This window comes from Variovorax sp. Soil_C_12 (assembly GCF_057657375.1).
Genome location: NZ_JBDGIO010000020.1, coordinates 1 through 54,278, shown reverse-complemented (window position 1 = coordinate 54,278; position 54,278 = coordinate 1). Strand labels below are relative to the sequence as shown.

Below are 54,278 nucleotides of genomic sequence, written 5' to 3'. Positions count from 1 at the left end.
AATGCCGTGAAGACGCACTTCCGGGAGGTGGAGAAGAAAGCGGGACTTGCCGGCGCGCAGGTTTGGGCCTTGAGCGTGGTACGCGATCACCCCCGTATCGGAGTAAGTGAGCTCGCGCGAGCGATGGACATCCATCAATCCACGGCGAGCAATCTTCTGAAGCCGTTGCTGGATCAAGGAATGGTGGCAGCGGACCGCACCGGTGCCGATCGTCGTGCCGTCCAGTTGCATGTGGCTGCCAAAGGTCTGAAGGTACTGAAGAAGGCGCCTGGCCCTTTTGCCGGTGTGCTGCCGGAGGCGCTGGCGCAGCTTGATGCACCTACCCTCAAGCGCCTTGACCGTGATCTGGCCAAGCTGATTCAAGTTCTCGGTGGCGACGAGCGCGGGGCGAAAATTCCCCTGGGCCAACCTTCGAAATAGGCTCCTGTTCGCTGCCGCGCACCTGGGCGATCTGCTGCGGTCTGCGTGAGTTCGTTTCCGATGATCGGCCGTCGTGTCCGACAGCTGCATTAGCCGGCGACTTGCAAAGCCCGGGCCAAGAAAGAGCCCCAATCAAAGCAATCAAGGCCTTCGCCTCATGGAGTGATGTAGAGATTGCATCTGTACAAATTGGCATGAGCCGTCCCCTCAGGCGGCCGGGCACCCATGAACTTCCAGCTTTCAGAAGCGACGCGCGCCGTGCAGGACATGGTGGACGGCTTCGCCGAACGGCTTCCCTACATCGGCGTCGCTCTGGCAGTTTTTGTGCTGTTCTATCTCGTGGCGCTCGGCGTGCGCGGGAGTGCGCGCGCATTCGCCCGTCGACATCATCGTCGGCACAACCTGGGATTGGTGCTTGGGCGGCTTGCCTATGGCTCGGTCATGTTCATGGGCCTGCTCACGGCGCTGGTTATCGCAATACCTGGGTTCACCCCGGGGCAGCTCGTAGGCATTCTCGGTTTGTCCAGCGTGGCGATCGGGTTTGCTTTTCGGGACATCCTGCAGAACTTCCTGGCCGGAATCCTGCTCCTGCTGTCAGAGCCGTTCCGCATCGGCGACCAGATCGTGGTGAACGGATTCGAGGGCACGGTAGAGGAAATACAGGCGCGCGCCACGTTCCTTCGCACCTACGACGGCCGGCGAGTGGTAATCCCGAATTCGAACCTGTTCACCAACTCGGTCACGGTCAACACCGCCAACGAGAGACGCCGTCTCGAGTATGACCTTGGAGTGGGATACGGCGATGACGTCGCGCGGGCGAAGGAGATCATGCTGGACACCATGCGCAGCACGCCGGAGGTGCTCGCCGAGCCCCCGCCGGAGGCGCTGGTGGTGCGGCTGGCCGACAGCAGCATCCACATCAGGCTGAGATGGTGGGTGCGGCCACCGCGGCAGTTCGAGGTCTACGTGGCCCAGGACGCCGTGCTGGAACGAGTGGTGGCTGCGCTGCGGTCGGCCGGGGTAGACCTCCCATTCCCGACGCACCAGGTCCTTTTGCACGACCAGACGGACGAGTTCGACGGAGACCGTTCGCGCCAGCGGGAGGGCTGGCCGCTGCGGCCTGGCGACACGCCTCGCGCTTCCCGGGTTGTGGACGCCCTGCGGAGCTTGGTGGACACACGGCGGAGAACTGGCGGTCGAGACGACAGTTCCTGAGGCCATGAAAGCAACAAAAGCCTGGGGCATCGTTGCCACCGCAGTGATCCTCACCTGTTTCGTTCTCTGGGTCGCGCTGAATCTGAGCCTGGGCAACAAGCAAGTCGATTCGACGTTCGACCCCCTTTACGCCGTCCACGACCCGCAGTTCCCCCGCTCGATGGGCGCGACGCTCGCCAGGGAGCTGACCCCGGGCAACACCGTGAATGAACTGCTCAACGGCAACCAGATCTTCCCGGCGATGTCGGCCGCCATCCGGTCCGCCGAGCGCACGATCACCTTCGAAACCTACATCTACTGGTCGGGGTCCGTGGGCAGGGAGTTCTCGCAGCTGCTGGCGGAGCGCGCACGCAGCGGGGTGAAGGTCCACGTGCTGCTGGACTGGATTGGGGGGGACCTCGACGAATCGCTGCTCGAGCACATGGAGGCTCATGGCGTGGAGGTCCGGCGCTACAACGCGCCTCGTTGGTACAACCTGCATCGCCTGAACAACCGGACGCATCGCAAGCTCCTCATAGTCGACGGGAAGGTTGGATTCATCGGCGGGGCCGGCATCGCGGATATTTGGCGCGGGAGTGCGCAGAGCCCTCGGCACTGGCGCGACACGCACTTCAGGGCGCTCGGGCCGGTGGTGCGCCAACTGCAGGCAGCGTTCAGCGACAACTGGCTGCAGTCCACAGGCGAAGTCCTGCATGGCGACGACTACTTCCCCGCGGCCCGCGCCGAAGGCACGGCGGCCGCCCATGTATTCACGAGCGCACCCGGCGGCGGCTCGGAGAGCATGCAGCTGATGTACCTGATGTCCATCACCGCGGCAGCACGTTCCATCGATCTGCAAGCGTCGTATTTTCTTCCTGACGATGTCGCGGTGAATGCCATCGTGGCGGCACTGCAGCGCGGCGTGCGGGTGCGAATCATCCTGCCCGGCCCTCACATGGATCAGCCGCTGGTGCGGCGTGCGTCTCGCGCGTTGTGGGGAAGGCTCCTGCTTGCCGGGGCTCAGATCCATGAATACCAGCCCACCATGTTCCATTGCAAGCTGCTCGTGGTGGACGGTCTATGGGTTTCGGTCGGCTCGACCAACTTCGACAATCGGTCATTCAGCATCAACGATGAGGCGAACATGAACGTGTACGACGCAGCATTCGCTGCGCGCCAGGTCGCCGTGTTCGAACAGGACTTGCAGAATTCCAGGCGGGTCACCTACCTGGAGTGGGAGCGTCGGCCCTGGTGGGATCAGGTGCTGGATACCTTGGCCTCGGTCCTGAGATCGCAGCTCTGAGGACAGGCAAAGGAGTGACGGCCGCCTGGTGGAAGGCGACCTCATGATCATGAGACCCCGTCTGCGGGCTTCAGCGCGCCCACATCCGGTCGCGATACTTCAGGGAAAGGGGCCGACTGTTGGCCGGCCGTAGCGGCCGGGCAGTGATCTCGAAATCAATCACCTCCCGCGGAAGAAAGTTGTAGCTCCCCACGTATGAAACTCGCCCATCGGCGCGAACTTCCGCATCTCGATGTCCTGGCGGACGCCTGCGAGGTTCACCGACGACGCGGCGACCTCGGCTGGAACCGTCCGACCATCGGGACCGCGCAAGACCGTCACGTTGAGCACGCCTCGATTGGGGGATGGCTCGATTCCGTGCTTGCCGGCCGTCGCGGGGTTGATCCGATCGCTTGCCACCGTGGGACTGCGCAACACAAGATCGCCGCGGCGAGCCTCGTGAACTTGCGCCAGCGCACAGAACGCAGCGGTGGCGAGAAACAGTCCGGCGGAAATACGGAACCAGGCAGGGCGGCGGTGCCACCCGAAAAATCCTAGTGGCAGGTCGAGCAGGAGCCGTAGGAGATTGCCGCCTCCGCGCGCCCCATGCCGCGAAGGCAAGTTGTTAGGTAGGAGCCGACTCATGATCTCCAGCGCCGCCACAGCTGGGAACCCACTCCTGTTCACGACTTGCATGCGATGCGCACCGAATGGATGTCCTCGAACAAGCCGAGCTTGCGGTCTTTGAGGTCTGGAATTCGCTGGCCGGGACTGAGCACGGCGGTGCGGTTCTGGAACTGCTCGTAGTCGAAGGTGGTTACCGTCGCGTTCGGGCCTACCATCGCGCTGCTCCAGTTGATCCAGAGTCCTCCCGGGATGTTCATTTTCGGCATCTCGACCGGCCCGATCAGGGTAAGGCTGCGCCCGCTGTACGACTTGTCGTCAAAAAAGCGAACCCAGCAGCCGTTGCCCAGCTTCTCATCGTGCGGATGGTTGCGGGGTACCACGATGACCGACGGCAAGTCAGGGCCGCCACCGGTGACCGGCGGTGGCGCCACCTGCCGCTTCGTGCTCGCCGCCGTGTCGTCACGGGGCCCTGTCGCCGGGCCGGATGCCTGCGCCCAGCAATCAGCCCCCGCGAGAGTCAGCGACGCCTGCAGCAGCAACGACAACGCCAGCCTGTCTCGGGAGACCCGCTTTCGTGCGGCGATCATTTCGACACCTCCGGTTCGTGAAGCCAAACACTTGCAGCATGAATAGTCCGGAAGTGCGGGACTCTCCAGTGAACGACTGTAGGAGGTCTCCTGCCATCAATTTGAACAAATGCAACTGTGGCGTTCAGCGTCTTGGGGCAGTGCTGGCCGACGCAACCCCCAGCTGCGCGCCGACTGCACCGTCCGCTCCGGTATTCACCTCGGCAAGTCGCCCGGTTTGCACTCGCTCCGGGGCCACGCCCTGCTGTCGAAGATAGTTGGCAATCTGGCGTGCGCGCTCTGTTGCCAGCACTTGCGTCGAGCTCTCGCGCAGTGGCTGACTGGCGGCAATCCTGTCGAACATGGCTTCGTAGAGCTCGCGCTCCGCTGACCCGGTGGTGCCGGACCCCTCGGCTCGAAGCTCGCGCACCGCGCCAGGCCCGGCATGCTGCTCCAGCAGGCGCTCCAGCGCCCGGCGTGTCGATGGATCGTCGAAGGCGATCGGCCCGGGATCTTCCCCCGGTTCGAGCTTGGGCCCGAGCGCCTGCGTCAGAGTGCGCCGCGCCTGCGCGCGCCGCAAAGCACGAGGGTCGGTCCGCGGATCGTAGGGGGCGGTCACGACGAGCTGCAAGCGAGGCCGCTCGGCCAAGGCGTGGCTCAGCCTGTCCAGCTTCTCGCGCTGCTCGGGCCGCAGCGCAGCGCTACCCGGGTTGAACTCGATGGTTGCAACCGATTCGGCGGAGTCACCGAGCAGCCGTCCCAGTGCCCTGAAGGGCGCCGTGACAATTCGCTTGAGTGCATTCGCGACCGCCTGCCTGATGGCACTCCCCACGCTGAAACGCGGATTGTCCAGGTCGCCGCGGACGGGCACGGAGAGACGGATCTGTCCATCCGGGTCCGTCAGGAGCGCCACCGCGAGGTTGAGGGGCACATTCATCGCGTTAGGCGCTTCGACCCTTTCGCCCAAGGTGAAATCCGCAAGGCGGATATCGTTGGTCCCGAGCAGCACGCTGTCCTTCACCTTGTATTCGAGGTCCAGCCACAGCTTGCCCGATTCCACCTTGCGCCCGGCAAACGTTGCCGTGTAGGGCGAAAGCGGCGGCATCTGCACGTTGTCGAATTCGACGTGCAAGTCTGTGAAGCGTCGCGGCTCGGACGGAACCAGGCTGCCTTCGACCCGGGATGAGCCGTACGGCTTTATTGAGCCACTGGCCTTCACGTCGGCACGGCGGGAAGCGTCATTGGAGATGCCGACGATCGTCCCGTCGATTTCCGTCACCTTGGTCGAGAAGGGCAGTACCAGGCTGAGATCGGCGAAGTCGACGTTGCCGTTGCGAAGGCGCACCCGCTCCACCCGGAACTCAAACCCAGCCGGGTCTTCCCCCGTGGCATTGCGCCCCTTGTTGTCCCGCGGACGGGCCGGGGACTCTTCACCGGCATGCCGATCATCCCCATCGGGCTTCACGACCCGGGCGAGGTTCACGTCACGCTCCTTGGAGATGACGATCTTTGCGCCAGGCTCCTGCGCGGTGACTTCCCGGATGATGAGCCGGCGCGATGCCAGGTCCAGTTCTACCCGGTCGGCCCGAAGCTGCTTCCAGGCGAGGAAGCGGTCACCAGACCACGCCTCATTGGCCAGAAAGTCGGCGACCCGGAATGTGCCGTCCGCTCGCAGGGCGCCAGCGTCGCCATTAAAGCGAACCGACGCCGAAGCGGATACTGCACCCGACTCCACCGTCAAGGCCGCAAATTGCTGCAGCAGCGGCTGCAGGGGCTTGAGCAAGACGTCGCTGACTTCGACTCGAGCCTCCACATGCGGGCCTGCGGGCGCGGCGGTGCCCTCGGCCCTGATCATGCCGCCCCCGTTCAGGGCAAGGGCCGCATCGAACGAGGCCAGCGTCTCGTTCCCCACATTCTTCACGCTGCCCTGCAGTGTCCCGCCGAGCGCAAGCGGCGGCTCGAAGCCGCGGTCGGCAAACGCCAGATCAAACGAGTCGACTCGCACCAGGCCGATTTCATAGCGCCACGCAGCGCGTGCATTGCCCCTGGAGCCCGCCCGCGCCGCGGAGGTCGGCTGGTCGATCTCCGCGAGCCACTGCAGCAATGGAATGCGGCCGTCGGACGACTGCACCACGCGCGCTCCACCGCCCATGAGAACGATCTCCCTTGCCCCAAGGCTGCGGTTCGCGAGGTTGAGCGATCCGCCATGAGCCTCCAGGCGCTGCAGCGACAGGAGCGGCTCTTCAAATCCAGGGCGCCGGAGCACCAGGTTCGGCAGCGTTGCAGCAACGCCATCCAACGTGAGTCGGGGCCGCCGCTCCTGGATCGCTTCGTACCGCACATCGGCTGAAAGCGAGACCGGACCGGCGCTGACCGTCAGCCCCGAAATTCGTTCGAGCACCGGGCGCAGTGGAGCGGTTTCCAGCTCTTGGAGCTCAACCTTGGCTTGCAGGCTGCTGCCGGCTTCCGCCAGCGACCCGCTTGCGTGGATCGTGCCGCCTTGACGGACCCGCATGACGCCATCGAACGGAGTCGGAGCCTGGCTGCTGCTGGCCAGATTCGTTGCGGCGATCGATTGCACCTGGAGGTCGTAGGCGACCGCGGGCTTGAAGGTGTGATCGGCGAGCGCAACGTCCACGGCGCGGACCTCCAGCGCGGCGATATCGAAGCGCCAGGTTCCAGCTTTCCGGCTCGCATCGTCCGGTGCGAGGCCGAGAAGCTCGACCAATGCAATTTCACCCTGCTGCTGGCGCACGATCGAAGTCTGTCCGCCCTCGACGGCCAAGCGTTGCGCCGCCACGAGCTTGCCCTGAAGATCGAAGCGTCCTTCCTCGATCTGCACGGAATGGAGTGTGGCCGCCGCGTCTTCGCCACCCGGCGCGCCGAGAACCAGGTTCCGCAGTCGGGCGTCAATGGCGTTGGCCAGCACGCGCGTCGGCGTGCCCACGGAGATAGCCAGCTGGAGCTCGGCCGTTGCGTTGGAGACGCCCAGGCTCAGCGGCCGCTCGCGGCTGCGGTCGACATAGCCCAAGCCCACTTGGTCGACGCGCAGCTTTGCGACCTCGAATTTCCAATCGGGCCTTGCCGCGACTTGCGCGGCCGACCGCGCCGCGGCTTCGGCTCCGTCGCTCGGTACACGCCCCGGACTCTCGGCCATGTCGGTGGTTGGCCGCTCCGGGGCAAATACTCCGGCCCAGTTGGCTTTCCCATCAGATGCAAAAGATACGGCCACCTGCCCGGACTGGAACGCGATCGTCTCAATCGCAACAGCACGTTTCACCAGGTCCAGGCTCCCCCCAGCGACAGCGATCTTCTTCATCGCCAGCATCGGGTGCTGCTCGTCCGGACGGGCGAGCAGCACCTCGGCGAGGTCGAGCGTCATGCCCTCCAGGCGCAACGACTGCTCGCTGTCGTACGCGTAGCGGCTCGAGACATTTGCCTTGCCTTCGAATTCGGAGAGGAGCAGGTCGTCACGCAAGAACGGCCACACAGTCTGGGCTGCCAGTCCGCGCACCCGGACCTCGCCCGACGCGACCACCGAAGGGTACAGGCCCAGTTCACCCCGCCACTCGAGCGCTCCGCCGTCCGGCAGCCCAGCCGTGAGCGCATGGCTCGCGAGTTCATCGTCAAGCGTCGAGAGCCCGGCCGCTTGCACGTTCACCGGCTCGATCACCGTGCTGGCCGGCCGCGCGCCCATGAGATCGGTGAAGGCGACGCTCGCATTCGGTACTGCAAGCTGGTTCACGATGAGTGCTGCCGGCCGGCCCGGCTCGGCATCCCCGCTGGCCAGACGCCGCGCGAGGTTCAGCAGGTTCAAGCTCCCATCACGCTCGAGCACGACATGGGCCTGCAAGTCTTCCAACCTGAGCTCGTCCACCGTCCACGTGCGACGCAAGAGGCCCATGAAGCCCAGGTCGGCGCAGAGTCGCCCGACGGAGACCGCTGGCCGCCCATGCCGTCCTTCTACCGCGAGGTCACGAACCTCCAGATGCAGCAGGAAGGGATTGAGCCGCACGGAACCGACGGAGACTTGACGATCAAGCCCTTGTTCTACAAATGGCGGGAAGTGCCGCTGGAACAGCCAAGGCACCAGCAGGAACCCGGCAGCGGCGTAAAGAACCACAAGCGCCAGCACCACCACGCCAACAAGCTTCAGGCGTTTGTATGTCACGGAACTCTCCGGTTGTATCGGACCAGGAGCGAATCGGAGGCGCGTGCCAATCCAGTCGGACCCCGTGTGCGAGCGCCACCGAAGGCAAGGCCGCGCACGCGGCCAGTACACCGCGACACCACAGGCAATTGCCGGGGTTTCGCTCCATGCCCGGGATGATGGCGCGGCCGCTTGCCACGTCCATTGAGGCAGGTGCCGCGATCACACCGCGAGGCGACTGGCAGGCTCGTGGGCTCGCCGCTAGCGTGTCCGGCTGGAGGTCTGCGCGGCCGAAAGCCCCTCTGCCGGCGCGTCGAAATGGAAGACCATCTGGTGCCGGTCGCGATCCGAATCGATGGTGGTGGTCTTGCGCTGCACCTGATCCTGGAAGCTTGCCTCCACCGTGTAGCGGCCGCGCGGAAGATCCACCATGAGCCAGGGCCCGTCGAGCTTGCCGGTGTAGACCGTCCGGCCGGTCCGGTCGGTGATCTGCATGCGGACATCCGACAGGTAGGCGCCCGAACCGCGCGCAGCCGTGATGGTCCACAGGCTGTACTGATTGCGCTCTTCCTTGAGTCTGCTTTGCTCGAGATCGCCAACGCCGCCCGAGACGGCGGCGCGTCCCTCACCGAAGCTCGTGCGGGTCAGTGCCGAGGCCGATGCGCAGGCCAGCGCGAGGCAGGCCATGCTACAGAGATTCGTCACGGGAAACACTTTCATCATCATCTCCTTTCTGCCATCAAAAGGAGTTGGAGGCAAAGCTGCATCGGCGGTTCTGGTTATCTGCGCATGTGGCGATGGGGTATTCCCCAAGCGCCCTAGGGCGCTGCGAAGCGGCGCCGCAGCAGCACGGCGCATTGATCTCGCCTCTAGCGCATTGAGTTAGCTGAGCTCGATATCGCCTTGGATGGCGTCCGCAAGCCGTACCGCCTCTGCCAGGAGCGAAAGCGCAGCCAAGTGCTGCTCTGCGAGCCTTGCCAGCTTCTTGCGCCCTTTGGGGAGCAGATGAACTTCGACTTGGCGGCGATCCACCGTGCTGGCCTTGCGTCGCACCAGCCCCGCATCCTCGCAGCGCGAGACCAGCGCAACCACGCCATGCGGCTGCGCCTGAAGCCGCTCGGCGATCTCGCTGACCGAGGCCCATTCCCGGCCGGGGAAGCCCTGAGTGTGGAGGAGCAACTGATATTGCAGCACGGTGATGCCGGCTTCGCGAGCGGCGTCTTCACTGAAACGTAGAAAGGTGCGAAGTCGAAACCTGAACTCGGACAGCGCCTCGAGCCGTTGCTTGGACGACGAGGCCGACGCCGAGGCGCGCAGTTCCATTGTTTCCATTGCTTCTACCCTAATGAATGCACCGGAATGTAGCAAGGAGCGCCGGCCGGCGCTAGGGTAATTACTCATGAAGTGATGTAAATAAGATCATACCATGAGGTATCGATTCAGCAGCATCGAAGTTCTTTGCTGTGTGCCTGCTCATTCCGCTCCTGTGTCGCTTGCCCTCGCAGATGGTCGGGCTCATGCCTGCTCCTGGTCGTTTCTCAAATTCCCCCTTGTTGAAAGAGCCTCTCATGAAGATCAAAAGCCAGAAGGACTTCTTTTCCGGCTTGATGTTCGCCGTCGTCGGCGCCGCGTTCGCGATCGGCGCCACGAACTACAGCATCGGCAGCGGCGCCCGCATGGGCCCCGGCTACTTCCCGCTGATGCTCGGCATCCTGCTGGGCGTCCTCGGTCTTGGCGTGATCCTGGGCTCGCTCACCGTGCGCACGACCGACGGCGAGCCAGTAGGCAGGATCGCATGGAAGCCGCTGGCCTTCATCATCGGCGCCAACTTGGTGTTCGGTCTCCTGCTCGGCGGCCTGCCCAGCATCGGCCTGCCGGCCATGGGTCTTATCGCAGCCATCTACGCCCTGGTGCTGGTTGCCAGCCGTGCAGGCACCGCCTTCCCGATCAAGTCGGCCCTCATCCTCGCGACCGTGCTGGCGATCGGCAGCTACCTCACCTTCATCGTAGGCCTGAGCCTGCAATTCCAGGTCTGGCCCACCTTCATCACCGGCTGAGCACGGGTATCGCCATGGAACTCTTCGAACATCTGGCGCTCGGCTTCCACGCCGCCTTCACGCTGCAGAACCTTGCCTATGCCTTCGTCGGCTGCCTGCTGGGCACGCTGATCGGCGTGCTGCCGGGCATCGGCCCGGTCGCCACCATTGCCATGCTGCTGCCTGCCACCTACGCGCTGCCGCCGGTGGCCGCGCTGATCATGCTGGCCGGCATCTACTACGGCTCGCAATATGGCGGCTCTACCACCGCCATCCTGGTCAACCTGCCGGGTGAATCGTCCTCGGTCGTCACGGTGATCGACGGCCACCAGATGGCCAAGCAGGGGCGGGGAGGGGCCGCGCTCGCGGCGGCCGGCCTGGGCTCCTTCTTCGCCGGCTGCGTCGGCACCCTGATCCTGGCCGCCTTCGCGCCGCCGCTGACCGAGCTGGCCTTCAAGTTCGGCCCGGCCGAGTACTTCTCGCTGATGGTCCTGGGCTTGATCGGCGCCGTGGTGCTGGCTTCGGGCTCTCTACTCAAGGCGATCTGCATGATCGTGCTGGGCCTCTTGATCGGCCTGGTCGGCACCGACGTGAACTCGGGCGTGGCGCGCTTCAGCTTCGACATCCCGGAGCTAACCGACGGCATCAGCTTCATCGCGATCGCGATGGGCGTGTTCGGCTATGGGGAAATCATCGCCAACCTGGCCAAGCCCGAAGAGCATCGCGAGATCTATACCGCGAAGCTGCAGGGACTGTGGCCGACCAAGCAGGACTTCAGGAACATGCTGCCCGCGGTTCTGCGCGGCACCACGCTGGGCTGCTCGCTCGGCATCCTGCCCGGCGGCGGGTCACTGCTGTCGGCCTTCGCCTCCTACACGCTGGAGAAGAAGCTTAGGCTCGGAGCCGGCGAGATTCCTTTCGGCAAGGGCAACATCCGTGGCGTTGCGGGCCCCGAGTCGGCCAACAACGCCGGTGCGCAGACCTCCTTCATCCCGCTGCTCACCCTCGGCATCCCCGGTAACCCGGTGATGGCGCTGATGGTCGGCGCGATGACCATCCACAACATCCAGCCCGGCCCCCAGGTGATGACCAGCAACCCGGAGCTGTTCTGGGGCCTGATCGCCTCGATGTGGATCGGCAACCTGATGCTGATCGTGCTCAACCTGCCGCTCATCGGCATCTGGATCAAGCTACTGTCCATTCCTTACAAGTGGCTGTTCCCGGCCATCGTGCTGTTTTGCGCGATCGGCGTGTACTCGACCAACAACAACACCTTCGATGTCTGGATGGTGGGCCTGTTCGGCATCGTCGGCTACGCATTTCACAAGTTGGGCTGCGAGCCGGCGCCGCTGCTGCTGGGCCTGATCCTGGGGCCGATGATGGAGGAAAACCTGCGCCGCGCTCTGCTGCTGTCGCGCGGCGACTGGAGCGTGTTCTTCTCTCGCCCCATCTCCGCGGGCTTGCTGATCGCTGCCGGCCTGCTGCTGACGATCGTGCTGATGCCTGCCATCAAGTCCAAGCGCGAGGAGGCCTTTGTCGAGGAGGGATAGCTGCACTTCCGGAAGCTCGACCATGCTGCTTTCACGCACTCCGAAGCTCCTTCGGCTCGAAAGGCTCGCCGCTGCAGAGGCGCGGCGATGCCTTTGCGCGACGTGTGGTGGCTTGGCTGCGTGATGGTGAATTGCAACTGGAAGGCGGGCACGCCGAGCGCTTGCGAGCGGCTCGGATCCAAGCCGTCGCCGGGCGCAGGGAAGTACGAAGTCCATCGATGGCAAGCCAGTTCGGCGCCCTTGCGGCGCTCGGGCTCGGTCGGCGAGGCACATGGATCGCGTCGCTCGTTCGGTCCTGGCTTTGATGGCGGGACTATGCGTGATCGACAGGGTGCAGGACGATCGTGCAGTTGAGGCGCTGGCAGCGGTCGATCTGGAACTGCTCATCGACAGTTTGCCTGTAGCCGCTTTTGTCGACTCGGGGTTTGCCGAGTTCATCAAGTGCCGTCCGGGCTGGAGGGACTCGCAGCAGGAGGGCTAGCGACAGGTGCGGTTCGGGAGCATGCCGGCGACCTCGTGTCCACTTTGCTCCATTGGCCCTGGCGAAACGGGCACCAGCGTCGGGAAGGCAGAGGCACTGATGGGGCCGAGCGAGCGGATCGGTGCAATCAGGGCAGCGGGCTCCCGCGCCACCATGCTTTCCGGGGCTCCAGCCGTGCGCTCCAGCGGCCTTCCTGGCGACGTTGTTCGGCACCTCCTTCAGCGGAGTCGCCATCGTGTCATTCCAACGGTTCAGAAAGTCAAACATGGCCACGACGCCCAGGATCTCGACAATCTGATCATCGCTCCAGTGCGCTCGCACTTCTAGAAGCTGGGCGTCTGTGACCGCATTCGGCTGCGCCGCAGCGACCACAGCGAAATCAGTGCCACTCGCTCCTTTTCGCTGTAGTGAGGGCTATCGTGGTACTCACAAATGGCCGCGAGCCTTTCATCGCTGACGCCAAAGTTCTAGCACCGAGCAGTGTGTGCGCCTGGCAATAGAGGCAGCGCGATGCTTTGCTCGCCAAGTGACCGGTCAGCCTTCTGAATCCGAGATCGACGTCGCCCTCCGGATCCATCACAGCCGCGTTGAGTTGCGCGGCGCCTGTACAAGCTTGGGCTTGCGCTGCAGGGTGAGGACGCTGTTGGGCGTGAAGCCGAGGGTGTTGATGAAGAAATCGAAATGAGCCCTTAGCCCTTAGCTCAGGCGACATCGTCGGATCGAGGGGGCGTAGGCGCGGCAAGTGAATCTCCTGGCAGTGAGATGGAATTATTTCGCGTTTCTGGCATCGAACTGCAGGGTCGGGATGCATTGAAGAGATGCTGCGACCGCTGACGCGCTTGCAGCGCTCCAGTCTGCGCATTCCGTGGTTGGCTCGGCTGATCATCAGCCACTGGGTCGCGGAGGATGGGACGCGTGGAACCAGGGCGTCGATCTGAGCGAGCCGCGAGCGTCGCCGACAACCCAATGCAATATTCGCTTTCGCCCGCCGCGTGATCGCGATCAAATAGGGTGTTCCTTTTGCAACTCAGGAGGTCCGACATGTTCAATCGCATTCTTGTTGCCACCGATGGCTCCGAGCTGTCGGAACGAGCTGTTTCCAAGGCCATCGACCTGAGCCTGTTGAGCGGAGCCGAACTGCATGTGATCGCCGTGGCTCACCTGGAGCCGCACAGCTACTTCGAGGGCTCGTCACGGTTGAGCCAGCGGCAGATCGACGAAGCGCATCAACGCTCGGTCGCAGCTGCCCAGAACTTGGTGGACGCCGTCAGAGACAACGCGCTCGCGAAGGGGGTTCGTCGCGCGCAGGCCATTGTCGCGAGATCGAACCACGTGGCCGAGTCCATCATCGAGCACGCGAAGGCCCAGGACTGCGACCTGATCGTGATGGCCTCGCACGGGCGCCGAGGTTTCGCGCGCATGTTGATGGGGAGCGAAACCTTGCACGTGCTGACGCACTCGCAGACGCCCGTTTTGGTGCTGCGTTAGCCGTGATTCCATGACGCCCCGGTCGGCGGATCCCTTCCGACGGACGATCGCGATGAAGCTGTGCTTGCGCGCGATCCTCGGGGGCAAGGCTCAATGGCAGCCGAAGTTCACCTCCGCCTCCGGATTGAGACTGACAGGAGTGACGCCGGACGAGGGGGTCGGGTGGCAGACTTCAACCCTGGCCCTTGCGACACCGTGTCTGCGTGCGGGTGCACCGTCCGATTTGCGCAGGCGCAGCGCCAACGCCCGCTTTCTCCCGAAGCCATGTACCCCACCCTGTTCATTCATCATGATGTGATGTACGGGCCAAAGCTTGCATGTCCGGGGGACTCGTGCAAGCATCTGACCCGGGACCGCCGACGATGCCGACCCCGCTTGCTATCGGAACAGCGATTCGAGAAACCGAAGGAGACATCATGTTGAAGACTCTTTTTGCATTGGCGATCATTGCGGCAACGGCCATGGGCCCGGCGCAGGCGCAACAGCCCATCATCATCAAGTTCAGCCATGTCGTGGCCGAGAACACGCCCAAGGGACAAGCGGCCCTCAAGTTCAAGGAGCTTGCCGAGAAGAAGCTGCCAGGCAAAGTGCAAGTCCAGGTGTTCCCGAGTTCGCAGCTGTTCGGCGATGCGAAGGAACTGGAGGCGCTGCTTCTTGGCGACGTGCAGCTGATCGCTCCCTCGCTTTCAAAATTCGACCGCTATACGAAGAAGATCCAGGTTTTCGACCTGCCCTTCCTGTTCGACGATGTCGAGGCGGTCGATCGCTTCCAGGCAGGGCCGCAGGGCCAATCGCTGCTCACGGCGATGAAAGAGAAGGGCCTGCTTGGCCTGGCCTACTGGCACAACGGGATGAAGGAGCTGTCGACCAACAGGGACAAACTGCAGCGTCCCGAGGATGTCAAAGGGTTGAAATTCAGAATCCAGTCGTCCGATGTCCTCGAAGCACAGTTTCGGGCCGTAGGTGCAAACCCGCAGAAGATGGCCTTCAGCGAGGTGTACCAGGCGCTACAAACTGGCGTGGTCGACGGACAGGAGAACACTTGGTCCAACATTTATTCGCAGAAGTACCACGAGGTGCAGAAGTCGATCGCGGTGACCAACCATGGCGTCATCGACTACATGGTCGTCACCAATGCCAAGTGGTGGGAAGGGTTGCCGGCTGATGTGCGCAAGGGACTGTCGGAAGCGATGGGCGAGGCCACCAAGTTCGGCAACAATGTGGCCAACGACCTGAATGAGCGCGACCGCAAACGAATTGTCGAAGCAGGAAAGGCGAAGGTCGTTGCGTTGTCCAAGGACGATGTCGCCGCATGGCGCAAAGCGATGGAGCCGGTCTGGAAGAAGTTCGAAGGCGAGATCGGCAAGGACCTGATCCAGGCCGCGCAGAAGTCCAACGAGTAGTCGCGCTCGCCGCCCCCTCAAGGTCGCTTCACCGATGGCGTGGCTCGAAAAGCTGGAGGAGGGCCTGATCGCTCTTCTCCTGGCCTTGATGACAGCGATCACCTTCGCGCAGGTGGTCGCGCGCTATCTCTTCAACTACAGCTTCGTCTGGGCGCTCGAGCTCACCACGGTGCTGTTCGCCTGGCTGATCTTCCTGGGCATGTCGTACGGGGTGCGCGTGGGTGCGCACATCGGCGTCGACGCCGTGGTCAAGTCGCTGGGCCCGCGCGCCGCGCGAGTGGTCGCCTGCATCGCCGCCGTGCTCTGCCTGGTTTATGCAGTGATCTTCATCGTCGGGGGCTCAGTCTACCTGCAGAAGATGTACGCGATCGGCATCGACATGCAGGACATCCCGCTTCCCCAGTGGGTGCCACGGCTGGTGCTGCCGGTCGGCTTCGCGTTGCTGGCGTTTCGCTTTTGCCAAGCGCTGTACGGCGCAATGCGGGGCAGGGATGTGCACTTGATCGGCGACGAAGCCGAGGATGCGCTCAAGCTGCGGGCGGATGCGCCACCGACGCGCCCGGAGCAGGAATGACGACCGCCTCCCTCTTTGCCATGCTCCTCCTGCTCATGGCGCTCGGGATGCCGGTCGCGGTCGCGCTGGGCCTGTCGTCAGCACTGACAATTCTCTTCTTCGGCCAGGATTCGATCGCCTCCTTGTCGCTGAAACTGTTCGAGACGTCCGAGCACTACACCTTGCTGGCGATTCCTTTTTTCCTGCTGTCCGGCGCTTTCATGACGACCGGGGGTGTCGCGAAGCGCATGATTGTCTTTGCGAACGCCTGCATCGGCCATCTGCGCGGCGGGCTGGCGATGGCCTCGGTCATGGCCTGTATGCTCTTCGCCGCAGTTTCCGGGTCGTCGCCGGCCACCGTGGTCGCGGTGGGTTCGATCGTGATCGCGGGCATGGTGAAGGCCGGCTACTCGCAACCCTTCGCTGCCGGCGTCATCTGCAACGCCGGCACGCTGGGAATCCTCATCCCGCCGTCCATCGTGATGGTCGTCTATGGCGCGGCGACCGAAACGTCCGTCGGAAAGCTCTTCATGGCCGGTGTGATTCCCGGCATCGTGCTGGGTCTGATGCTCATGATGGCCATCTACATCCGCGCCCGGATGATCAACCTGCCGCAGCAGCCGCGCGCCGGCTGGCGCGAGGTGCTCGTTGCCGGTCGCAACTCGCTCTGGGGCCTCATGCTGCTGGTGATCATTCTCGGCGGCATCTATGGCGGCGTGTTCACGCCGACCGAGGCAGCCGCGGTGGCGGCGGTCTATTCGTTCATCGTCGCGGTCTTCGTCTATCGTGACATCGGCGTCCGGGACGTGCCGCGCGTGCTCGTCGACGCGGGCAAGGTCACGGTCATGCTGATGTTCATCGTCGCCAATGCCCTGCTGTTCGCGCACGTGCTGACCACGGAGCGAATTCCGCAGACGATCGCCGAGCAGATCGTTGGCATGGGCCTGGCACCTTGGCAGTTCCTGATCGTCGTCAACGTGCTGCTGCTGATTGCCGGGGCCTTCATGGAACCCACCGGCATCATCCTGATCCTGGCGCCGATCCTGTTCCCGATCGCCACCGCGCTGGGCATCGATCCGGTGCATCTGGGCATCATCATGGTCGTGAACCTCGAGATCGGCATGGTGACCCCGCCGGTCGGACTGAACCTGTTCGTCACCTCCGGCATCACCGGCATGTCGGTGATGCAGGTCGTTCGCGCGGCGCTGCCGTGGCTGATGGTGCTGCTCGTCTTCCTGATCCTCATTACCTACGTTCCGCAGTTGACTTTGTTCTTGCCGGGGCTGCTGTTTTGAGGGTTCAGCTCATTCCTATCGCGTTCCTGCGCATGCGGGCCAAGGCGTGTTTCCTGGCCATAGCGCTGGCCATGGCGCCTCCGGCCATCGCACAGATCACCGGCCAAACAGACAGCCTCGATTGCAGCGCCGAAGAAGCTGCTCTCGAGCGCGACATCGATCTCGCCCACGCCAGAGGCCAGATGCTGCGCCGGCGCCAGCTGGCCGATGCGCTGGCTGCGCTGCAAACCCGGTGCAAGACGCGCACGCCGGAGCGCAGCCGCGAAGCGCGCATCAAAAGCCTGGAGCAGCGAATCAGGGAACTGCGGCTGGAACTCGACCATGCAGAAGAGCAACTGCGGGAGTTGAAGTCCGCCGGATCATGACGGCTCGCCCTGTATCGCCCGCCGTCCCCACGCGGTTAAACTCTACGAGGGTGTCCACCTCTTTGCGGTGGGACAGGTTCAGCGCTGGTCGGGCCGCCACGCGGTTGTTCCGTGTCCGAGAAGCCGATGCCCTCACAGACGATAGAGTTGATCGCGGCCACCTTCTTTGCAGTCGCGCTGGTCCATCTCCATCGGAGGGACCTTGACATCCTTTGCGGCGCCTCTGGTCTTGATGGTCGCGTCGACATGGAATTGGCACTCGTCCTTCATGCTGGCCACCTTCGGCTGGAAAGCAGCGATCGCGGTACTGGTGAACGCGACTGTCGCAACCGTGGTCCTGCGCAGCCACCTCCAGGAAGCGGCGCAGGCCGACCAGCCCGCACAGTGTTCCGCTGGCGGTGGTGGCGGTGCACCTGGGCTTTCTCGTCGGCGTCGTGATGCTCGCGCGTCACCCTGTCGTGTTCCTCGGGCTCTTCCTGCTGTTACTGGGCTTCGCGCTGGCCTACGAGCGGCACCAGAGCCCGTTGATCATCTGGGAAGCGCTGCTGGTGGCGTACTTCCTGGCGGGCCTGGTAGTGCTCGGTGGCATGCAACAGTGGTGGCTGCAGCCAATCGTGTCGGGCATGTCGCCCAAGATGCTGTTCTTCGGAGCAACAGCCCTTACTGCCGCGATCGACAAGGCTGCCTTGACCTACCTGGGCTCACTCATCACGGTCATCTCCGAGGAAGGCAACTACAGCCTCGTGGCCGGCGCGGTCGCGGGAGGCGGCTTGACCATGCGCGCGAATGCGCCGAACCCGGCCGGGGTGGCGCTCCTGAAGCGAGGCCTCCCCGACGAAGCCATCAGTGCGGGTGGACTGCTCCTGGGCGCGCTGATGCCGACGCTGGTCGCGGCGGCTGCGCTGACGATCTTGTAAGGACTGCCGGCGTGCGATCATTCTTAGCTGCGGCCAGACAACGCGAATGTCGCGGCCACTTGCACGCCCGCCTTCCCGCACCACAGCCACCGCGGCTCAGCCGGTCCGGCCTGACGATGTCTCCGCTTCAACGTTGGATCACGGCACTCGTCGTGGCTGCGGCCGCAGGAGCGGCGCAGGCGCAGCCGGGCAAGGCGGGAACGAGCGAATGGCAACGGTCCTCGCCGAGCGAGCAGGGTCTGGACGTCGAGCTTCTGAACGAGCTCACTCACAGGCTGAAGTCAGAAGAGAGGAATGTCAGGAGCGTGGTGGTCGTGCGCAACGGTCGCCTCGCCTTCGAATACGATCGGGATGGCTTGGGGCCCCTGAGCCTGCACGACATGCGATCGGCAACCATGAGCGTAGTATCGACGCTGTTGGGTGTCGCGCTTCAGAAAGGCTTCATCAAGGGCGTCGAGCAGCCCATCGCCGAGTTTCTTCCCGAAGCGCGCGCCGAGGGCGTCGACCCACGCGTCAGCACGATCACTCTCGCACATATCTTGACCCTGACGGCCGGATTTGAGCCAGCGGTCAAACAGGTCGGCAAGTGGGCGTTCCCTACGGACTTTGCACTGCGGCGGCCGTTGGTCAGCAATCCCGGCACGACGTTCAGCTTCAACCCCGGCACGGCGCACCTCGCAGCCAGGGTGCTGAGGAGCGCAACCGGAGAAAGGATATCGCGCTTCGCACGGAAGCACCTTTTCGGGCCGCTCGGAATCCAGCGCTATTTGTGGCAGATCGACGGGCCGGGCGGCGGCGAACTCGGGTACAGCGGCCTGCAACTCACGACCCGCGACATGGCGAAGCTCGGTCAGTTGCAGTTGCAGCAAGGATCCTGGAACGGAAGAACGCTTGTGCCGGCTGAGTACGCCCAGGCAGCAACGAGAAAGCAAAGCGGCGGTGGGCCACCCATGAACTGGAACTACGGGTATGCATGGTGGGTCGCGCCGTCGCTCAAACTCCCGGCTCCGTACATGGCGGGGGCCGATGATGGTCAACGAATCTACGTCAACCCAAGCATGAGCCTGGTGGTGGTGGTCGCTTCGGACTCTGCTCACGAGCGGAACGCGGGTCAAAGTCAAGCCGACGGCGTCATCAACGACATTGTTCTTCGTGTGGTCAGAAGATGAGCGAGCCCATCTTGAATCCTGTCAACCTCATGCACCGTGTCGAGCAAGCCCGATGAATCGTGAACCCGATTTCCTGGAGAACCTGCGCGCAGAGCTCTCGAGCGGCCGCATCTGGCTCGACCGTGCGATCGTTCTTGCCTATGCGGTGGCGGCGGGCCTGTTCGTGGTGGCATTCACGATCGCCAGCGATTACGTCTTCGGGCTGTTCCACAGTCTGTATCGGTCCTGTCCCTGGGCGATCCTGCTCTGGACGCCGGCGGCGACGGCCGCCATCGTCTGGGCAACGCGACGATGGTTCCCGGGCGCCGCCGGTTCGGGCATTCCGCAAGTCAAGGCTGCACTGCATCCGGCCCTTCCACCTGAGCGGCGACATCGCCTGGTGTCGTTGCGACTCACGGTTGCCAAGATCGGGCTCGCGGTGGCGGGGCTCGGCGCGGGCTTGTCGATCGGCCGCGAAGGCCCTTCGGTGCAGGTCGCTGCCGGCGTCATGCAGCACGCTCGCCGCTGGCTCTCGCCCGGCACGGCGATAGACGCGCGCGCCCTGCTGGTTGCGGGCGGCGCGGCCGGCATCGCGGCCGCCTTCAATGCGCCGCTCGCCGGCATCGTGTTCGCGATCGAGGAGCTGTCAGGCCGCCTTGAGGCGCGCGCGAGCGGGCTCATCATCACAGCAATCGTGCTGGCTGGCCTCATCGCCGTATCGGCCTTCGGCAATCTCAGCTATTTTGGCGTGATCAGGGTGCCACATATCGGCTGGGACGCCCTGGGTCCGGGGCTGCTTGTGGCGCTGGCGACGGGGGTGGCGGGCGGCTTGTTTGCGCGGCTCCTGGTTGCTTCGCTCACCGGCGGGCCACAGCGGCTGAACCGCATTCGCGCCCGCTGGCCCGTGCGCTTCGCTGCGGTTGGCGGACTCGCGATTGCGGTGATCGGGTTGGTGACCGGTGGGGTGACCTTCGGCGCGGGGTCCGAAGCCGTCAAGGGCATGCTGGCCGGTCATGAGGAGCTGTCGCCGCTCCACACCGTGCTCAAGTTTATTGCGACCTGGCTCACCGCCTGGTGCGGCGTCCCCGGCGGTATCTTCGCGCCGGCGCTCTCGATCGGTGCCGGCATCGGCAACAGCGTCGCGCAACTGGCCGGCGCCGATCTCGGGCCGGCCCTGATCGCGATGGGCATGGCCGGCTTCCTTGCCGCAGTGACGCAGGCACCGCTCACGGCCTTCATCATCGTCATGGAAATGGTGGACGGCCATGCGATGGTGCTGAGCCTGATGACCTCGGCCATGCTGGCAAGCCTGGTGTCGAGGATGATCAGTCGGCCGCTCTACGAATCGCTGGCTGAGCACATGGTAGCGGTTGCCATAGGCTCGCCGACCCCGGTGGTGACGGCGCCGCAACCAAAGCCAGCGGAAAGGCCGCCTGCCCTGTGACGCGCTTTTTGCATGCCACTCTCGAATGGGCCGGGCAGGGGACGGCTCTTCTGGTGACCTTCAGGCGCGTCGCCGACATGGGGAGCGGTCGCGGTTGGACGTCACCTCTGGATCTGGGTTCAGATCGTTGAACTTGAATGAATAGGTTGCTCCATGGAAGTCGCTGCCCCAGTGCCCAGTGTGCCGCAAAGATTGAGGGTGCTTGTTGTTGAGGACGACCCGACCACCTTGAGCGTTGCCCTCGATACGCTCGAGACATTGGGCCACTGGGCGACGGGGGTGAAAAGCGCGGAGATCGCCCTGGATCGGTTCTTCGAGGGCGCCTTCGACGTGGTGATGATCGACATAGGCTTGCCGGCGCTGTCGGGGCGGCAACTCGCCGAGAAGCTGCAGGCTCGTCACCGCGTGCCGGTGATCTTTTGCACCGCTGAAGTGGAGCCGAAGGTGCCGAGCCCTGGCTGCCTATGGCTGTGCAAACCATATGGCATTGCACAGCTGAGCGATGCCCTTGCAGATGCGGGCAGTCTGCTGGAAAAACCATCGGAAACGTCATGATGCGATGGGAGGCGAGCCTGGCTTGTCATGGGACGAGCGCGCCGAATTGGCCTGTCGCTCGGCGAGGCACATCTTCCTGCTCAATGCAGCGGACAACCTTGGTGGGGCGACGACGCCGGTCAATAAAAGCGCTCGAACAGGGCTGCCTAGATCGCTTGAACTGTCGTTGAATTCCTGGGTGAACCGGCATCCGCGGTCGCTGCACGCTCTGCGCGTTCCTGCCCCGCCGTCCGCAAGCGGAATTCCGGAGCCTCGCCGTCCTTGTTGGCGCCCGCGTAGAGCGTCATGTGCGGATAGGGGATCTCGATGCCCCGCTGATCGAAAGCACCCTTCAGGCGCCGCAGATACTCCCGCCGCACCCCCCACTGCTCCAGCGGAGCGACCTTGAATCGGCAGCGCAGCACCACGGCGCTTTCGTCGAGCCGCTCGACGCCCGCGACTTCGAGATCGGCAAGAATCTTCCTGGCGAACGCTTCATCTTTGCGCAGCGAGGCGGCAACCTCCTTCATCACTGCCAGCACTTCGTCCACGTCTTCCCGGTACGCAACACCCACGTCGATGACCGCTTGCGCATACCCGCGGCCCATGTTGGTCACTGTCGTGATCAGGCCGTTGGGCACGAAGTGCACATTACCGTCATAGTCGCGCAGCCGCACGTGGCGCAAGGTGATGTCCTCGACAAGGCCGCCAATGTCGGCCACCTTGACCACGTCACCGGTCCGTATCTGGTCTTCGAAGAGGATGAAGAAGCCCGTGAAGTAGTCCTTCACCAGGCTCTGCGCCCCGAAGCCGATGGCCAGCCCGACCACGCCGGCCGCCCCCAGGATGGGGGCCAGCGACACCCCGACCTCGGCCAGCACCAGCATGACGGCCACGGCGCTGATGACCAGCGCCACCATGTAGCGAACGACGCGCCCGAGGGTCTCGGCGCGACGTGCAGCGTCGGCGCCGCCGAGCCGGTCTGCGACCCGCATGCGAACGCTGCGCACCAGCTTCTGCAACACGACGATCGACACCCAGGCGACGACGATGATCAGCACGATGCGCAGCCCCGCCAGCGCCGGGCCGCTCCAGCGCTCCCAATCCAGCGATTGCACCCATTGAAGGAAGGCGTCCATCTATTCTTTCCTTTCGAATTCAAGCTTGGTCAATCCGTCCAAAGAACGGTTGGATGCGAGACCTCGCAATGGTTCCCCGTAGCGCAGGCAGGTCGCCCCCACAGAGCTCGCCAGTGCGTTCTCGCTGGTGATCTGCCCATGGCCAGCGTGCACGCTGGGCGAGGCATCGCAATAGACCGCGCGGGACCCGACCACCAAATGCGCGATCGACCCGCAGCCCATCGGCGACGCGAAGCTGCCTGTAGATCTTCAGCCACTCGTGCAGCCGTTAGCCCCTCAGCACCCGAACCCGGCGGTGGTACCGAAGATGCTGGCGATCGTCAGCCCGGTCTCATCGTCCAATGGGCGCCGCAGCTTGCCAAGCTCTGCACACTCGAACGCCCAGACCTGAGGCAAACCCTAGCCGGGCAGCGTTGACCATCCCGGGGCGTGTCTGTTACATATGACGGGTACACCCTTTGTATTAGTCCCATGCAGGATGCCACAACCAAGCCACTCAAGATTTTGGTCGTCGACGATGACGCTCGCATCCGGGATCTCCTCAGAAGGTACCTGGCCAACGAGGGGTTCGAGGTCATGGTTGCCGAAGACGGCAAGGCGCTGAGCCGGATCATCATGAGAGACACGCTGGACCTGATCGTGTTGGATCTGATGATGCCGGGCGAGGACGGGTTATCGATCTGCCGTCGCTTGCGAGCGGCGAATGATCGCACGCCGATCATCATGTTGACGGCCAAGGGGGAGGATGTCGATCGAATCGTCGGCCTGGAAGTCGGCGCCGATGACTACCTCGGCAAGCCGTTCAATCCGCGAGAGTTGTTGGCGAGAGTCAATGCCGTACTCCGTCGGCGTCCGATCATGGAAGTGCCTGGTGCACCCTCGAGCGAGGGCGGAGAGGTCAAGTTCGGGCCCTACACCCTGGATCTGGGATTGCGCACGCTCGTGCGCGATGGAGAACAGCTGACCATCACGACCGGCGAGTTCTCCATGCTCAAGGCACTGGTGCGGCATCCCCGTCAGCCGCTGTCCAGAGAAAAGCTTGCACAACTTGCGCGCGGCCGGGAGTTCGAACCCTTTGATCGCAGCCTGGACGTTCAGGTGTCGCGCCTGCGCAAGATGATCGAGGACGACGCGTCCGCGCCCAAATACATCCAGACCGTCTGGGGAGTGGGGTACGTGTTCGTACCAGACGGCAGCATCTGATCAACTCAGGCTGCGTGACGCTGAGGAAGAGGTGCCGCGATGTTGGTGAGTTCCAGGAAGCTCACGCGCAGGAAGCACACCAGCTCGATCGCGTGGCGAGGCTCCTATGGTTCTTGGTTCTTTGCCGGACGTCGCGCCTGGACCTGCTGGGCGTAGCCATGTTGCTTGGGCAGGCGAACGCCGGCCAGCGACCCCTCGTGCACGCCGAGCAATTTGAGGTAGCCCGCAGTTTCTTCTCCAGCGTGGCGAAGGCGAAGGCCGACAATAACGTCCGCCGCCGGCCAAGAGGCTCGACAAGGAACCGGTCATCCGCGCGTCGAATTTTCTGGCTGCAGCTTCACCTTGATCCACTCGCTCGTTCGTGCGCCCGGCAGATAGATGCTGGAACGGCGCTTTGCGATGAGGCCCTTCATCCCCAGCAGCTTGACGGTCCCCTTCAGCAACCGCTTCGCGCCCTCCTCAAAGTACTCCACCACGACGATGCCCCGAGACGGCTCAGTAAACAAACGACTCAGAGCGGCCTTGCGGAGCAACAGTGGCTGGGTCGTGATATCTGCGCCTCGATCGATGAGGAGGTCGAAGACACAGTAGACAACCGGCTTCGCCCTTCGTACCAGCGCCGATGATGAGTGCGCTTCTGAAGTGCCTCGACGTCGCTGCGGCCGAGATCGTCCAGCACGCAGACCTCTCCATCGACGACAAACGGCCCGCCTGACACTTCGGCCAGGCTGTCGGTGATCTCGGGAAACCACTTGGTCGCGTCGGCGCCATTGCGCGTTCGCAACTGCACGGCACGCGCTCCGAACTCTGCCGTGACGCGTACGCCATCGTATTCCAGCTCATAGATCCAGCCGGGTTCCTCGAGGTCGAGCTGCCGCTCCGACAGCAGCATGGGCTTGAAGTCTGCGAGGCGGATCACTGTTGCTCCTCGCCCGCAACCTCAATGCGCTGAAGCAACGCGTCCGGGCCGGCGGAATACAGCGGGCTCCGTGAACCGACTCCCTGCGTGGGGATCCGAACCGGCACGTAGCCCATCCGTCGGTCCCGCATGACCAGCAATGCGACCGTTCGGCCTGCCGGTATGCGTGACAGGCTACGCCGAAAATCGTCGACGTTCTCGAGCCGCATGTCGTTCACGGCGATGATGAGATCGCCGGCGCGAATGCCCTCGCTACGCGCCAACCCGGCGGCTTCGCGAACAGCAGACCGCCATCAATGCGCAAGCGGTGGTCGGTGCCGATGAACACCATTAGCGGCCAACCTGCGGTGCAGACGATTGGACGTTTCGGCTTGCGCTTCTTGCTCTTGGGAACCCCCCGCGACCTAGCCGCTCCAACGTCGATCGTTGGCATCCGGCGCGATGGCTCATGCATTGCCCGCGACGCCAGGGTTTGGTGCGGCCACTGACGGCGTGGTTCGTCGGACGCCCTGCAACTGGAGAGTGCCATGAAAGCAGTTGGAATCACCATTCTGAGCGCGGTCTGTGCGATTGCGCAGTTCGCGACAGGCCCCGCGGCGGCCGCGACCCGCGCTACCACCGCCGCAGGTGTGCCCTATGTAAGCGGCGGCGTCGGGGACGCAGAGCAGAATCGACTGTCGTTCGAAGGCGGAAGGTTCAACCTGCGTGTCGTCACGGCCATGCGCCGCTCGGGCCAGTACCTCGCTGACGTGCGGGTGCACATTCTTGATTCGAAGGGTCAAAGCGTGTTCGACGAACGGCTTGACGGCCCATGGCTGCTGATTGACCTGCCTGCGGGCCGCTACGTTGTCGAGGCAGAGTTCGATGGAAAGACGCAGCGGCAAGCCACTTCGATGCGGCGCGACGGCCATCGGGAACCGATGTTCTATTTCGAAGGACCGCCGGATCAGCCCACCGCACCAACGAACGACAAGAAATCCGAGGTGCGCCTGCAACGCAAGCGCTTCGTGCTGAATGCCCCGGCTCAGGAGTTCCCCGGCCTGTTCTTGTCCCAGATCGCCAGCAAGATCAGGCCATAGGCCAACAGGCGAACAAAGTAGTGCAGCGGCAGTTCATCTTCGTTCCACGAAGACGTGACTGCCATGTGGATGCGGCTCGCAGCCTCGATCAGGAAGGAGAGCGCGAAGAGCAGGAAGAATCGGTCTCGCGTGCTCGTCCAGTAGCGCAGAAAGAACAGCGCGACGATGAACGATGCGACGGCGATTCCGCCAAGTAGAAATTGATGCATCGCAACTTTCGTCAGGAGTGGCTCTCCAGGACCAGGCCTACGAGCATCAGCAGCACCGCCACCAACGCCGTGCTCAAGCGCCAGATTGACATATCGATCGCGGTGAACAACAACCGGTCCAAGATCAATAGGACGTTGTTCGCCGTGAGCCCGACGAAACACAGGCCGCTCCACAACAGCAGTCGAACGCGGCTTCTTGCGTAGCTGCGCAACAGCAACGCGGCGCAGCAAAGCGCGGTGATTGCGCACAAGCCGTAAGTGATTTTGTCCATGTGTGCTAGTCCTTCCGGATCTTGAATGCGTCAGCAAAGCTACGCGCGGCGTTGCGAGTCGTACCGTGAATCAGATTGGTTATGCCGATCAAGTCATTGGCGTAGGCCGATGCCAGTCGATCGACAAGACTTGCCAGATTAGCGTCGAACGGCGCGTAGCGGTAGACGTCGGCGCGAGGCTCGCAGACCGTCAGCAACCCGGTCAGGCACAGCGCCTCCATCAAGTCGTCGGCAGTTTGCGGCTGCACATACAAGGCCCGAGCGACGTCCGACACGCTCAGACTCGCTTCGGGCTTCGCATGGAACATCAGCAGCGCCTCTAAGAAGGGGACCGATGGAATGCTCGTCAGCACAAACCGTCGTACATCGTCGGGAATCAATGGTCAACCTTGTGTTCGCGTGCCTTCAGGTCGTTGGGGCCAGACGAGGGGTCGCTGCCCCTGAGCGCCATTCGCTGTTCGGTATGAAGCCGCCGCTCGCGCACCGCGATCAGGTAGCTCGAGATCACGACGAACACCGCCACCACGCAGATAACCACGGTCGCCAGTGCGTTCACGGTCGGATCCAGCCCCCGGCGCGCTCGGGAAAAGATGACCAGTGGCAGCGTTGTCGAGCCCGGACCTGAAAGAAAGGCCGACATCACCACGTCGTCGAGCGACAGCGTGAACGTCAACAGCCAGGCTGCTACCAGCGACTGCGAGATCATCGGCAAGGTGACGAGAAAAAAGACCTGCAGCGGCCGAGCGCCCAGATCTTGGGCGGCTTCCTCGTACTGAGGGTTGAGGTCGCGCAGGCGGGCGCTGATCACCACCGTGGCATAGGCGATGCCCACCAGCAAGTGCCCGAGCCAGATCGTCACGAGACCGCGTTCAGGGAAGCCGAACAGGCGCTGGGCGGAAACCAGCATCAGCAGCAGGGAGAGGCCGACGATCACCTCGGGCATCACCAACGGGGCGTTGACCATGCCCGAGAACAGTGTGCGGCCCCTGAACCCGGGCAAGCGCTCCAAGGAGAACGCGGCCAGGGTTCCAAAGAAGATGGAGCCGGTAGCGGTGGCCGCCGCGATCCTCAACGACAGGAATAGACCCTCGCGGATCGCTTCGTCCTCGATCAGCTTTCTGTACCAGCGCAGGCTGAAGCCGGACCAGACGTTGGGCACCAGTGAATCCGTGAAGCTGAACACCACCAGCGCGGCGATGGGCAGGTAGAGGAAGGCAAATCCCAGCATCAGCCAAGAGCGGCTGGTCCAGCGTCCGGCGCGGGTGACGATCATGAACGTGCCGCCTTGGCCTGGTTGCTGTTGAAGATGGCCAGCGGCACGAGGATGAGCAGCACCATCACGACCGCGACACTGGAGGCCATTGGCCAATCGTTGTTGGAGAAGAATTCGTCCCAAAGCACGCGGCCGATCATCAGCGTTTCCGGACCTCCGAGCAGTTCTGGGATCACGTACTCGCCCACACAGGGAATGAAGACCAGCATGGCGCCCGCGATGATGCCGCTCCTTGACAGCGGCACAGTGACGCGCCAGAAGGCCTGCCAAGGCGTGGCACCCAGGTCCTGCGCGGCTTCGAGCAGCCCCAGGTCGAGCTTGGACAGCGTGCCGTAGAGCGGCAGCACCATGAATGGCAGGTAGGTGTAGACCATACCCAGCACGAGCGAGAAAGGCGTGTACATGAACTGCCCCGGCGCCGAGATGAGGCCCAGCGGCAGCAGCAGCTGATCGGCGTGCACGTTCATCAAGAACCTTCCGACCCAGCCGGTCTCGGCGTCCAGCAGGCCCTTCCAGGCGTAGACGCGCAATAGAAAGCTCGTCCAGAAGGGCAGCATCACGCCCATGAGCAGCAGGGGCTGCAAGCTGGCCGACGCGCGGGCCATGAAATAGGCAAACGGATAGCCGATGGCCAGGCAGATCAGCGTGGTGACACCGGCATACAGGAGCGACTGACCGTAGGTCGACCAGTAGATGTCGTCCTGGAAGATGGTCGCGTAGCTCAGTAAGTTGAGCTTTACGACCAGCGCCTGATCCGCATACACGAAGAGGTCGCTGATCTTCGCGCCATCCATCTCCGCGAAGCTGATGCGCAAGACGACGAGGAAGGGGAGCAGGAAGAAGACGAGGAGCCAGAGGTAAGGCGTGCCGATCACCAAGGCCGGACCCTTGAAGAGCCGGTGCCAACGCTGCGGGCGCTTGGCACCCTCGCCGTTGCTGTCTCCGATAGAAAGGGCCACGACTGCCCCTATTGCGTCAGCACGACCTGCGAGGTCGACAACCAGTGAGCCCAGACCGTGTCGCCTTGCGTGGGGGTGCCCTCGCGATGGCGGGTCTCGTTCTCGACGTTGACCTTGAGCCGGGCGCCGCTGGGCAGCTCAAGGTGATACATGGTGTAGTCGCCGAAGTAGGACTGGGCCTTGACCACCCCTTGGACCTGGTTGCGTTCGCCCTCGGGCTTGTCATGGCTTAGGTGGATCTTTTCCGGGCGAACTGCGACCGTGACCGATTGCCCCTGGTAGCCGGTGATGCCGTGGCCGACGCGATGCACAACGTCGGGACACTGGATATCGACGTGGTCGGCTTCGTCGAGCACGATGGTGCCTTCCATCAGGTTGACGTTGCCGATGAAGTCGGCAACGAAGCGCGTCGTCGGGGTTTCATAGATGTCGGCGGGGCTGCCGACCTGCAGGAAGCGGCCTTCGCTCATCACAGCCATGCGGGAGGCCATGGTCATGGCTTCTTCCTGATCGTGGGTCACCATCACGCAGGTCACGCCGACCTGCTGGATGATGTTGACGAGCTCGATCTGCGTGGCCTCACGCAGCTTCTTGTCCAGCGCTGCAAGGGGCTCGTCGAGCAGAAGCAGTTGTGGGCGCTTGGCCAGGCTGCGCGCCAGCGCGACGCGCTGCTGCTGGCCGCCGGAGAGCTGGTGAGGCTTGCGCTTGGCGAACTTGGTCAGTTGAACCAGGCGCAGCATCTCTTCAGCGCGGGACGCGACCTCCGCCTTGGGCAGCCTGTCGCGCCGCAGGCCAAAGGCGATGTTGTCCCAGACCGTCAGGTGGGGGAAGAGCGCGTAGGACTGGAACATCATGTTGACGGGGCGCTCATAAGGTGGGAGCCCGGCGAGATCGGCCCCATTGAGCACGATGCACCCCGACGAGGGCGCTTCGAAGCCCGCGAGCATCCGCAGCAGCGTGCTCTTGCCGCAGCCCGACGAGCCGAGCAGCGCGAAGATTTCGCCACGCGCGACGTCCAGGCTGACCTGGTCTACGGCGCGAGTGTCGCCAAAGTCCTTTGTGACGGACTCAAGTCGCAGGAAGGCACTGTCCTCCTTGGGAGCATTCATACAAGCTTTGTCAGCGCTTGGCCTTGAAGTTGGTGAAGGTGCGCGTGATGAGCTTGAGGGTGGCCTGGTCCGGCGTGTCCGGGGCGATCATGGTTGACAGCGCAGCTTCATCCGGAAACACGGCCTTGTCCTTGGCCAGCGCCGGGTCCACGAACTTCAGCGCGGCCTTGTTGGGGTTGGCATAGAACACCTTGTTCGTCAGCGAGGCGTGCACCTCCGGCCGCAGGATGTAGTTGATCCACTTGTAGGCGTTGTCGGGGTGCTTGGCGTCCTTGGGGATGGCCATGGTGTCGAAGAACAGCAGGCCGCCCATCTTGGGAAGCAGCACTTGCAGATTCTGCGGATTCTTCGCCTTGGTCGACTTGTCTTTCGCGATCATGACGTCACCCGACCATCCGATCACCGCGCACAGCTGGCCCTTGGCCATCTGGTCGATGTAGTCGGAGCCCGACCCCGAGAAGCGGGTCACGTAGGGCCGTACGGCCTTGAGCATCTCGCCAGCGGTCTTGTAATCCGCTGGATCTTTGCTGCGCGGGTCCTTGCCGATGTATTTCAGCGCGATGGGCAGGATCTCGGAGGCGGTGTCCAGGAAGGACACGCCGCAGCCCTTCAGCTTGGACACGTACTCCTGCTTGAAGACGAGGTCCCAGGCATTCTCGGGCAGGGGAGTGGTCCCCAGTGCCTTCTTGACCTTGTCGGCGTTGATGCCCACCGTGGTGTAGCCCCAGAGCCAGTCGACGAGATGTTCGTTGCCCGGGTCCATCTTGGCCAGCTGGGCCTGGATGGCCGGATCGAGGTTGACGAGGTTGGGAATCTTCGACTTGTCCAGCTTCTGCAACAGGCCGGCCTGGATCTGCATCTTGGCGAAGTGGGAACCCGGCACGACGATGTCGTACCCGGACATGCCGGCGACCAGCTTGGCGTGCAGGGCTTCGTTGCTGTCGAAAAGGTCGTAGCGGACCTTGATACCCGTCTCCTTCTCGAAGCTTGCGATTGTGTCGTCCGCGATGTAGTCGCCCCAGTTGTAGATGTTGAGAACCTTCTCTTCGTCGGCATGTACGGATACGGCCGCAAGCGCCATGGCGGCAACGGCCAATGTGCTCAGGATCCACTGGGGGCGAAGCGACGTCAGTTTCATGAACATACCTCCTGGAGAAGTGAACAAGGGTTGGTAGGCGCGGGCTGATCTTCGCGGCACCCGAGGGCACATCTGCCGGTCAGTACGAAATCCGGCTCGCCGTGAAGGACTCGCACGCGCACCATCGCCCGCAGGGTGATCAAGGCTGCAGCCGTCATCGAAGTTCTCCGGGGCGCATTATCAATCCGTGTTTGGGCCTCGGCGCGCCCCTTTACTCTCGAAGCGTATGGACCGGAGAAGTCCAAGAGGCCTTGCTTTGGAGAGCCAGCTCGTGCCGTTAGTTGCATCCTTCGGGATCCGATCGCTACTTGCCTTTCCTGAGGACCGAAGTCGCATGCAAATTAAGGGCCAAGTTCCGCAACGGCGCGGCGGGTCCACGGCTTGCGTGATGGGCACGGGGTCTGTCAGCAGTCGGGCCGCCCTTTCCATCAAGGTCGCTTGGAGCCTGCGGCTCGTGGGTAGCTGCCAGGCGATCCGAGATTCGCCGGCCCCGCGCGCGGCGATGACCATGCGATAGGGACTTCAACGGCTTGAGGCTGATGGCCGTGCCCACCGCTCCCACTGCCCGTCGGCTGGAAATCTCGCGACACAACCCGGTGCAATCCCCCATCGCGCGGTCAGCTTGGATCGATAGAGTCTGTCCAGCGGCAGCGGAACCATCTCAGGGCGCTCCTTTTCTGAGGCCCTACAGCCTCTTCCAGGCGGCGCGCCAGGACACTTCTGCCCCGACAGTACCCCATGGGTGCATCTGGTTTATGCAATTGACATGGTCAACCACTGGATTTGGTGCGGCGAGGCCTCCTTAGGCATGCACCGCTTTTGTGACGCAACCCGGATTGCAGGGCGCTACGGGCTGTTCACGGCCGCGATGTGCGCTGCGGCAGCGTTGAACGCAGAGCAGTTGCGGGGCTATGCCGGCGCGTGGCAGGGCGCGACCTTGTTCAGCTTCATGAAGCCCAGCGGCTCACGCTCGAATGTCTCCGATGTGGTCGACGGGGCGATCGATATCAAGCCCGATGGCCTCGTCACGGGCACCTTTGCCGCGGCGGGCTGCACCATGCAGCGGTCGAGCACCATCTATGCCGGGGCTAGCAGCGCGTTGCTGGATATCCGATTGACAGATTGCACCGACGCTCGCTTCGACGGGCGGTATATGGGAACGCTCATCGAAAATCCGGTGTTCAAATATGCCTCTCTGCGGCTTTCCCCGGCGGTCAAGCAGAAGTTTGATGTTCCTTCGGTGTCCGCTGTCCTGCGACGACCGGCAGCAATTCCGTCGTCCGCCGCGCAGCAGTCGGGTGATGCTGGGGCCCCTCAGTAAGCCAATCCAGCGCGCGAACGAGTGAGGCGATCAGGGCCGGGGCTCACCGGCCAGATTGAGTTGGCGGCGGCAGCGAAGATCGGTCAGACGCACGATCTGCGGCGCAGCGTCGATGGAAGGCCCGGTGGGTTCGAGGGCGCCCCAGCGGTTGCGTGCAAGCTCGACCCCATACCTTTCCTGCCATTGCTTGCCGATGGTCCGTTCCATGCAAAGCTGCACATCGAGATACCGGTCGGTCATCTCGGCCGCTTCTTCCGGTACGGCCGTTGCAGACGAGGCGCACAGAGGCAATAACGCAAGGCAGATGAGAGCGGCAGGGCGAGCGAACATGGGCATCGATACAGTTTGATAGGCCCCCGTAGTGTAGTCAGGAGCGCCAGTCCATTGGGTAAACGTGGAACGCGGGCTTGCCAAATGCTTTGCACTGAGGCGGCTCAGTCGCAGCGAAAAGTTGCCTCAGCCTCCGGGTTTAGGGTGAACGGCTTGACCCCGGTTGGCTTCACTTCGATGACGTGCGCGCGTTTGCCTTCCGTGCGGCACTGCCTGGATGCTTCCAGGATCGCGGTTGTTCTCAGACTGAGCGCGGACGTACTGCTCACATCCACGATGCGGGTGTGGGACGTTCCTCCCTGGGCCTTGTTCGCGACCATGCCCGTCCCTGCACAAGCGGCCAGGACAAATAGTGGACTCATGGCGACGATCCGTTTCATCTGGTCCCCGAGAACTGGGTTGAAGAGGAGCAACCGCCCTGCAAAGCAACCTGGGCGGAGCAGGAAGAGAGACGACGATACTGCCTCGTCGGCCTTCCTTTGCATTCAACGAGCACACCTCGCTGGGGCCGTCGCAACAGCCGACATTCTGAACTGATCGTCGCGCTTTTCAACGAGGGTCTTCACCCCCTTTGAGGTCAAGAGCGCAGCGTGGAGTCATAGCACGCGGGGCCCGATTTCGCTCAGCCGTTTCGACAATGTTGAAGATCGCGGGGCGGCAGGAATCCGCACGTCAGAGCGAAGGACGCTCGGAGAAGCGCAGCTTTTTGGGTTCGCCAGGCCGCTTACTGAGGCGTGCCGCCCTGAGTGCTGCGGCGCTTGAGGCTGCCGTCCTTGTTGCGGCGGCGATCGTCGCGCGTTTGCTTGCGCACTTCGCCCGCTTCCAGGGCCTTGCTGGCCGTGACGCCGCCGCTACCTTCGGAGACCTTGGACTGATCGCCCCCGGGGGCTTTGACTTGGCCCTGCGGCTTGGCATCGCGCTTCGCCTGTGCCCTCTGCTGGCTCGGCGTATTGGTCTGGGGGGCTGCTTCTTGCGAGGTGCCCTGGGCGTACGCGCCAACTGTGAACAGGCCGGCGATCATGACTGCAGGAACTTTGCTCATCATGGATTCCCCTGTGAAAATGGGCTTGAAAGCGCCTCCCAGGCAGCAGGAGCTCATTCGCCATGGACCTCATCAAGGCCAGACCGAACCCACGCCCCTGCCGTGGTGCCGAAATTTTACGGCGATTCAGCCGGATGGAAACCGGTGCCCTTCCTGGCCGCCCGATGCCAAACTGGGCCTTGTTCGTGGCTCTAGCAGGCTGCTGAAGTACCAGGCGCGCCGAAGCCATCCTGCGGCCTTAAGAAGGCGGTTGGGCGATTTCGACGTTCCGGGTTCGCTTCCATCGCTGTTTCCCCGCTTCGAGGCTCGTTCGGGGCTCTCGCTGACCCCCTACGGAGCCAACGGACGGACTTCTGCCAAGGTCCGCATGCGCACGAGGTTGTAGGCGGCCATCGTCAGCACGAACAACTGGTCGACATTCTTGATGCCGCGCACCATCACCTGCCGGATGGGGCCGACGAACTTGGCCAGCCGAAGCCTTGCTCGATGAGCTTTCGCTTGCGCTGCGAGATCGCATAGCCTTCGCTCCGAGCGATCTCGTCGGCCACTGCCGAGCGCCGCCCCGATTTGTTCTGCGCCACATGCGGCGTGACCTTCATGCGATGCAGCGCCTCGATGAACTCGGCCGCGTCGTAGCCCTTGTCGGCACCGAGCGTGACCTCGGTATCCGGGCTCGCGGTGGCTTGACGTGCGTCCCTGATCATGGCCTTGGCCGCTTCACGTTCGGCAAGGCCGTCGGCCTGCGTGACCATGGCATTGACGACCAGGCCGTGACGGTTGTCGGTGAGCGTGTGCCCCATGTAGCGCAGCTCGCTGCCAGTCATGCCCTTGCGGTACAGCCTCGAATCGGGATCGGTCTTCGACTCGTGCGTTTCGTTGCTGCGTCGCTGCCCCTTGAAGTCCCCGCCGTCGCCGGCATCGTCGTCACCGTCCTTGCTAACGAAGCTCTTGTGTCCGGCCCAGGCCTGGATCAGCGTGCCATCGACGCTGAAGTGCTCTCCCGACAACCAATCCTTGTTCTCGGCCGTCTCCAGCACTTCGTTGATTCAGAAGGCGACCACCGCGTCGTGCTCGATCAGGCGCTGGCGGTTCTTGCTGAACACCGTCGGCACCCACACCGCGTCGTCCATCGCCAAGCCGATGAACCAACGAAACAGCATGTTGTATTGCGTCTGCTCCATGAGCTGGCGCTCCGAGCGGATGCTGAACAGGATCTGCAACAGCATCGCGCGCAGCAGCTTCTCCGGCGCGATGCTCGGGCGGCCGCCCTTGATATCCGCCTCGTACATCCGAGAGAACAACTCGTCCATCTTGGACAGCGCCTCATTGACCATCACCCGGATGCGACGCAGCGGATGGTCGGCGGGAACGAAGTCGTCCAGCCGTCTCATGGTGAACAAGCCTTCGGTGAATGTGTCAGGGCCGCGCATCGGAGGGGGTTTTGTAGGTCTGCAAGGACAACGGTCCAGGCCCACTTAGGGCGGACTTTCGGATGAGGTATTTCAGCAGCCTGCTAGGCCAGTGCGGACGGACTACGCCGCCACTGCGCGAGTTGATCCAGCGCAATATGCGCAGCCCCGGGAAGCATATGGTCGTAGCTCCATCTACTAAGGAATGAGCATGCAAAACTTTCGACTTGCGGCCGTCATGGCGCTGTTGAGCGTGGCGAGTGCCGCCGCTGTTGCGCAGCAAGGATCTCCAGCTGGTCCGTCCGGAGCGCAAGCCGGATCCGCGGCGACTGCGCGGCCGCGTGCCGCGATGGGCCCGGGCATTGGCCGTGACTACACGCCTGGCTGGGCAATGATGAGCCCCGCTGAACGCGACGCCCACCGACAGCAGATGCTGAACGCGCGCACCGCCGAGGAGTGCCATCAGGTGCGTGATGAGCACCGGAAACTGATGGCCGAACGGGCCAAGGCACGCGGAATGACGAGCATGCCTCGCGCCAGACGTGACCCCTGCGCAAACTTCGCGGGGTGAGCCATGCCTGAAGGAATCCGTCGCATTGAGCTGCGGCAGCAGGAAGACTATCGCTTCACTGTGCAGTTCGAGCAGCCGCAGACGCCGCCTCTGCTCACTGATGAATCGCCCCCCCTCGGCGCAGGCTCCGGTCCGGATCCCGCGAGTCTGCTCGGCGTCGCCGTCGCAAATTGCTTAGCGGCAAGCCTGCTGTTCGCGCTGCGCAAATTCAGCAATGAGCCCGGGCCACTGCGGGCTACTGCGGACGTCAGCCTCGCACGCAACAGCCGTGGGCGCTTGCGCATACCCCGTATCGCGGTGGAACTGCACGTGGGGGTACCTTGGGGGACGCTCAAGCATGCTGATCGTGCACTCGCCCAGTTCGAGGATTTCTGCGTCGTCACGCAGAGCGTACGGGCGGGCATCCAGGTCGATGTGCAGGTGCTGGATGCGGAAGGCGTGGTGAAGCCCATCCACCGCGCTGCCGTCATAGCTGCCTGAGGCCGCCGCATGGCGGGGCTCGTATCAGGTGCCGTGTGCCAATGCGGCGCGTACTCGATCGAGCCGCTTTCCCGCCTCGTCCGCGACAGCGGCAACCTGTGCATTCTGGGTGAGCTGAACCATCGTGTGCGGATCGAGAAAGCCGACAGAGATGCGACCATGCTCCCCTTCACGCACTGTGATGTTGCAAGGCAGCAGAAGGCCGATCTCAGAATCCGCTTGAAGAGCCTCGTGCGCCAACGGCGGATTGCACGCGCCCAGGATCCTGTAGGCCGGCATGTCCTTGCCCAGCTTCTCTTTCATGGCCTTCTGGATGTCGATGTCGCTCAGCACACCGAATCCCTCTGCCTTCAGCGCGCCTTGAACTCGCTCAAGTGCGTCGTCGAACGGTCCTGCAATCTCGATGTGGTGTCCATACATGGTGTGGGTCCTCCAGACAAAGGAAGTGAGTCAATCGCGTCGGTGAGACGTTGCGCGTCAGCGCGTCACGCCTGGGCGCTGCGCAGCGCCTTGCGCCGTTCGAACAGCTCGAACAGACCCATTCCAACCAGCATGGCCGCGACGAAGACCAGTGCCTTCTGCTCGCCCATGCCGAGCGCCACCAGCGCGGGACCTGGGCAGAAGCCGGCAATGCCCCAGCCGACCCCGAAGAGCAGGCTTCCCCCCACCAGCCGGCGGTCGAGCCGGGTGGCCGTCGGCATGCGCATCTCCAGTCCGAGCAGCGATAACGTGCGCTTTCGCGCGAAAGTGAAGGCGAAAGCGCCTACCAGGATGGCACCTCCCATCACGAAGGCGAGTGAGGGGTCCCACGCACCGGCAATGTCGAGGAAACCCAGCACCTTGGCCGGATCGGCCATGCCGGAGACGATCAGGCCGACGCCAAAGACGGCCCCGGCGAGCAGTGCAAGAAAGGTTGCCATGGATGCTCCTCAAACGCCGATCAGGTGCCGAGCGATGAATACAGTGATGAAACCGGCCAGCATGAAGACCGCCGTGGCGACGAGCGAGCGCGGCGAGAGCCGCGATATGCCGCAGACCCCGTGGCCGCTGGTACATCCGGAGCCATACCTTGTGCCGACTCCAACCAGGAGTCCGGCGGCCACCAGGGCCGCGTAGCCGGCGTCAATCTGCAGTCGGGGAAGCTCCATGAACAATGCATACAGCAAGGGAGCGCCGAGCAGGCCGGCAATGAACGCCGCGCGCCAGGAGATGTCGCCTTGTACGGGTCTCAATAATCCGCCGAGCACACCGCTGATGCCGGCAATGCGGCCATTCAGCAGTACGAACATCGCTGCCGCGATCCCGATGATGACGCCGCCCGCAAGCGATGCCCATGGGGTGAAGGAATTCCAGTCGATCGTCATGACGTTACTCCTTGGGACAATACAGGCGGTACAGGACCACCAGGATTTCCAGCACCGCCGGGTCCGCGACGCTGTAGTAGATGTTCTTGCCGTCGCGGCGGGTAGCCACCACTTGCTGATTTCGCAGCACGCCAAGCTGCTGCGACAAGGTCGGCTGGTGGATGCCGAGCTGCTCCTCGAGCTCGCCGACGCTGAATTCACCTTGCGACAACTGGCACAGCAGCAACAGCCGCTCCGGGTTGGCCAGCAGTTTCAGCGCGCCGACGGCCTCATCTGCGGCCTGTCTCAGCCGCTCGGGGTCGATCACGAAATCAGGTGTCTTCATGCGTCCTCATCGTTTGATCACTTGACATCAATATATCACATAATAGAATATTACGCAACATATTGAAGGAGAGTCGCAATGACGGCACGCACCACCACCCAGGCCTTCTTCGACCCGTCGACCTGGACGGTTTCTTACGTGGTCTCGGACAACGCCACCCGCTCTGCCGCGGTGATCGACCCAGTGCTCGACTACGACTTCAAGTCGGGCCACACCGACACCAAGGCGGCGGACCAGGTCGTTGCCTACCTCAGGGACAAGGACCTGAAGATCGAATGGATCCTGGAGACTCACGCCCATGCCGACCACCTCTCGGCGGCGCGCTACCTGCAGGAGCGCGTCGGCGGCCGCGTCGCAATAGGCGAGAACATCCGGGCGGTGCAAGCCACCTTCAAGAAGCTCTTCAACCTGGAGCGCACCTTCCTGCCCGACGGCAGCCAGTTCGACCACCTGTTCAAGGACGGCGAGACCTTTCGCATCGGGGAGGTGGAAGCCAAGGCCATGCTCGTGCCCGGCCACACGCCGGCCGACATGGCCTACCTGATCGATGACGACGTGTTCGTGGGCGACACCCTGTTCATGCCGGACGTTGGCACCGCGCGCGCCGACTTCCCGGGTGGCGATGCGGCCACGCTGTACCGATCCATCCGTCGCCTGCTGGAGCTGCCGCCCCAAACGCGGATGCACGTCTGTCACGACTACCCGCCCGAGGGGCGGGACGCGGAGTGGGACACAACCGTCGCCGAGCAGCGTGCGAAGAACATACATGTGCACGACGGCATCACCGAGGAAGGCTTCGTGGCCATGCGCAAAGCCCGTGATGCCATGCTTGAAGTCCCGACGCTGATCCTGCCGTCGATTCAGGTGAACGTTCGCGCTGGCCAGATGCCTCCGGCAGACGACAACGGCATCGCCTACCTGCGGATCCCGATCAACGCGCTGCCCACCGGTGGGGCCGGGAACGCGGCCAAAGCGAAGGACTGAGGCGCCGGCGCGCCTACAGGTCGCGCTTGCGCCGCCAAGCTTCGGATGGACAACATGAATACCTTTTCAGTTGCGCGAATCGTCGATGCTCTGTGGGTGGCGTCCCAGCTGCAGCCTGAGGATATGCGCACACTCGCAGCAGCCGGATTTCGAAGCGTCATCAACAACCGTCCTGACTTCGAAGGCGGCGCCAGCCAGCCCACCAGCACGCAACTGGAGGCGGCGGCGCGGGCCGCGGGCCCGGATTGCCGTCACTTGTCGGCTCCTTCCGCAGGCCACGCCGCCTGGGGTCAGGCCCTCAGCATGGCAAGCACCGTCGATGCGCTCCCCCACCCGGTCCTGGCGTTCTGCCGCACCGGTCGCCGGTCCACTGCGCTGTACCGCGGCAAGGGCGCGGCATGAAAGCGTGGTGGCTGCCCTCCTGGGTCGCTGCGTACGATCGCAGCAAAGCGGTCCAGGACGCCGTGGCCGGCATCGTCGTCACCATCCTCCTGGTGCCGCAAAGCCTTGCCTACGCGATGCTTGCAGGGCTGCCGCCGCACGTTGGGATGTACGCGAGCATCCTGCCGCTGGTCGCCTATACGTTGCTCGGGTCTAGCATGACGCTGTCGGTGGGTCCGGTGGCGGTTGCCTCGTTGATGACAGCAGCCGCGGTGACTCCTCTTGCCGCGGCGGGCAGTGCCGAATACGTGCTGCTATCGATGCTGTTGGCGCTCATCGGCGGTGTGGTGCTTTTGCTGCTTGGACTGTTTCGTATGGGATTTGTGGCGAACCTCCTGAGTCACCCGGTCGTCTCGGGATTCGTGACAGGTTCCGCCGTGTTGATCGCTATCGGCCAGCTAAAACCCCTGCTGGGTGTTCCTGCCAGCGGACAAACGGCATTCGAGCTGCTGCTTTCGCTGTTGTCGCGTGCGGGGCAACTGCACCTACCCACCACCATTCTCGGCGTCTCGTGTGTGCTGGCGCTATGGGCATCCCGGCGCTTTCTCGCCCAAGGGTTGCGTCGCACGGGACTGGGAGCGAAGAGCGCTGAGATTGTCGCGAAGCTGGCGCCGATGGCGGTGGTGCTGATGGCGATCACGGTCGTGGCGGCCTTCGCGCTGGACACGCGCGCCGGGGTTGCCGTGGTGGGCGAGATCCCCCCAGGCCTGCCAAGCCTCGCCGTGACCATGCCGACGTTCGCCCAAGTGCAGGCGCTCGCCGTGCCTGCGGTGATGATCGCGCTGATCGGCTTCGTCGAGAGTGTGTCAGTCGCGCAATCGCTCGCGATCAAGCGGGGCGAGCGAATCGACCCTGACGCGGAACTGCGGGGCCTGGGCGCGGCGAACCTGGCGAGCGCTTTCTCCGGCGGGTTCCCCGTTACCGGTGGCTTTGCGCGCAGTGTCGTGAACTTCGCGGCAGGCGCTCGCACTCCGATTGCCGGCGTGACCGCGGCCGCTCTGATGGCCGTCGTCCTCCTCGGGCTCACCGGCGTGTTTGAACGGCTGCCGCTTGCGGTGCTCGCCGCCACCATCATCGTCGCGGTCGTCGGTCTCATCGACATCGCCACCTTTCGCCATGCATGGCACTACGACCGGGCGGATGCCGTGGCCTGGCTGGTGACCGCCCTCGGCGTGCTGGGTCTTGGTGTGGAAGCGGGAGTAGGCCTGGGTGTGGCAATGTCGATCGGCACGTTCCTCTGGCGTGCCAGCCGGCCGCACATGGCGGTGGTGGGCCGCGTCGGCGACAGCGAGCACTTCCGCAACGAGCGCCGCTTCTCTGTCACGACCTACCCTGGACTGCTGCTCCTGCGCGTGGACGAGAGCCTCTTCTTCGCCAACATTCCGGCGGTGCTCCAGCGGATCGAGGAAGAGATCGGTCGACGAGGTGATGTCCGCCACCTGGTGCTGGACCTGTCCTCCGCGAGCCACATCGATCTCACCGCCGTCGAGGCGCTCCAACGTCTGCATGTCGACCTGCGAGCGCGCGGCATCGAGATGCACCTTGCAGAGGTGCGGGGGCCGGTCATGGACAGGCTGAAGGAGACCGGCCTTCCAGACCACCTTGCCCACGAGCCGTTCCTCAGCTTGCATGAAGCGACCCGCCTGCTCGCGCCGGCAGCCTCCTCACCAGCCGGACCTCCCCCTGTCCCCATCCATGCCCGGAGCAACGCATGATCTTTCGACAGTTTTTCGAACCCGTCTCCAGCACCTATACCTACGTGCTCGGCTGCCATGAAACCGGCGAGGCCATCCTGGTGGATCCGGTCGTGAACTCGATGGACCGCGACCTGCAGGTGCTCCGAGGCCTTGGCCTTTGACTGGCCCACACCCTCGACACGCACATTCATGCCGACCACATCACCGCGGCACCTGGAGCTGAAAAAGCGCACGGGCAGCAGGATTGCGGCGCCGGCATTCGACCGACCACCTTGTGCAGAGCTCGGGATTGAGGGTCAAGCCGTTGCAGGTCGGCTCGATCGCGATCGAAGATTGGGCCAGGTGGGTCCACTGGCTTCTCGCGCCCGGGGTGCTCCTCAATGCGCCATCAGTACTAGTGTGGTCATCGACTCCAGCACTGTGCGGGTCGCCCCGCCCAGCACTAACTCGCGTGCGCGGCCGTGTCCATAGCAGCCCATCACGATCATTTCGGCGCCGGTTTCAGCAGCCAGGGCCAGCAGCGCGTTGCCCGCATCGCGTTCCGGGAGCCATTGATGCTCGCGCGCGTGCGTGATGCCGTGCAGGCGGAGATACTCGGGTACTTGCAACGGGGCCGCTTCAATGTAGTCGGTATTTTCCTCGGCGCAGACCAGATACACCTGCTTGGCTGCCCGCAGGAAGGGCAGGGCGGCAGCAAGTGCGCGGGCGGATTCTCGCATTGGCTTCCAGGCCACCAGCACGACCTGCGGTGCTGCGGTTGCCTCGCCAGCGCAGGGCATGACGAGCGTCGGTTTGCCACTGTCGATGATGACGCTCTCGACGAAATCACCAGGCATGTCGAACGTCTGCATCGGTTGGATCGCGCTGCCCAAGTACCAGCAGATCCGACGCCAGCGCTCGCCGTGCAAAAGTACCGATCACCGGCTCGCCGCTCAATTCCAGCCATTCGCTCTTTGGCGCTCCGGCATCCCTTGCTCTTTGGAACATGGCCATCGCATGGGACGGTGTCAAGTTCTGCACCGCTACCGGCGTGGAAGTAACGGCCAAGCGTCATGTTGGCGACGTCTTTCAATGTCTTTTCGTCAAGGCGCACGCGCATACGCATACCGGAGTATCCGATGATCGTGCCGTTCTTCGTGCCGAATCCGACCGTGAATACTCTAACCCCTCGATCCGCCGCCAGTTGAGCCGCTTCGAGCGGGGACGGGCCTGAGGTGTTCTGGCCGTCGGTGAGCAGCACGATGGCCGCGTCGCTATAAGAACCCGGCGCAATGATCGCCGGGCCGATGGGCTCCTGCGCCGGGGTCGACGGCGCCGGCCTGGCCGCATCGCCCCGCGAAGAACCCTCGGGCAGCACGATGTCGTCCTCCGGGAAAATGGTGTCCAGTGCCACGATGATTGCCGCGCCGATGGCGGTGGCGCGCTGAAGACGAAGACCGTCTATGGCTGCTAGCACATCGTCGCGACTGAAAGTCGGTTGCTGAACGAGGTGCGCTGTGCCACCGTAGGCAATCCCACCGATGCGGACGTCCGTCGGAAGTTCCGCGACGAATTTCTTCGCAGCCTTTTGAGAAGCACTGATCCGATTTGGCGATACGTCCTCGGCACCCATGCTGATGGAGACATCCATGACCAACCAGGATCGTCTGACGCGACGTCGGCAAGGTGACGACTGCTGTGGGTCTGGCCGCAGCCAGCACAAGCAGGGCCAAGGCACCAAGAAAGAGCGCGGGCGGCAGATGGCGCCGCCACAAGATGGCACTGCCCGACGCCTCTTTGACCAACCCGAGGCTTGCATAGCGCAGCGCCGAATTTCGCCGCCGGCGCAGCATCCCGAGGTATGCGCCCACGAGCAATGGCAGCAGCAGTGCCAACCACAGCATTTGAGGCAACAGCAGCGTCATCTTGTCAGCTCCGACGGGGATGTCTCAACGGCTTCTATGTCGCGCTGAACATGGGATTGCGTACAGCTATCACATCCCAAGCCGCCCCCGCAGGTCAAGGGTGCGGATGCAAGATTGTGGCGCAATCTGTGATCGGCTGGTCCGCAGCCTGTCCTGCGGGGCGACTGGCTACTCGCAATTGACCGCAGCCGCAACGGGCAAAACGTCGATGTCGTTGCGTTTGCAGATCGGGAATCGTCCCGCCCCCACTTTCCTCAAAGCCGATGCTCCTGATGGAGGCTCACGAAGGCGGCGGCTGCGAGTTGGGCAATTTGCACGCGAGGTGACACGGTCGGGGCCGATCTTTCCCGGTCCCCGGGGTCGATGGTCGAGGCAGGTCGCTGACAGTTTCCACAGGGAACTTATCTCGCGCGGTGATCCCTTAAGGTTGGCAGCGAACGCCGCAGCCAATTTCCACCACATATCTGTCTTGAGAAGGATGCTTTGAATGTTCGATCGCCATCGCTTGCCTGCCCTTGTTCTCTCCCTCGTTCTGCTTGTGCTTGCCATTCCCGTGGCGTACGCGCGCGAGATGGTCAGCGTGGCGCGCGGCGAGGTGAACATGCGCTCGGGGCCCGGCCCCCGTCACGAGGTCGTATGGGTCTTGAGTCGCGGCTATCCGCTCTCGGTCCTGGGCCGCAAGGGAAGCTGGATCAAGGTCCGCGACTTCGAGAGCGACCAAGGCTGGATGCTGCGCTCCCTCACAAGCCGTACTCCCCACCACATCGTCAGCGCCAATGTGGCCAACCTGCGTAAAACACCGAGCACCCGCAGCCGCATCGTTGGCAAAGCGCGCTATGGCGATGTTCTGCGGACGCTGGAACGCCGCGGTGAATGGGTCAAGGTGCGGCATGAGCGCGGTACGACTGGCTGGGTGGCGCGCCGCCTCCTGTGGGGCTGGTAGGCCTCCAGGCGCAACGAACGATGCATCGCGACGGACTGCTCGTGGCATGCGTGCAAACTGATCATCTACCTATGCCGCCCCTGACCAAATTGCAGCAGCCGTCATCGGGCGTGGGTCCTCACCAGCGTCTACTCGGCATCAGGCGGCAGAATGTGCTGTTGCTTCGCCAGGAATACCAAGAGCGAGTCGTCGCAGCCGGCGGTTCGGTCAAGGGCACCGAATCCGCGTTCGCCAAGCATCTCCTCATACATCCGACCATGTGGAGCCAGATCAAGAGCGCTCGCCCGATCACAGATTTCCTCGCCCGCAAAATCGAGGCTCAGTGCGGCCGGCCGGTCGGGTGGTTGGATACGGGGAGGGGCGCGTCTGCCGCTGCTGTCGCGGCGGAAGATCGCTTCGTCGAACTCGCGCGGAAGCTCTGGCGCGCTGAGAGTTCCAGAGGTAAGCGCGAGCTTCTTACGCTGCTCGTTGAACGTGAATGCGAGTTGCACCCGGAAGATTGCACAGGAGGCGGTTGATGCTGTGGTGGGATCGAAGAAGCGCGAATCGAGTTGATCAGGTCGTTGCCGATCCGTCGCCAGAGAGCACATTTGGGAACCGCGTGACTCTCTGGTTGTCTGAAGGGGAGAGTGGTATTTCCGGCGAATGCGCGGAGCGCTTGCGAGCCGCTCGCGTCCGAGCGATTGCAGGCCGGAAGATCCCTCTACATCCATCGCCATCGAACGCCAAGTTCCTGCCTGCATCTTGGAGCAGGCTCGGCGCTCGGGGACTTCGCATCGCGACTGTTGCCCCGTTGGTCGCGCTTCTGTTCGGCCTGTGGCTCATCGACCGGGTGCAAAGCGAACGCGCTGTGAGTGAGAGGGCAGAGTTGGACCTCAGGCTACTCACGGACAAGCTGCCGCTCTCCGCTTTCACAGACCCGGGCTTCGCCGAGTTCATCAAGCGGGACTCGCTACCGTCCGAGTCAGGTGAGGGCGAAACGTAGGCGCCTGAACCGCCTATAGCGAAATCGGTTCTTTGTCCGGGCCCGCTATTCGTTCTGGCTTATAGCCGGAAGTACGCTGAGTCACTTCCGGAAGAAGTCATTGAAACTTCTCGGCGCGGAGTTGAATCAACCTCGGACGAGGTTCTCGAATCGCGCGTGACAGCCATGGGCCGTGGGCACCTTCGCATCGACGCATGCCGAGGCGCGAAGCTGCAGCAACGCCGCGATCGAGGAACGAATTGAGCAGGTTTGGGGGGCATGCATCGCCCCGTCGGGTGCTGCCGATGCGTACCTTTCGAGTGCGTAAAGCCTTCTCGGCAACGATCAACCGTTGCGGGCGGCGCCAAGTGGGAACTGGTGAACCAGATGAATCAGTCCGATATCGCCCGCATAGAAATTTCTGCGCTTGCCGACGGTCGGCTACGAGAGGACGAGCTTGCGCACGCTATCGGCGCGGTCTGTAGCGACGAAGGGTTGCGCGCGATCTGGCGCACTTATCAGTTGGTCGGCGAGGTGCTGCGGTCGGGCGTCCATCCTCCGTGCAGTGACACCTCGGTCTTTCTGGCGCGGTTCCAGCAACGACTCGCTGCGGAATCTTCCGCAGCGGCTCTGTTGCCGGTGGCCTTGCGCGCTGAATCCCGTCCCAAAACGGCCATCGAGCCGGTGTTCTGGTGGAAACTGGTGGCCGGCTTCGCATCGCTGGCGGCAGCGGCGGCCATTGGATGGCATTGGGTCAGCGGTGCCGGCGCTCAATCAGCAGCGGCGCAGCTGGCGCAGGAACAGGGGTCGGGTTCCGTCCTTGCAGCATCGCGTGGGCCGCCACAGGCGGCCACGTCCCCGCTTGCGCGCACGCAGGTCGTGGTCGGCACTGGCGCCCCTCAGGTGATGCTGCGTGATCCGCGATTGGATGAGTTGCTCGAGGCTCATCAGCAGGCTGGCGGCGCGTCACAAATGCCCTCCAGCTTCCTGCGCAACGCCACCTTGGAGGGCCCGTGGCGCTGACCATACCGGGCCCCGAGGATCTGGGCACGGGAGCGGCGCAATCCAATCGTGTCGCTGTCGGCGCCGCGCAGGCACCTCGTCATCAGTAGGCGATCCGCTGATCGCCTCCGCCAAGCCCTAGACGGCCGGTTTGCGAGAGATGAGACTCGCAAAGGCGATGTGACCGAACCATTTCGACTCGTCGCTGCGCCGCCTTGCTTCATTCTTGAGCGCTTTGGCCGTTTCCATGCTGATGCAATCGCTTTGCGCCAGAACGTCTGCGCCTCGGTCTATCCAGGTGAGCATGTAGGCTCCGGTCGGCGCTTCAACATAGCCGTGGCTGTTCATCGCAACAATCTCGAAACCGCCGGAACTCACCAGTTGCGGCAGGCGCCGGACAAGCCATGAGTCGTTGACGAAATTTATCCGAAACGCGGCGACGCAGACCTGCAGCGGGTCAAACTCATTCTTCGCGACCGTGGCGGTGGAGTAGTCACCATCGAAGACCGCGAACCAGCCACCGGGGCGCAGCACGCGAAACGCTTGCTCGACGAGACGCTCAGGCTGCGGCACGTGACTCATCGTGGTATGGATGACCACGGCATCGAAACTTTCCGAGGTCAGGTTCAGTTCGCGCCCATCGGCCACTTCGAACGCGATATTGTGCAGACCTGCTGCGAGTTGACGTGCCCTTTCGATGAACACTACCGACGGATCGACGCCCAGGGCATAGACGACGTGAGGCCATTGCGCAAGGGTGCGAGTTACCCAGCCGGTGCCGCATCCGATCTCGAGGGCTCGTGTGCCTGGCGCAAACGCAATATCCGACAGGTAGCTTCGGACCATTGCTTGGTAGCGCGGGTCGGCGGCTCGCAGTTCGATGATGTCTGCAAGGCTCTCTTGAACATTGCGCTCGGCCTGGGTGATGGTCGCGTATACGTCGGGCATAGGGCCTCCTGCCAGATCAACCACGGTCGCTGAGTTTACTGCGACGGACCACGTGCAGGCCAGCATCGCGGGCGCAGACGCGGTTGCGCTCTGGACCTTTCGCGCGTTGCCGCGCCCCACATCATCGGTACTGGGCCGCCGCGATGAACTGGGAAACGATTCGCACCAGACGATGACCGTGTTGTAGGTCGTCGGATCGGCCGATGCCGGCATCGACACTACGAAGTTCTCGAACGTTTTCACGTCGCCCACGCGCAGCATCTTCGCCTTCAGCCGCAAGAAGTCGGCCTCGGTCTGCACGAACTCGGGCGAAAGGTAAAGGTTGTAGTCGGGTCTGGGCGCAATCCTGCCTTGCACCGACACTGCGCTCCGACTCACCGCCACCGTGCCTTCACCCCAGTGCAGAGCGTCGCTGTCTGTCAAGTCGCGCCTGAACCGGCCCGTGAACTGCGCCTGGGCGGCCAGCGCAATCACCTCGCCCTGCGCGGGCGCGGTCGGCGCCGTGAGGATGGGCAAGACAGAAGTCACCATACTCGTGCAAGTTATGCCCGGACGGATGGCCAACGACTACGTGCCCGTTCTGGGGGCTGTCGTAGCTGTAGAGGGTCTCGTGGCGCAGGGCGTTGGTGGACTTCACCAGATTGCCGAGGGGTCGTACTCGAAGGTGGTGACGGCGCCGTTGGGGGCGGTTTCCGTCGCCGCGAGACCCTGTGCGTTCCAGGTCCAACTCCAAGTCCGGGTTGAGTTGGGCGAGGAAGCTGTGTCGGTGACCGCGCGAGACAGGACGTTGCCCTTGTCGTCGTAGGTGTAGGCACTGGTGCGACCGGACTCGGTCACCAGACCGGCAAGGAGAAGGTGGCGTGCCATTGCGTCGTGACGGTCCGGGCCTCGGGGGTGCCTGAAGCACGCACGACGGTGGTGGGCAAACGGCGGGCCACATCCCAGGTCGTTGTTGTCACCACGCCCTTGAAGTCGGTTTCGGTTGGTAGTCAGACGCTCCTGCAGCGAGGCGTCGTCGAATCGCTTGAGCATCGCGGCGCGGCCGCCGTCCACCGCCAAGTTCGCCCTGCCGTCATCGAGAACGGCCTCGGCATGAAGTTCATCCGCGTGCCGGCTGGAGACTTCATGATGGGCAGCGACGAGCGTCCCGAGAGCCTGGCGCGCATCTTTCCTCGATATGCACCGGAGGACCTGCAAGTCCTCGGTGACGAAGCGCCGCGGCACGCGGTACGCATAACCCGCGCGTTCTACCTGGGCCAGCACGAGGTGACGGTCTAGCAGTTCCGGCTGTTCGTCGAGCGCTCAGGCTACGTCCCCGAGTCCATCGCAGACGGCACCGGCGGCTACGGCTACAACCCCGCGTACGACCCCGCCAGTTCGGCGCGCGGCGATGCTTTCGAAGGGCGCAGCCCCAAGTACTCGTGGCGAAATCCCGGCTTTCCTCAGGCCGGCGACCACCCCGTGGTCAACGTCAGCTGGAACGACGCGACTGCCATGGCCCGCTGGCTCAGCCAAAGTGAAGGCGTGACCTACCGCCTCCCGACCGAAGCCGAGTGGGAATATGCCTGCCGCGCAGGGAGCTCGACCCGCTACAACACGGGCGACGAACCCGCGAGCCTGCTCGGCGTCGCGGCCCTCCTTGATCTGGACACCGCGCAACGCTGGCCGCGACGGCTCCACTATGCCTTGCCCGGCCACGACGGCCATGTGTTCACCGCCCCTGTCGGAGCTTCGCGCCGAATGCCTTCGGGCTTTTCGACATGCATGGGAACGTATGGGAGTGGGTCCCGACTGGTACGGAGAGCACGACTACGCAGAGTCGCCCCGGGACGATCCGCAGGGCCCAAGCACTGGGGAGCTTCACGTGCGGCGCGGCGGGTCCTGGGCCAGCTCGGCCTTGTACGCGCGGTGCTCTTATCGAAACTGGAACACCGCCCAGACCCGCTACACGCTGGTGGGCATTCGTCTTTTGCGGGAGCTGAGGGCAGGGGAGGAATGAAGCGCGCGATCCTGGAGTGATAAGTCGAGCGCCGGATGCTGGACCGACTTCTGAGTCGTCGATCGGGGCAGGCGGATCTTGAAGAGCACGATCTGATCGTCGATTCGCTCCACTGTGCTTCCGCGAAACAGTGCTAGCAGCCTTGCCGGCAGAATGCGCAAATTCAGCCCTCGGGCCAGTAGCCGTCACTCGCAGGCGTTCGCTTCGGGGTGAACGATTCCAGCGCGGTTCGTCATTCGCTCTTGGCGTAGCGGGCTTCTGGTAGGGCTTTCTTGGTCATTTCTTCGTGGCTTCGCGCGTCGGCGCTTTCGGCGCAGACCCGGCCTGGACAGCAAACAGCCTCCATTCACCCGGGACGCCCCGGAGGGTGTGCAGGCCGCGATCATCGAATTCGATGTCCGACCCTGTCATGAGGTCCTTGACGGTGGACGAAACAAGGACTTCGTCGGCTTGCGCGTGGGCGGCGATGCGAGCACCTAGGTGGACGGCGATGCCGCACACCTTGCCGTCCAGGACCTCGCATTCCCCCGTGTGTATGCCCACCCTCAGACTCACGCCCAGCGCGCCGACCTGCTGCGTGACCTTGCAGGCGCACGCCACGGCTTGGACAGGGCTCTCGAAGGTGGCGAGAAAGCCATCGCCCGCCGTGTCGACCTCGTGACCGCCTGCTCTTTCGAGTTGCCGCCGAACGATGTCCTGATGCTTCAGCAGGAGATCCTGCCAGGCATGATCCCCGATAGCTGCCGCGAGCTCGGTCGAGCCGACGATGTCGGTGAACAAGACGGTCTTCAGTTCGCGCGCTACAGCCCCGCGGCGACCGGTGTCGCCCTGGAGAAGCCGCCTGTGAACAGCCAGCGTTGCGGGACTGGGGGATGCGCCGAGGTCCTCGCTCAGCAATAGGCGTAAGCGCTCGTAGATCAGCAGAGCCTCAGCGACGTTGCCCTGAAGCGCAAGAATTTCCATCATGAAGCGGTAGCCAGTTTCCCGGTAGGGCGCCAGCTTCAACAGCGCGCGCGCCGAACGCGCGGCCGATGTCAACTCGCTGCCGCCCAGGGCGAGACCGGTGACGGCGACGCACTCGTGGGCCCGGAGCAGGACGTCTTCGATCTGTTCGCGGGTTGCGTCGACCCAGGCTCCGTCATAGCCTGGAAGAAAGGGCCGCATGGCGATGTGCAAGGCGACGCGGGCCGGTCCCCATGCGTCCGTCCAGTCCTGGCGCGAGGCCGCGGACTCAGCCCGATGCAGTCCCTCGAGGGCGGCTTCCAGGTCGATCCAGGCATCGGCGGGAAGCGCAAGCCGCAGCTCCTGCTTTCCGATAACGGCGTGCGCGCCCAGCACCCCTCGGAGCTTGGCGAGCAGGGCGCTGAGCGCTCCGTCGGCAGCATGCGGGGGATTGTTAGGCCAGAGCGCATCCGTCAGCTGCGATCGAGTCACGGCGTGCCTGCGGTGCGCCGCAAGATAGGCGAAGAGAAGTCGGCCCTGCCGCCCCGGCAACAGATCCTCGACGCGCCGCCCCTTGAGCTTGGCTACCAGTCGGCCGCACAACTGAATCCGCGTTTCCGCCCCGGGCGCCAATGTTTCGCCAAGGTTTTCTCCATGCTCGTCTGGCAGCATACTGACACCCCGTTGAAAGGAGTAAGACATGGGAAAGCTGATCAACTGCGAATGCGGCGAAGCGGTCCGTGGCTCCACCGATGAGGAACTTATCGCGGCCGTACAGGCACATGTGAACCGCGATCACCCGGAACTGACCGGAAAGCTGTCGCCCCAGGACATTCTAAGTATGGCCGAGGAGGACGACGACGACGCCAAGGGCGCCAACCGCACGCCCTCGTAGTCCGGCTACGGCGGGGGCAGGCTATCGGGCGGCACCTCAGAAGCTCACAAAAGCGCGGCAGCTCTGCATGCTCCATCCGACGTCGGACTGCAGCGACTCGCCGAACCCCGTTATCGGAATTCCGACACACCCATCCGCCACCCCACCTGACGATCGCGGATCCGATGGCGCCGGCGTAAACCCGCCGGGGTATCTGTCCCGGCGGCGGAACCCTCCGTCGGCGAACAACCCCCGACCGCGAGAAGACCTACCCGCGGCACATCCGCCTCGAGGCTTCCCGCGCGCGCAAATTCCCGACCTCGACCAGGTCGACCACGGAACGCCAGGGCGCGGAGACGTCCGCGGGGGAAATCAGGCTCCGCCGGCGTGCCCATTTCGCTCTCGCAGGCGTCCCGGCCGCGGGTTCGGTCCGATCACGGAAAAGAGGCGAGGGCGGAGGGTCCCGGGGCGCGGAGAGGTCCGCTGTCGGAAATGGGTGGGCCGGGGATCTGTGTTGTGTGCGGGCCAAGCGAAGACGTGACCCGCATTGAAGGAGCCGGCTACTTGGACTTCTGCAGCCCGGCCAGCACGGCACCCAGCTGCTCGTCGTTCAGGGCCGGGTGTACGTCCATCTCCATCAGGTCGGTCCATTCGAGAGCCCAACGCGCCATCGCGGAAGCGTCGTCCGCCTCGCTGACGGCAAAGCCCGTGCCGTTCGCCACCTCGTGCCAGCGCCCAAGCATGGTGACGCCCTGCGGGGGCTTCCCGCCCGTCTTCGCGAAGCGCTCGATGACGGCGTTGCGATTGACGGCAGGAACGCGCCAATGGCTAATGAAAAGCATGATGGTCTTCCCTTTGTCGGCACCGTGGAAGTGCGATGCGGGCGAGTGCCGCGCGAGCAACGCCGGGCATTGGATGACGCCCTGGAAGATTGATAGTCGATCGGGCCCAAATCTGCAAACGGTCCGCCCGACAGCGAACAGGCTTCCCGGCCGCGCGCTTTGGCCGATCGCGGAAAGAGCCGAGGGTGGAAGGATCCGGGCGCGGAGGGATCCGCCATCGGATGGGTGGGACGGCGCGCGGCCTGCGATCGGCTAGGCCGGGGTGGCCCTCCGGCCGGAGGCTGGAGCGCCGCCGCCATGGGCGCGGCGAGACCTTCGACTGCCCCCGAAGCCGGCCCAACCCGTCACCGGAAAAGTCGTGAACCGGCCAATCCGGACGCGGAACAGCGCGTGCCGGCCTGCGGCGGCACTGCATTCGAGATCGGACTTGCTGCGTTGACGGAACGCCCTGGCGGACACGAATGAGCTTCGATTCCGGAACTGCTCGTATGCGAATCTGGTTCGCGCACGGAGCTGCTTCTTTGCGCGAATGCTTCGCATGCGGGAATACATTCGTGTCGCTGACGATGCTTGTTGAGGAGGAACTGGCAGGGACGAACGGGCTAGTGAACTTTGTGGGCGAGTGGGCGCATAAGCTGTGCGACCGGCAAATGCGGTCTGCAAGCTGTGCTTGGATCCGTGTCGCTGGCCGGGAAGCTGCAGAAGCATCATCGGCGTTCGGCTACCGGGGCGGGGGAGAGCGCCGCCGAGCTGCTCACCACTCCGCGTGGTAGGCCTTCGCTCGGCGCGCCCGCTCGGCCCGCTTCTTGATCACTTCGTAAGGCATGTACCCGTTGTCTGTGACGTTTGAGTCCCAAGGCGACCACTCGAAATCGCCCCGCTGAACTGCTCCGACGAGGAGCAAGCGCACTGCGTCTGGCACTCGCATTCCAGCACGGCGACAGACGTCTTTTAGGCGCCGAAGAACAGCTTCGTCGATCCGAAGCGTCACCGTGGACGAGCCTTTCGCGGGCGTCACTTTTGAACTGGCCATGAGCACATGTTAGAGAGACGTTGCCGAATCGACTCAGGCGCTTTTGCCGATGACCAAGGCCGCCTAGATGATGGGGCGCTGGCAAACTTCGATGCGTTCATGCATGGGCCCGGCGAGATAGCTCCTCTGTCGAAGGCTGCAACTGCGAGAGGATCGCGACCTCGTCTCCCGGAGTGTTTTCATGACCAAAGTTCCTGCCACAGAAAGTATGACAAAGCCTGCAGAGCGCCTCGACGAAGCGGTGCAGGCTAACACCGCTTTCGCTGTGAACGAGCTCTCGGCGTCTGCAATCGAAGCCCTCGAGGCGGCTCGCATGGACGCTTCACGACAGCCTCAACGATTTGATGTGTCCGCCGATTCCCGATCAATAGCGGTTGCGAAGTTTCAGCAAAGCCGTTGTTCGACGGCTCTCCGTTGATGAGCTGGATGCAGAAGCCCAAGGTGACGCTCATGGTGGTCCACTGCGCACTCGCAAGTGTTTTCATCGAGCCGGCCCTACGTGGCGATGCTCTGCAATGCCGGAAAGCTTGGCGAAGTCGTAGTGACAGAGGGAGGGCATCGCCGCATTCGATCGTCTGCCCTCCAGGCCTACCGGGACGACCGCGCGAAGCAACACGAAGGTGCGATGTCGCCGCGGCAGGCAGGTGTCGACGCTGGCTGTATGACGATCTCGACGGGCACTTCGTGAATGTGTTGCGAGAGGAAGATGCGTCCACGCCGCGAAGGAGGCTGCACCCGCAACGGCAGCAGCCCGGAAGTCCCGACGGTGAATCTGCGCGATACCTTCATCGTCTTGGATGGTGCTTCAAGCAGAACTGCAAAGTACTTGCAGAAGTCGCTCCTGTCGACGACGGTTCTCACTATGTCCGATGTGCCATGAGCCGACAAACCATGGGCCTTGTCTCGAAGGGCGGATGGGGTGCGCATCGCGAGGGCATTGGGGCACCGACCCGCAAAATTGATGGCCAAACCGTGCAGTAGTTCCTATTTGGGGCTCGCCGCTCAGCCTTCGATGCGCGGAGGCGTTGTCTGGCGGCGCCGACGCGCCCATGATGAAGTCTCTCGTGGAAACCTTTCTCCAAGGTCGACCACCGACCTCTTACCCCGACTGGTAACAGCCGGGGTTTTTTCGTCAGGATGGCGGTCCCCGCTGAATTGATTCGCGCGCATCAAGCCCTTAGAAGAGCGAGAGATGTTCAATGGAAGCTGTCACATGTCGCAAGCGAAATCGATGTTGTCACGCCTAGAGTGGAAGCCATCGAGCAGGGGCGGGAGCGCGAAATCATGATCGCCCGAAGGGGTCGGCCCGCGGCCAAGCTTGTTCCTCTGGAGAACGTCCGGACAGGAAGGCGCATTGGAGTGGCCAAGGGGGCGTCTCAGGTGCCCGACGCCATTGATGCGAACAGCATGGAAATGGTGGAACTGTTCCTCGGAGGCGGTACCTCTTGAACGTTCTGCTCGACGCACAGTAGCCTTCACGAGCCAATCGGACAGGGTTACTGTGAGTGAATGATCGGGCGCAACCGTCCCGGCCCTGTAGACATACGGCAGTTTCAGGGTTCGCACTCCCCGCGCCGGGTCGGCCCAAGCAAGAGCGGCAGCGCATCAGGCAGATGTGCCCCATTCCTCGCGTGCCACGTCCACAGGGTTGCGCGCGCCGTGGGCGGTGTAGAGCTCGATCGCGGCATCGGCGGTCTGCTCAAGATCCGCGCGACCCTCGGCCAAGCGAATCCACTCGTTCATGAAGGCCCGCTGCCATTCCTGGCTGTCTGAGAGTTGCTGGCCATAGGCCATCGTCGGAACGTTCGGTTGCCACATTGCCTTCCTCCTTTTTAGAACGGCGCGGGCGAGCGCACGACCTCGACTGGTCCGATGCCGCGGTAAACGGTCTCACCGGTCTTCAGGCAAGTGACGGCCCACACGTCGTCGCCGGGCGTCACTTTGTAGTCGCCGACTGTTAGCGGAAGCTGACTTTCTTCCACCACGTCCTTGCCCAGCCACGAGGGCACGCGCAGCAGGGTAGGGGGCTCGTCGGCCAGAAGATCGAATTGGGTCATGGGGTTGAATTCTCGGGGAAGGCCGACGCTGGCTCGGGCGGCACCGTGTCCTT

At 63.6% G+C, this 54,278-nt stretch carries 56 protein-coding genes and 8 pseudogenes (1 of these 64 running past the window's edge); 30 read left to right on the top strand and 34 right to left on the bottom strand.

Annotated elements, in window-relative coordinates; genetic code table 11:
* From AC3A6X_RS32720 to AC3A6X_RS32710, 3 genes are all read left to right on the top strand, one after another.
* Positions 1-420, top strand: the 3' portion of a protein-coding gene (locus AC3A6X_RS32720; RefSeq protein WP_487846083.1) for a MarR family winged helix-turn-helix transcriptional regulator. The gene continues 102 nt to the left of window position 1, outside the view; only the last 420 of its 522 coding nucleotides appear in the window; the start codon falls outside the window, past its left edge; its stop codon occupies positions 418-420.
* A 225-nt stretch (positions 421-645) separates the two neighbouring features.
* Entirely contained in the window at positions 646-1,635 is a 990-nt protein-coding gene (locus tag AC3A6X_RS32715) for a mechanosensitive ion channel family protein (RefSeq protein ID WP_487846082.1), read from the top strand.
* A gap of 4 nt (positions 1,636-1,639) precedes the next feature.
* Complete coding sequence (locus AC3A6X_RS32710; RefSeq protein ID WP_487846081.1) at positions 1,640-2,917, top strand: phospholipase D-like domain-containing protein; 1,278 nt, start codon at positions 1,640-1,642, stop codon at positions 2,915-2,917.
* A 159-nt stretch (positions 2,918-3,076) separates the two neighbouring features.
* Here the strand turns inward: AC3A6X_RS32710 and AC3A6X_RS32705 are convergent, their stop codons facing one another.
* The 5 genes from AC3A6X_RS32705 to AC3A6X_RS32685 all read right to left on the bottom strand — a co-directional run bounded on the left by AC3A6X_RS32705 (position 3,077) and on the right by AC3A6X_RS32685 (position 9,571).
* Entirely contained in the window at positions 3,077-3,592 is a 516-nt protein-coding gene (locus tag AC3A6X_RS32705) for a DUF4426 domain-containing protein (protein WP_487846080.1), read from the bottom strand.
* Positions 3,580-4,110, bottom strand: coding sequence for a beta/gamma crystallin domain-containing protein (locus AC3A6X_RS32700; RefSeq protein ID WP_487846079.1), 531 nt, complete (start codon positions 4,108-4,110; stop codon positions 3,580-3,582). The genes AC3A6X_RS32705 and AC3A6X_RS32700 overlap by 13 nt, the downstream gene beginning before the upstream one ends.
* Positions 4,111-4,234: 124 nt before the next feature.
* Positions 4,235-8,260, bottom strand: a complete 4,026-nt coding sequence (locus AC3A6X_RS32695) for a DUF748 domain-containing protein (protein WP_487846078.1) — start codon at positions 8,258-8,260, stop codon at positions 4,235-4,237.
* 240 nt (positions 8,261-8,500) lie between these two features.
* Positions 8,501-8,959, bottom strand: a complete 459-nt coding sequence (locus AC3A6X_RS32690) for a hypothetical protein (protein WP_487846077.1) — start codon at positions 8,957-8,959, stop codon at positions 8,501-8,503.
* Between the two features lie 162 nt (positions 8,960-9,121).
* Positions 9,122-9,571 (bottom strand): MarR family winged helix-turn-helix transcriptional regulator, encoded by a 450-nt coding sequence (locus AC3A6X_RS32685; protein ID WP_487846076.1) that lies wholly within the window; start codon positions 9,569-9,571, stop codon positions 9,122-9,124.
* A gap of 236 nt (positions 9,572-9,807) precedes the next feature.
* Between AC3A6X_RS32685 and AC3A6X_RS32680 the strand changes: the two genes are divergently transcribed.
* From AC3A6X_RS32680 to AC3A6X_RS32625, 12 genes and pseudogenes are all read left to right on the top strand, one after another.
* Entirely contained in the window at positions 9,808-10,296 is a 489-nt protein-coding gene (locus AC3A6X_RS32680) for a tripartite tricarboxylate transporter TctB family protein (RefSeq protein ID WP_487846075.1), read from the top strand.
* 14 nt (positions 10,297-10,310) lie between these two features.
* Positions 10,311-11,825, top strand: coding sequence for a tripartite tricarboxylate transporter permease (locus AC3A6X_RS32675; protein ID WP_487846074.1), 1,515 nt, complete (start codon positions 10,311-10,313; stop codon positions 11,823-11,825).
* A 104-nt stretch (positions 11,826-11,929) separates the two neighbouring features.
* Positions 11,930-12,306 (top strand): annotated as a pseudogene (locus AC3A6X_RS32670) (DUF3619 family protein).
* A gap of 1,041 nt (positions 12,307-13,347) precedes the next feature.
* A complete protein-coding gene (locus AC3A6X_RS32665; protein WP_487846073.1) occupies positions 13,348-13,794 on the top strand; it encodes a universal stress protein in 447 nt (148 codons plus the stop codon).
* 416 nt (positions 13,795-14,210) lie between these two features.
* Positions 14,211-15,197, top strand: coding sequence for a TRAP transporter substrate-binding protein (locus tag AC3A6X_RS32660; RefSeq protein WP_487846147.1), 987 nt, complete (start codon positions 14,211-14,213; stop codon positions 15,195-15,197).
* Positions 15,198-15,231: 34 nt separating this feature from the next.
* Positions 15,232-15,771: a TRAP transporter small permease gene (locus tag AC3A6X_RS32655; protein ID WP_487846072.1), complete on the top strand. Its 540-nt coding sequence runs from the start codon at positions 15,232-15,234 to the stop codon at positions 15,769-15,771.
* Positions 15,768-17,045 (top strand): TRAP transporter large permease, encoded by a 1,278-nt coding sequence (locus AC3A6X_RS32650; RefSeq protein WP_487846071.1) that lies wholly within the window; start codon positions 15,768-15,770, stop codon positions 17,043-17,045. The genes AC3A6X_RS32655 and AC3A6X_RS32650 overlap by 4 nt, the downstream gene beginning before the upstream one ends.
* Positions 17,042-17,410: a DUF1090 family protein gene (locus AC3A6X_RS32645; protein WP_487846070.1), complete on the top strand. Its 369-nt coding sequence runs from the start codon at positions 17,042-17,044 to the stop codon at positions 17,408-17,410. Before AC3A6X_RS32650 ends, AC3A6X_RS32645 begins: the two co-directional genes overlap by 4 nt.
* Positions 17,411-17,591: 181 nt before the next feature.
* Positions 17,592-18,327 (top strand): annotated as a pseudogene (locus tag AC3A6X_RS32640) (putative Na+/H+ antiporter); the annotation flags it as partial.
* A 152-nt stretch (positions 18,328-18,479) separates the two neighbouring features.
* On the top strand, positions 18,480-19,496 hold the full coding sequence (locus AC3A6X_RS32635; RefSeq protein WP_487846069.1) for a serine hydrolase domain-containing protein: 1,017 nt from the start codon (positions 18,480-18,482) through the stop codon (positions 19,494-19,496).
* Between the two features lie 52 nt (positions 19,497-19,548).
* Entirely contained in the window at positions 19,549-20,919 is a 1,371-nt protein-coding gene (locus tag AC3A6X_RS32630) for a chloride channel protein (protein ID WP_487846068.1), read from the top strand.
* Positions 20,920-21,072: 153 nt separating this feature from the next.
* Positions 21,073-21,474 (top strand): response regulator, encoded by a 402-nt coding sequence (locus AC3A6X_RS32625; protein ID WP_487846067.1) that lies wholly within the window; start codon positions 21,073-21,075, stop codon positions 21,472-21,474.
* A gap of 146 nt (positions 21,475-21,620) precedes the next feature.
* Here AC3A6X_RS32625 and AC3A6X_RS32620 read toward each other — a convergent pair whose 3' ends face one another.
* On the bottom strand, positions 21,621-22,592 hold the full coding sequence (locus tag AC3A6X_RS32620; protein ID WP_487846066.1) for a mechanosensitive ion channel family protein: 972 nt from the start codon (positions 22,590-22,592) through the stop codon (positions 21,621-21,623).
* Between the two features lie 471 nt (positions 22,593-23,063).
* Between AC3A6X_RS32620 and ompR the strand changes: the two genes are divergently transcribed.
* Positions 23,064-23,795 carry an osmolarity response regulator transcription factor OmpR gene (gene ompR / locus AC3A6X_RS32615; protein WP_487846065.1) on the top strand — a complete coding sequence of 244 codons (732 nt, stop codon included), beginning with the start codon at positions 23,064-23,066 and terminating at the stop codon, positions 23,793-23,795.
* Positions 23,796-24,100: 305 nt separating this feature from the next.
* Here the strand turns inward: ompR and AC3A6X_RS32610 are convergent.
* A pseudogene (locus tag AC3A6X_RS32610) lies at positions 24,101-24,687 on the bottom strand (ATP-dependent DNA ligase).
* A gap of 23 nt (positions 24,688-24,710) precedes the next feature.
* Complete coding sequence (locus tag AC3A6X_RS32605; protein WP_487846064.1) at positions 24,711-24,977, bottom strand: PDZ domain-containing protein; 267 nt, start codon at positions 24,975-24,977, stop codon at positions 24,711-24,713.
* Positions 24,978-25,241: 264 nt separating this feature from the next.
* On the opposite strand from AC3A6X_RS32605, the gene AC3A6X_RS32600 reads away from it, so the two are divergent.
* Positions 25,242-25,793 carry a hypothetical protein gene (locus tag AC3A6X_RS32600; protein ID WP_487846063.1) on the top strand — a complete coding sequence of 184 codons (552 nt, stop codon included), beginning with the start codon at positions 25,242-25,244 and terminating at the stop codon, positions 25,791-25,793.
* Here AC3A6X_RS32600 and AC3A6X_RS32595 read toward each other — a convergent pair.
* Genes AC3A6X_RS32595 through AC3A6X_RS32565 form a run of 7 tightly spaced genes read right to left on the bottom strand, consistent with a single transcriptional unit; the run spans position 25,739 to position 30,753 of the window.
* Positions 25,739-26,002 carry a DUF5985 family protein gene (locus AC3A6X_RS32595; RefSeq protein WP_487846062.1) on the bottom strand — a complete coding sequence of 88 codons (264 nt, stop codon included), beginning with the start codon at positions 26,000-26,002 and terminating at the stop codon, positions 25,739-25,741. The genes AC3A6X_RS32600 and AC3A6X_RS32595 overlap by 55 nt on opposite strands.
* Before the next feature lie 11 nt (positions 26,003-26,013).
* Positions 26,014-26,274 (bottom strand): DUF5985 family protein, encoded by a 261-nt coding sequence (locus AC3A6X_RS32590; protein ID WP_487846061.1) that lies wholly within the window; start codon positions 26,272-26,274, stop codon positions 26,014-26,016.
* 5 nt (positions 26,275-26,279) lie between these two features.
* On the bottom strand, positions 26,280-26,654 hold the full coding sequence (locus AC3A6X_RS32585; RefSeq protein WP_487846060.1) for a hypothetical protein: 375 nt from the start codon (positions 26,652-26,654) through the stop codon (positions 26,280-26,282).
* A complete protein-coding gene (locus AC3A6X_RS32580) occupies positions 26,651-27,547 on the bottom strand; it encodes an ABC transporter permease (RefSeq protein ID WP_487846059.1) in 897 nt (298 codons plus the stop codon). Before AC3A6X_RS32580 ends, AC3A6X_RS32585 begins: the two co-directional genes overlap by 4 nt.
* Entirely contained in the window at positions 27,544-28,506 is a 963-nt protein-coding gene (locus AC3A6X_RS32575) for an ABC transporter permease (protein ID WP_487846058.1), read from the bottom strand. Before AC3A6X_RS32575 ends, AC3A6X_RS32580 begins: the two co-directional genes overlap by 4 nt.
* Positions 28,507-28,514: 8 nt before the next feature.
* Complete coding sequence (locus tag AC3A6X_RS32570) at positions 28,515-29,615, bottom strand: ABC transporter ATP-binding protein (protein WP_487846057.1); 1,101 nt, start codon at positions 29,613-29,615, stop codon at positions 28,515-28,517.
* Between the two features lie 10 nt (positions 29,616-29,625).
* A complete protein-coding gene (locus AC3A6X_RS32565; protein ID WP_487846056.1) occupies positions 29,626-30,753 on the bottom strand; it encodes a polyamine ABC transporter substrate-binding protein in 1,128 nt (375 codons plus the stop codon).
* 766 nt (positions 30,754-31,519) lie between these two features.
* Here AC3A6X_RS32565 and AC3A6X_RS32560 point away from each other — a divergent pair.
* Positions 31,520-32,074, top strand: coding sequence for a hypothetical protein (locus tag AC3A6X_RS32560; protein ID WP_487846055.1), 555 nt, complete (start codon positions 31,520-31,522; stop codon positions 32,072-32,074).
* A 30-nt stretch (positions 32,075-32,104) separates the two neighbouring features.
* On the opposite strand, the gene AC3A6X_RS32555 is transcribed toward AC3A6X_RS32560, so the two are convergent.
* The 4 genes and pseudogenes from AC3A6X_RS32555 to AC3A6X_RS32540 all read right to left on the bottom strand — a co-directional run bounded on the left by AC3A6X_RS32555 (position 32,105) and on the right by AC3A6X_RS32540 (position 34,876).
* A complete protein-coding gene (locus AC3A6X_RS32555; protein WP_487846054.1) occupies positions 32,105-32,314 on the bottom strand; it encodes a hypothetical protein in 210 nt (69 codons plus the stop codon).
* Between the two features lie 194 nt (positions 32,315-32,508).
* The gene (locus AC3A6X_RS32550) at positions 32,509-32,784 is read right to left on the bottom strand and encodes a hypothetical protein (protein ID WP_487846053.1); all 276 of its coding nucleotides are present in this window, start codon (positions 32,782-32,784) and stop codon (positions 32,509-32,511) included.
* A gap of 344 nt (positions 32,785-33,128) precedes the next feature.
* A complete protein-coding gene (locus AC3A6X_RS32545; protein WP_487846052.1) occupies positions 33,129-33,449 on the bottom strand; it encodes a cell envelope biogenesis protein TolA in 321 nt (106 codons plus the stop codon).
* Positions 33,450-33,776: 327 nt separating this feature from the next.
* Positions 33,777-34,876: pseudogene (locus AC3A6X_RS32540) on the bottom strand (IS5 family transposase).
* 553 nt (positions 34,877-35,429) lie between these two features.
* Here AC3A6X_RS32540 and AC3A6X_RS32535 point away from each other — a divergent pair.
* Entirely contained in the window at positions 35,430-35,906 is a 477-nt protein-coding gene (locus AC3A6X_RS32535; protein ID WP_487846051.1) for an OsmC family protein, read from the top strand.
* A 24-nt stretch (positions 35,907-35,930) separates the two neighbouring features.
* Here the strand turns inward: AC3A6X_RS32535 and AC3A6X_RS32530 are convergent, their stop codons facing one another.
* The 4 genes from AC3A6X_RS32530 to AC3A6X_RS32515 form a co-directional block, all read right to left on the bottom strand.
* On the bottom strand, positions 35,931-36,326 hold the full coding sequence (locus tag AC3A6X_RS32530) for a DUF302 domain-containing protein (RefSeq protein WP_487846050.1): 396 nt from the start codon (positions 36,324-36,326) through the stop codon (positions 35,931-35,933).
* Between the two features lie 65 nt (positions 36,327-36,391).
* Positions 36,392-36,826, bottom strand: coding sequence for a DUF6691 family protein (locus tag AC3A6X_RS32525; RefSeq protein ID WP_487846049.1), 435 nt, complete (start codon positions 36,824-36,826; stop codon positions 36,392-36,394).
* 9 nt (positions 36,827-36,835) lie between these two features.
* Positions 36,836-37,390 carry a YeeE/YedE family protein gene (locus AC3A6X_RS32520; protein ID WP_487846146.1) on the bottom strand — a complete coding sequence of 185 codons (555 nt, stop codon included), beginning with the start codon at positions 37,388-37,390 and terminating at the stop codon, positions 36,836-36,838.
* Positions 37,275-37,595: a metalloregulator ArsR/SmtB family transcription factor gene (locus tag AC3A6X_RS32515; RefSeq protein ID WP_487846048.1), complete on the bottom strand. Its 321-nt coding sequence runs from the start codon at positions 37,593-37,595 to the stop codon at positions 37,275-37,277. Before AC3A6X_RS32515 ends, AC3A6X_RS32520 begins: the two co-directional genes overlap by 116 nt.
* A gap of 78 nt (positions 37,596-37,673) precedes the next feature.
* On the opposite strand from AC3A6X_RS32515, the gene AC3A6X_RS32510 reads away from it, so the two are divergent.
* Genes AC3A6X_RS32510 through AC3A6X_RS32495 form a run of 4 tightly spaced genes read left to right on the top strand, consistent with a single transcriptional unit; the run spans position 37,674 to position 40,878 of the window.
* Positions 37,674-38,579: an MBL fold metallo-hydrolase gene (locus AC3A6X_RS32510; RefSeq protein WP_487846047.1), complete on the top strand. Its 906-nt coding sequence runs from the start codon at positions 37,674-37,676 to the stop codon at positions 38,577-38,579.
* Positions 38,580-38,624: 45 nt separating this feature from the next.
* Complete coding sequence (locus AC3A6X_RS32505; RefSeq protein ID WP_487846046.1) at positions 38,625-38,981, top strand: protein tyrosine phosphatase family protein; 357 nt, start codon at positions 38,625-38,627, stop codon at positions 38,979-38,981.
* Positions 38,978-40,735: a SulP family inorganic anion transporter gene (locus AC3A6X_RS32500; RefSeq protein ID WP_487846045.1), complete on the top strand. Its 1,758-nt coding sequence runs from the start codon at positions 38,978-38,980 to the stop codon at positions 40,733-40,735. The genes AC3A6X_RS32505 and AC3A6X_RS32500 overlap by 4 nt, the downstream gene beginning before the upstream one ends.
* Positions 40,732-40,878, top strand: coding sequence for a hypothetical protein (locus tag AC3A6X_RS32495; protein ID WP_487846044.1), 147 nt, complete (start codon positions 40,732-40,734; stop codon positions 40,876-40,878). Before AC3A6X_RS32500 ends, AC3A6X_RS32495 begins: the two co-directional genes overlap by 4 nt.
* 216 nt (positions 40,879-41,094) lie before the next feature.
* Here the strand turns inward: AC3A6X_RS32495 and AC3A6X_RS32490 are convergent, their stop codons facing one another.
* Complete coding sequence (locus AC3A6X_RS32490) at positions 41,095-41,568, bottom strand: universal stress protein (protein WP_487846043.1); 474 nt, start codon at positions 41,566-41,568, stop codon at positions 41,095-41,097.
* Between the two features lie 323 nt (positions 41,569-41,891).
* A pseudogene (locus tag AC3A6X_RS32485) lies at positions 41,892-41,957 on the bottom strand (hypothetical protein); the annotation flags it as partial.
* A gap of 31 nt (positions 41,958-41,988) precedes the next feature.
* Between AC3A6X_RS32485 and AC3A6X_RS32480 the strand changes: the two are divergent.
* The gene (locus tag AC3A6X_RS32480) at positions 41,989-42,144 is read left to right on the top strand and encodes a hypothetical protein (protein WP_487846153.1); all 156 of its coding nucleotides are present in this window, start codon (positions 41,989-41,991) and stop codon (positions 42,142-42,144) included.
* A 5-nt stretch (positions 42,145-42,149) separates the two neighbouring features.
* Here the strand turns inward: AC3A6X_RS32480 and AC3A6X_RS32475 are convergent.
* Positions 42,150-42,329: pseudogene (locus tag AC3A6X_RS32475) on the bottom strand (VWA domain-containing protein); the annotation flags it as partial.
* A gap of 79 nt (positions 42,330-42,408) precedes the next feature.
* Positions 42,409-42,621, bottom strand: a pseudogene (locus AC3A6X_RS32470) (VWA domain-containing protein); the annotation flags it as partial.
* 487 nt (positions 42,622-43,108) lie between these two features.
* Between AC3A6X_RS32470 and AC3A6X_RS32465 the strand changes: the two are divergent.
* Positions 43,109-43,564, top strand: a complete 456-nt coding sequence (locus AC3A6X_RS32465; RefSeq protein ID WP_487846042.1) for an SH3 domain-containing protein — start codon at positions 43,109-43,111, stop codon at positions 43,562-43,564.
* Positions 43,565-43,692: 128 nt separating this feature from the next.
* Here AC3A6X_RS32465 and AC3A6X_RS32460 read toward each other — a convergent pair whose 3' ends face one another.
* The gene (locus tag AC3A6X_RS32460) at positions 43,693-44,283 is read right to left on the bottom strand and encodes a hypothetical protein (protein WP_487846152.1); all 591 of its coding nucleotides are present in this window, start codon (positions 44,281-44,283) and stop codon (positions 43,693-43,695) included.
* Here AC3A6X_RS32460 and AC3A6X_RS32455 point away from each other — a divergent pair.
* Positions 44,166-44,549, top strand: coding sequence for a DUF3619 family protein (locus tag AC3A6X_RS32455; protein ID WP_487846145.1), 384 nt, complete (start codon positions 44,166-44,168; stop codon positions 44,547-44,549). The genes AC3A6X_RS32460 and AC3A6X_RS32455 overlap by 118 nt on opposite strands.
* Positions 44,550-44,915: 366 nt before the next feature.
* Entirely contained in the window at positions 44,916-45,551 is a 636-nt protein-coding gene (locus AC3A6X_RS32450; RefSeq protein ID WP_487846041.1) for a sigma-E factor negative regulatory protein, read from the top strand.
* 117 nt (positions 45,552-45,668) lie between these two features.
* On the opposite strand, the gene AC3A6X_RS32445 is transcribed toward AC3A6X_RS32450, so the two are convergent.
* Together AC3A6X_RS32445 and AC3A6X_RS32440 are read right to left on the bottom strand one after the other, a co-directional pair.
* On the bottom strand, positions 45,669-46,994 hold the full coding sequence (locus tag AC3A6X_RS32445) for a DM13 domain-containing protein (protein ID WP_487846040.1): 1,326 nt from the start codon (positions 46,992-46,994) through the stop codon (positions 45,669-45,671).
* A gap of 117 nt (positions 46,995-47,111) precedes the next feature.
* Complete coding sequence (locus AC3A6X_RS32440) at positions 47,112-47,315, bottom strand: hypothetical protein (RefSeq protein ID WP_487846039.1); 204 nt, start codon at positions 47,313-47,315, stop codon at positions 47,112-47,114.
* 57 nt (positions 47,316-47,372) lie between these two features.
* Between AC3A6X_RS32440 and AC3A6X_RS32435 the strand changes: the two genes are divergently transcribed.
* On the top strand, positions 47,373-47,756 hold the full coding sequence (locus AC3A6X_RS32435) for a hypothetical protein (RefSeq protein ID WP_487846038.1): 384 nt from the start codon (positions 47,373-47,375) through the stop codon (positions 47,754-47,756).
* 9 nt (positions 47,757-47,765) lie between these two features.
* A pseudogene (locus AC3A6X_RS32430) lies at positions 47,766-48,477 on the top strand (formylglycine-generating enzyme family protein).
* 276 nt (positions 48,478-48,753) lie between these two features.
* On the opposite strand, the gene AC3A6X_RS32425 reads toward AC3A6X_RS32430, so the two are convergent.
* Positions 48,754-50,091, bottom strand: a complete 1,338-nt coding sequence (locus AC3A6X_RS32425) for a BTAD domain-containing putative transcriptional regulator (RefSeq protein WP_487846037.1) — start codon at positions 50,089-50,091, stop codon at positions 48,754-48,756.
* A gap of 28 nt (positions 50,092-50,119) precedes the next feature.
* On the opposite strand from AC3A6X_RS32425, the gene AC3A6X_RS32420 reads away from it, so the two are divergent.
* Positions 50,120-50,314, top strand: a complete 195-nt coding sequence (locus tag AC3A6X_RS32420; RefSeq protein WP_487846036.1) for a DUF1059 domain-containing protein — start codon at positions 50,120-50,122, stop codon at positions 50,312-50,314.
* Between the two features lie 539 nt (positions 50,315-50,853).
* Here AC3A6X_RS32420 and AC3A6X_RS32415 read toward each other — a convergent pair.
* The 3 genes from AC3A6X_RS32415 to AC3A6X_RS32405 all read right to left on the bottom strand — a co-directional run.
* Entirely contained in the window at positions 50,854-51,135 is a 282-nt protein-coding gene (locus AC3A6X_RS32415) for a DUF3303 domain-containing protein (protein ID WP_487846035.1), read from the bottom strand.
* A 2,638-nt stretch (positions 51,136-53,773) separates the two neighbouring features.
* A complete protein-coding gene (locus tag AC3A6X_RS32410) occupies positions 53,774-53,986 on the bottom strand; it encodes a hypothetical protein (protein WP_487846034.1) in 213 nt (70 codons plus the stop codon).
* Between the two features lie 14 nt (positions 53,987-54,000).
* A partial coding sequence (locus AC3A6X_RS32405) for a hypothetical protein (protein WP_487846033.1) occupies positions 54,001-54,278 on the bottom strand: 278 nt, incomplete at its 5' end.

What these genes read in the sequence shown, in the direction of transcription:
- AC3A6X_RS32555 (WP_487846054.1), bottom strand. Translation starts at nt 32,314, where the DNA reads ATGACCGACCGGTATCTCGATGTGCAGCTTTGCATGGAACGGACCATC.
- AC3A6X_RS32560 (WP_487846055.1), top strand. Translation starts at nt 31,520, where the DNA reads ATGGTCAACCACTGGATTTGGTGCGGCGAGGCCTCCTTAGGCATGCAC.
- AC3A6X_RS32425 (WP_487846037.1), bottom strand. Translation starts at nt 50,091, where the DNA reads ATGCTGCCAGACGAGCATGGAGAAAACCTTGGCGAAACATTGGCGCCC.
- AC3A6X_RS32630 (WP_487846068.1), top strand. Translation starts at nt 19,549, where the DNA reads ATGAATCGTGAACCCGATTTCCTGGAGAACCTGCGCGCAGAGCTCTCG.
- AC3A6X_RS32580 (WP_487846059.1), bottom strand. Translation starts at nt 27,547, where the DNA reads ATGATCGTCACCCGCGCCGGACGCTGGACCAGCCGCTCTTGGCTGATG.
- AC3A6X_RS32710 (WP_487846081.1), top strand. Translation starts at nt 1,640, where the DNA reads ATGAAAGCAACAAAAGCCTGGGGCATCGTTGCCACCGCAGTGATCCTC.
- AC3A6X_RS32665 (WP_487846073.1), top strand. Translation starts at nt 13,348, where the DNA reads ATGTTCAATCGCATTCTTGTTGCCACCGATGGCTCCGAGCTGTCGGAA.
- AC3A6X_RS32685 (WP_487846076.1), bottom strand. Translation starts at nt 9,571, where the DNA reads ATGGAAACAATGGAACTGCGCGCCTCGGCGTCGGCCTCGTCGTCCAAG.
- AC3A6X_RS32480 (WP_487846153.1), top strand. Translation starts at nt 41,989, where the DNA reads ATGATCGCCGGGCCGATGGGCTCCTGCGCCGGGGTCGACGGCGCCGGC.
- AC3A6X_RS32590 (WP_487846061.1), bottom strand. Translation starts at nt 26,274, where the DNA reads ATGGACAAAATCACTTACGGCTTGTGCGCAATCACCGCGCTTTGCTGC.
- AC3A6X_RS32450 (WP_487846041.1), top strand. Translation starts at nt 44,916, where the DNA reads ATGAATCAGTCCGATATCGCCCGCATAGAAATTTCTGCGCTTGCCGAC.
- AC3A6X_RS32650 (WP_487846071.1), top strand. Translation starts at nt 15,768, where the DNA reads ATGACGACCGCCTCCCTCTTTGCCATGCTCCTCCTGCTCATGGCGCTC.
- AC3A6X_RS32625 (WP_487846067.1), top strand. Translation starts at nt 21,073, where the DNA reads ATGGAAGTCGCTGCCCCAGTGCCCAGTGTGCCGCAAAGATTGAGGGTG.
- AC3A6X_RS32545 (WP_487846052.1), bottom strand. Translation starts at nt 33,449, where the DNA reads ATGATGAGCAAAGTTCCTGCAGTCATGATCGCCGGCCTGTTCACAGTT.
- AC3A6X_RS32715 (WP_487846082.1), top strand. Translation starts at nt 646, where the DNA reads ATGAACTTCCAGCTTTCAGAAGCGACGCGCGCCGTGCAGGACATGGTG.
- AC3A6X_RS32675 (WP_487846074.1), top strand. Translation starts at nt 10,311, where the DNA reads ATGGAACTCTTCGAACATCTGGCGCTCGGCTTCCACGCCGCCTTCACG.
- AC3A6X_RS32490 (WP_487846043.1), bottom strand. Translation starts at nt 41,568, where the DNA reads ATGCAGACGTTCGACATGCCTGGTGATTTCGTCGAGAGCGTCATCATC.
- AC3A6X_RS32515 (WP_487846048.1), bottom strand. Translation starts at nt 37,595, where the DNA reads ATGAAGACACCTGATTTCGTGATCGACCCCGAGCGGCTGAGACAGGCC.
- AC3A6X_RS32525 (WP_487846049.1), bottom strand. Translation starts at nt 36,826, where the DNA reads ATGGCAACCTTTCTTGCACTGCTCGCCGGGGCCGTCTTTGGCGTCGGC.
- AC3A6X_RS32565 (WP_487846056.1), bottom strand. Translation starts at nt 30,753, where the DNA reads ATGAAACTGACGTCGCTTCGCCCCCAGTGGATCCTGAGCACATTGGCC.
- AC3A6X_RS32410 (WP_487846034.1), bottom strand. Translation starts at nt 53,986, where the DNA reads ATGTGGCAACCGAACGTTCCGACGATGGCCTATGGCCAGCAACTCTCA.
- AC3A6X_RS32460 (WP_487846152.1), bottom strand. Translation starts at nt 44,283, where the DNA reads ATGGCGATGGATGTAGAGGGATCTTCCGGCCTGCAATCGCTCGGACGC.
- AC3A6X_RS32550 (WP_487846053.1), bottom strand. Translation starts at nt 32,784, where the DNA reads ATGAAACGGATCGTCGCCATGAGTCCACTATTTGTCCTGGCCGCTTGT.
- AC3A6X_RS32510 (WP_487846047.1), top strand. Translation starts at nt 37,674, where the DNA reads ATGACGGCACGCACCACCACCCAGGCCTTCTTCGACCCGTCGACCTGG.
- AC3A6X_RS32570 (WP_487846057.1), bottom strand. Translation starts at nt 29,615, where the DNA reads ATGAATGCTCCCAAGGAGGACAGTGCCTTCCTGCGACTTGAGTCCGTC.
- AC3A6X_RS32535 (WP_487846051.1), top strand. Translation starts at nt 35,430, where the DNA reads ATGCCTGAAGGAATCCGTCGCATTGAGCTGCGGCAGCAGGAAGACTAT.
- AC3A6X_RS32705 (WP_487846080.1), bottom strand. Translation starts at nt 3,592, where the DNA reads ATGCAAGTCGTGAACAGGAGTGGGTTCCCAGCTGTGGCGGCGCTGGAG.
- AC3A6X_RS32690 (WP_487846077.1), bottom strand. Translation starts at nt 8,959, where the DNA reads ATGAAAGTGTTTCCCGTGACGAATCTCTGTAGCATGGCCTGCCTCGCG.
- AC3A6X_RS32660 (WP_487846147.1), top strand. Translation starts at nt 14,211, where the DNA reads ATGTTGAAGACTCTTTTTGCATTGGCGATCATTGCGGCAACGGCCATG.
- AC3A6X_RS32595 (WP_487846062.1), bottom strand. Translation starts at nt 26,002, where the DNA reads ATGCATCAATTTCTACTTGGCGGAATCGCCGTCGCATCGTTCATCGTC.
- AC3A6X_RS32620 (WP_487846066.1), bottom strand. Translation starts at nt 22,592, where the DNA reads ATGGACGCCTTCCTTCAATGGGTGCAATCGCTGGATTGGGAGCGCTGG.
- AC3A6X_RS32505 (WP_487846046.1), top strand. Translation starts at nt 38,625, where the DNA reads ATGGACAACATGAATACCTTTTCAGTTGCGCGAATCGTCGATGCTCTG.
- AC3A6X_RS32500 (WP_487846045.1), top strand. Translation starts at nt 38,978, where the DNA reads ATGAAAGCGTGGTGGCTGCCCTCCTGGGTCGCTGCGTACGATCGCAGC.
- AC3A6X_RS32465 (WP_487846042.1), top strand. Translation starts at nt 43,109, where the DNA reads ATGTTCGATCGCCATCGCTTGCCTGCCCTTGTTCTCTCCCTCGTTCTG.
- AC3A6X_RS32680 (WP_487846075.1), top strand. Translation starts at nt 9,808, where the DNA reads ATGAAGATCAAAAGCCAGAAGGACTTCTTTTCCGGCTTGATGTTCGCC.
- ompR (WP_487846065.1), top strand. Translation starts at nt 23,064, where the DNA reads ATGCAGGATGCCACAACCAAGCCACTCAAGATTTTGGTCGTCGACGAT.
- AC3A6X_RS32700 (WP_487846079.1), bottom strand. Translation starts at nt 4,110, where the DNA reads ATGATCGCCGCACGAAAGCGGGTCTCCCGAGACAGGCTGGCGTTGTCG.
- AC3A6X_RS32415 (WP_487846035.1), bottom strand. Translation starts at nt 51,135, where the DNA reads ATGCTTTTCATTAGCCATTGGCGCGTTCCTGCCGTCAATCGCAACGCC.
- AC3A6X_RS32495 (WP_487846044.1), top strand. Translation starts at nt 40,732, where the DNA reads ATGATCTTTCGACAGTTTTTCGAACCCGTCTCCAGCACCTATACCTAC.
- AC3A6X_RS32420 (WP_487846036.1), top strand. Translation starts at nt 50,120, where the DNA reads ATGGGAAAGCTGATCAACTGCGAATGCGGCGAAGCGGTCCGTGGCTCC.
- AC3A6X_RS32655 (WP_487846072.1), top strand. Translation starts at nt 15,232, where the DNA reads ATGGCGTGGCTCGAAAAGCTGGAGGAGGGCCTGATCGCTCTTCTCCTG.
- AC3A6X_RS32600 (WP_487846063.1), top strand. Translation starts at nt 25,242, where the DNA reads ATGAAAGCAGTTGGAATCACCATTCTGAGCGCGGTCTGTGCGATTGCG.
- AC3A6X_RS32530 (WP_487846050.1), bottom strand. Translation starts at nt 36,326, where the DNA reads ATGTATGGACACCACATCGAGATTGCAGGACCGTTCGACGACGCACTT.